The organism is Shinella sp. Sh6 (genome assembly GCF_055392685.1).
The window spans coordinates 3,265,820-3,320,830 of the sequence record NZ_AP044005.1 but is presented as its reverse complement, the minus strand read 5'-3'; the positions used below and the strand labels follow the sequence as shown (position 1 = coordinate 3,320,830).

The window sequence follows — 55,011 nt, the reverse complement described above, 5'->3', positions numbered from 1 at the left end:
ATCTTCCGCTCGTAAGCTAAAACAGAAAGCGAGCAATCCAATGACCTCCCTCCGCAACTCCTTCGCCCAGGGCTTCTTCGGCCGGGCCTTCGCCGTACTGAGCGCTGCCAATGCAGCCGCCGCGGCTGTCGAAGGGCACCGCCGCCCAAAGGACCGCGACCTGAAGACCCTCGGCATCAACCCCGCCGACCTGCCGCGCGCCTGACGCGGCAAGAGAATTCCCCCGAATAAAAAGGCCCGCCGGTCGCAAGACCAGCGGGCCTTCTGTGTTTTTTGGGGTTGGGCTCGACAGGCGCGCCCTGCCTCATGCCTCTCTTTCGTCATGGTCGGGCTTGACCCGACCATCCATGCCGCGGGTGAGGCGGTGGATCCTCGGGTCAAGCCCGAAGATGACGGAGAGAGAAGGACGTTTCGAGGCATGCCGGCCGCCGGAGCGGCCGGCTCGTTGTCAGGCCTTCTCGCCGAACTGCGTTGCGACGCGGTTGTCGGCGTGGTCGCCCAGCGTCCGTTCCCGCCGGTTGTGGCGGATCGAGGACCAGAGGGAGATGCCGATCAGCGTTGCGCCGCCAAGGCCGGTGATGACCTCGGGGATGTGCACCAGCGTCTGGCAGTACATGACGACCGATAGGATCAGGATCGCATAGAACGCGCCGTGCTCCAGGTAGCGGTATTCGGCGAGCGTGCCCTTGTCGACGAGCATGATCGTCATCGAGCGCACATACATGGCGCCGATGCCGAGGCCGATGGCGATGACGAAGAGGTTCTGCGTCAGCGCGAAGGCGCCGATCACGCCGTCGAAGGAGAAGCTGGCGTCCAGCACCTCCAGGTAGATGAAGGCGCCGAGGCCGCCCTTGGCTGCTTCCGACATCGCTTTCTGCGAGGCGTCAAGCAGGCCGCCGACCACCTCCACCGCAAGGAAGGTGAGGAGGCCGTAGACGGCGGCGTGGACGAAGGTGTTCGACGCTTCGCCCTCCAGGAGGTTCGAGAAGACGAGGATGAGGGCGAGGACGAAGGCGATCTCGATGCCCTTGACGATCGCCGAGCGCGCCATGTGCTTCTCGATGAAGCCGATCCAGTGCACCTCCTTCTCATGGTTGAAGAAGTAGGTGAGGCCGACCATCATCAGGAAGGTGCCGCCGAAGGCGGCGATGGGCAGGTGCGCCTCGTTCATGATGCGCGCATATTCCTGCGGCTCCCGCGCGGCGAGCACGAGGGCATCGACCGGGCCGATGCCGGCCGCGATGACGACGATCAGCAGCGGGAAGACGATGCGCATGCCGAAGACGGCGATGAGGATGCCCCAGGTCAGGAACCGATGCTGCCAGACCGGCGTCATGTCCTTGAGCTTATTGGCGTTCACGATGGCGTTGTCGAAGGAGAGCGAGATCTCCAGCACGGCGAGGACCGTGCAGATGAAGAAGACGGTCGCCATGCCGGACAGCGTTCCGGTCGACTGCCAGCCGAGCCAGGCGCCGAGCGCAAGGCCGATGGCCGTGAAGATGAAGGCCCATTTGAGGTAGGAGAGGGTGGATTTGCCTTCGCCGTTGCCGATCATGACAGCGCCTCCCTGCTGGAGGAGGTAGGCAAGGTGAAATCGCGCATACCACGACGGGCATGCGGGTGAGGCATGGTGAGGATGTTCATGTGCGTTTGAATCCGCCGGCTCATTGCTGGCGGTACCGACATCACGAGAGCGCCGTAAAAACTCTCGCCAGAGGGGCCCGGCACCAGGGTTCACCGCGGCAACCGATGTCAAAGGCCGCGGTGGCCGATGTTTTCACCGAAGTCGCCCTCCGCGTCAAGAGGCAGGGTGCCGCAGCCCGTGCAACGCGGCAGGCGGCTTTCTGTTCCGGTTTTTATGCCGGCGCCCTGTACCAGGCACCCCGTCCGTTCCTATATTCGGCGCACGCTGATTTGCCGGAAAGGACGCACCATGACCGAAACCCGTATCGATCCCGCCCTCGTCGAGTGGAGCGGCCCGGGCGGCCTGCCGCGTTTCGATCTGGTGAAGGACGAGGCCTTTGCGGCCGCCTTCGATGCGGCGCTCGCCGCCCATGAGGCGGAGATCGACGCGATCGCGAACAATCCCGAGGCGCCGACCTTCGAGAACACCGTCGTCGCGCTGGAGATCGCGGGCGACGCGCTGTCGCGCGTCTCGGCCCTCTTCTGGAGCCGGGCCGGCGCCAACACCAACGACACGATCCAGGCGCTGGAGCGCGAGATCGCGCCGAAGATGTCGCGGCATTACTCGAAGATCGGCACCAACGCGGCGCTCTTTGCGCGCATCGATGCGTTGTGGGAGGGCCGTGCGGCGCTGAACCTCTCGCTGGAGCAGACGCGGGTCCTCGAACGGCACTGGAAGGGTTTCGTCAAGTCTGGCGCCAAGCTGGCAAAGCCCGAGCAGGAGCGGCTTTCGGCGATCAACGAGCGGCTCGCCGGGCTCGGCGCGAAATTCGGCCAGAACGTGCTTGCCGACGAGAAGGACTGGGCGCTCTTCCTCGACGAGGGCGAGGCGCTCGACGGCTTGCCGGATTTCCTGAAGGACGCCATGGCGGCCGCCGCTCGCGAGCGCGGTCATGACGGGCGCTATGCCGTGACGCTGTCGCGCTCGATCATCGAGCCGTTCCTGACCTTTTCCGCCCGCCGGGACCTGCGCGAGCAGGCATTCCGCGCCTGGGTGGCGCGCGGGGCGAACGGCGGCGAGACGGACAATCGCGGCATCGTGAAGGAGACGCTGGCGCTGCGTTCGGAAAAGGCCGGGCTGCTCGGCTATGAAAATTTCGCCGCGCTGAAACTCGACAACACCATGGCAAAGACGCCGGAGGCGGTGAACGGGCTCCTGATGCAAGTCTGGGAAAAGGCCGTGGCGCGGGCGCGCGAGGAAGAGGCGGAGCTTGCCGCGCTGATCGCCGAGGAGGGCCGCAACCACGAGGTCATGCCCTGGGACTGGCGCTACTATGCGGAAAAGCTGCGGGCGAAGAAATTCGATTTCTCCGAGGCGGAGCTGAAGCCCTATCTCCAGCTCGAAAAGATCATCGAGGCCTGCTTCGACGTCGCCGAGCGCCTGTTCGGCATCCGCGCGGTCGAGAAGACGGGTGTGCCGGTCTATCATCCCGACGTGCGGGTCTTCGAGATCCGCGACCGGGAGGACAGGCTCGTCGCCATGTTCCTCGGCGATTATTTCGCGCGCGCCTCCAAGCGCTCCGGCGCCTGGATGAGCTCCTACCAGAGCCAGCACCGCCTGCCGCTGCCGAACGGCTCCGTCGGCGAGATCCCGATCGTCTACAATGTCTGCAACTTCGCAAAGCCCGCCGAGGGCAAGCCGGCGCTTCTGTCGCTCGACGATGCGCGCACGCTCTTCCACGAATTCGGCCACGCGCTGCACGGCATGCTGTCCAACGTCACCTATCCGTCCGTTTCCGGCACCGGCGTTTCGCGCGACTTCGTGGAACTGCCCTCGCAGCTCTACGAGCACTGGCTGACGGTGCCGGAGATCCTGACGCGCTATGCGGTGCACGACCGGACGGGCGAGGCGATGCCGCAGGCGCTGCTCGACAAGGTGCTCGCGGCCCGCACATTCAATTCGGGCTTTGCGACGGTGGAGTTCACCTCCTCGGCGCTGGTCGACATGGCGTTCCATACGCAGGGGCCGGTGGACGATCCGATGGCGGTGCAGGTGGAGGTACTCGAAAGGATCGGCCTGCCGCAATCCATCGTCATGCGCCACGCGACGCCGCACTTCCAGCACGTCTTTTCCGGCGACGGCTATTCGGCCGGCTACTATTCCTACATGTGGTCGGAGGTACTGGACGCCGACGCGTTCGCCGCCTTCACGGAGACGGGCGACGCCTTCAACCCGGAAATGGCCGCGCGGCTGAAGACCTATATCTATTCCGTCGGCGGCTCGGTGGACCCGGAGGACGCCTACAAGGCCTTCCGCGGCAAGCTGCCGAGCCCGGCGGCGATGCTGAAGAAGAAGGGCCTGGCGGCCTGAAGGCCGCCGTCCTTCCGCCGAGCCGTGCGCCGGGCTGGCAACAGAGTTGCGGCCCGCCCCTTTCGCATTTGCGCAAAAACATGTATGAGCCCGGCCATTGAAGACGGCGCCCTCGTTTTGCGCGCGCCCCTGAACCTCAGAGATTATACAATGTCTATCCGCAATATCGCGATCATCGCGCACGTCGACCATGGCAAGACCACGCTGGTCGACGAGCTTCTGAAGCAATCCGGCTCGTTCCGTGAAAACCAGCGCGTCGCCGAACGCGTGATGGACTCGAACGACATCGAAAAGGAACGCGGCATCACCATCCTCGCCAAGGCGACCTCGGTCGAGTGGAAGGGTGTCCGCATCAACATCGTCGACACGCCCGGCCACGCCGACTTCGGCGGCGAGGTGGAGCGCATCCTCTCGATGGTGGACGGCGCCATCGTCCTCGTCGACTCGTCGGAAGGCCCGATGCCGCAGACCAAGTTCGTGGTCGGCAAGGCCCTCAAGGTCGGCCTCAAGCCCATCGTCGCCATCAACAAGATCGACCGTCCGGACGGCCGCCACGAGGAAGTGCTGAACGAGGTCTTCGACCTTTTCGCCAATCTCGACGCCACCGACGAGCAGCTCGACTTCCCGATCCTCTACGGTTCGGGCCGCAACGGCTGGATGAACGTCAACCCGGAAGGCCCGCAGGACGAAGGCATGGCGCCGCTGCTCGACCTCGTGCTGAAGCACGTTCCCGAGCCGAAAGTCGCCGAAGGCCCGTTCCGCATGATCGGCACGATCCTCGAAGCCAACCCCTTCCTCGGCCGCATCATCACCGGCCGCATCCATTCCGGCTCGATCAAGCCGAACCAGACCGTCAAGGTCCTCGGTCAGGACGGCCAGCTCATCGAGAACGGCCGTATCTCCAAGATCCTTGCCTTCCGCGGCATCGAGCGCACAGCGATCGAGGAAGCCCATGCGGGCGACATCGTCGCCATCGCCGGCCTCACCAAGGGCACGGTCGCCGACACGTTCTGCGACCCGTCGGTCACGGAAGCCCTCAAGGCCCAGCCGATCGACCCGCCGACCGTCACCATGTCCTTCATCGTCAACGACTCGCCGCTCGCCGGCACGGAAGGCGACAAGGTCACGAGCCGCGTCATCCGTGACCGCCTCTTCAAGGAGGCCGAAGGCAACGTGGCGCTGAAGATCGAAGAATCGGGCGACAAGGATTCGTTCTTCGTCTCCGGCCGCGGCGAACTGCAGCTCGCCGTCCTCATCGAGACCATGCGCCGCGAAGGCTTCGAGCTTGCCGTCTCGCGTCCGCGCGTCGTCATGCACAAGGACGAGGCGACCGGCCAGATGCTGGAGCCGATCGAGGAAGTCGTCATCGACGTCGACGAGGAGCATTCCGGCGTCGTCGTGCAGAAGATGTCCGAGCGCAAGGCCGAGATGGTCGAGCTTCGCCCGTCCGGCGGCAACCGCGTCCGCCTCGTCTTCTTCGCCCCGACCCGCGGCCTCATCGGCTACCAGTCGGAGCTTCTGACGGATACCCGCGGCACGGCGATCATGAACCGCCTGTTCCACGACTACCAGCCCTACAAGGGTGAGATCGGCGGGCGCGTCAACGGCGTGCTGCTCTCCAACGAAGCGGGCGAGGCCGTCGCCTACGCGCTCTTCAACCTGGAAGACCGCGGCCCGATGGTCATCGACGCGGGCGAGAAGGTCTATATGGGCATGATCGTCGGCATCCACACCCGCGACAACGACCTCGAAGTGAACGTGCTCAAGGGCAAGAAGCTCACCAACATCCGCGCCGCCGGCAAGGACGAGGCCGTCCGCCTGACGCCGCCGATCAAGATGACGCTGGAGCGCGCGCTGTCCTGGATCCAGGACGACGAACTCGTCGAGGTGACGCCGAAGTCGATCCGCCTGCGCAAGCTCTATCTCGACCCGAACGACCGCAAGCGATTCGAAAAGCAGCGCGCCGCCAGCGTGGCCTGAGCGCTTCCTTTCCGAAACGATACATGAAAAACCCCGGCCACCGCGCCGGGGTTTTTCATGTGTGTGCCAGTTTTTGCGGCTTGTGACGTTTGTTAAAAAAGCGTTAACTTTTTCCGGTGCCGCCCGGAACTCGCCTGTGGGCAAAGGAAGCCTTCGCCTTTGACGGGATTCCGGTGGAATCGGCACCGGAATATGAGTCGTGTTATGAAGACACTGTCGATCGATGTGCGGCGGGCCGAGCCGCAGGACGCGCGCGCGATATCCGAAACGCACCGGGTGTCGTGGCTGCAGGCCTATGGCGGCCTCATTCCGCACAAGCCGCTCAACCAGATGGTCGACCGTCGCGGCGAGGCCTGGTGGCGCAAGGCGACGCGCGGTTCGGCAACGCTGCTGGTGCTCGACGTCGCCGGCACGGTGGCGGGCTATGCCACGCTCGGCCTCAACCGGGCCCGCGCGCTGCCGCAGGAAGGCGAGATCTACGAGATCTACCTGCGCCCCGAATACCAGGGCATCGGCCTCGGCCGGCTGCTCTTCGGCGAGGCACGGCGGCTGCTGAAGTCGCTCGGCTGCAACGGGCTGATCGTCTGGTGCCTGGAAGACAGCGAGCATGCCTATCGCTTCTTCCGCTCCTCCGGCGGGCGCGACATCGCCGAGGGCATGGAGAATTTCGGCGAAAAGGAACTCAAGAAGATCGGTTTCGTCTGGTCCTAAGGCTCATTCCATCGCGTGCGGCAGGGAGCGCATCGGCTCGCCCGCAAGCTTTCCCCGCGCGCCGTGCCATTGCGGTTCGTTGAGGCCGCAGGCGAAATCCCGGGCGTTCTCGTCCGCTACCTTCCGGGCGAGCGTGTTGGCGTCCCTGTTCTCCAGCGCATCGACATAGCCGACGACGCAGCTCGTCGGGTTTTCTGCCGTTGCGACCGTCGAGACGACGAGGACCTGGCCGTAGCGCGTGTCGGTATCGCTCGTCGTTTCCGGGTCCGACACGAACCAGCGGACGATGGCGGCGAAGGGTACGCCCCCGGCATCGAGCCGCCATTCGACCGTGGCGTTGGAGTGGTTGAACGGGCCGAAGCTCTCGAAGGCCTCGTCGAGCCAGGCCCTGCCGATCGGCCCGTAAGCCTGGCTCTGGCGCAGGTCGCCCTCCTTGAAATAGATCGCAAGGTCCTTGTAGCCGGCGCATTCCAAGGTGACGCTCGCGCCCTCCTCTTCCTGCGAAAGCGTCTTGCAGGCGTCGAGGTCGCGCTCGCTATAGGCGCTTTCATTGGCCTTGCCGGCTGTCGCCGCGGCAGCGGCGATCAGGAGGGCGAGAAAGAAGGACATCGGCTTCATCGGGGCTTCCTCCGGTCTTTCGGAAACGGGGCGCGGCGGCGGTCTATTCGGCCTCGGCCTAAAGTCATGTTGCGCTGCAACGGGATTCGCATTAGGAAGCCCGCAATCAACCGCACTTCAGGAGCCCCCATGCGTATCGATGCGATTTCCGTTGGCAAGAACCCGCCGGACGACGTGAACGTCATTGTCGAGGTGCCGGTCGGCGGCCAGCCGATCAAGTATGAGATGGACAAGGAAGCCGGCGCGCTCGTCGTCGACCGCTTCCTTTATACGCCGATGACCTATCCGGGCAATTACGGCTTCGTGCCGCACACGCTCTCGGAAGACGGCGACCCGATCGACGTCCTCATCGCCAACACCCGCCCGCTCGTTCCGGGCTGCGTGATCAACGTGCGCCCGATCGGCGTTCTCGTGATGGAAGACGACGGCGGCAAGGACGAGAAGATCATCGCCGTGCCGGTGCCGAAGCTGACGCGCCGCTACGACAAGGTCGAGAACTACACCGACCTGCCGGAAATCACGCTCAAGCAGATCGAGCACTTCTTCTCGCACTACAAGGATCTGGAGCCCGGCAAGTGGGTGAAGATCGCCGGCTGGCAGGACGTTACCGTCGCCAAGAGGATGATCGTCGAAGCCGTCGATCGCTACAAGGCATCGAAGTAAGCATTATCCGCCTGAAATGACAAAACCCTCCGGCCCGCTCGGTCCGGAGGGTTTTTCTTTGGGATCGCGCGGGTGATCAGAGGATCGCGGGCGCGAGGACCGTGCGGATGACCTGTTCGAGGAAGAACAGGATGACGAGCACGACGAGCGGCGACAGGTCGACGCCGCCGAAATTCGGCAGCACGCGGCGGATCGGGCGATAGACCGGCTCGGTCAGCTGGTAGAGCGAGCGGCCGATGGTGGCGATCACCTGATTGTTCGCGTTGATGACATTGAAGGCGTAGAGCCAGGAGAAGATCGCCGAAGCGATCACCAGGAACCACGCGATGTTGATGATGAACAATAGGGTGTTGATGACCGCTATCATTGGCGTCTCCGATTGGTTTTCGTGCTGACATGTAGCCATTGCCGGCCCGGCCAGCAAGGCCGCAGCCGGGGCGGGGCGGCAACATGTTTAACGACGGGGGCGATTTTGCCCTTCAGCCCGCGTGGAAGATGCGGTCGAGGAAGGCCGTCATCCAGAGCCGGAGCGCCGCATCGTGCAGGAGGCGGCCGTCGAGATGGGCGCGGCCGACCTGTGCGCCCGGCAGCTCGAAGCGGTGTGCGCCTCGCACGACCCAGCGGTGCATCATGGCGAGCGTCAGTTCGCCGTGGAACTGGATGCCCCAGGCATTCTCGCCGTAGCGGAAGGCCTGGTTCTCGTAGTGCTGGCCGGTGGCGAGCAGCGTCGCGTCCCCCGGCAGGTCGAAGCCCTCGCGGTGGAACTGGTAGACCATGTCCGGCCAGGCCATGAGGGCTGCGCCCGCCTCCGTCGCCTTCAGCGGATACCAGCCGATCTCCGCCCAGCCCTCCTCGTGGCTGCGCACCGTGCCGCCGAGATGGCGCACGAGCATCTGCGCGCCGAGGCAGATGCCGAGGAAGGGGCGGTTCTCCTTCAGCGGCAGGGAAAGCCAGTCGATCTCCCGGCGCACATAGGGCTCGGTGTCGTTGGCGCTCATCGGCCCGCCGAAGACGACGGCGCCGGCATGGTGTTCCAGCGTTTCCGGCAGCGGGTCGCCGAGCACCGGGCGGCGGATGTCCAGCGTGTGGCCCATCGCCTGGAGGATGTGGCCGACGCGCCCGGGGCTGGAGGTTTCCTGGTGCAGGACGATGAGGACGGGCCGTCTGCGATGTGCCTTGCGCGGAAAATCAAGCATGGCTCAACCGTCCTTCGGCGGCTCCTGCCCGGCCGCCGCGCCGATGCGTCCGGCCACTTCCTGCCGTTTCATGATGCGTTCGCGGCCCGACACGCCGAGAAGGTCGGCGATGCGCCAGATGGCGTGATCCTCCATTTCGCTGCGGTCGCCGTCCGCATAGACGATCTCCCAGAGAAGGCCGATGAGGCCGATGCGCTGCTCCTCCGTGAGCTGGCGCTTCAGCTCCGAGGTGAAGCGGAAGAAATCGATCGCCTCGCTCTCGGCGTCGCTGCCGGCCGCGACGAGCGCGTCCAGTTCCGCCTCGTCCACGCCGCCGTAGAATTCGCGGAAGCTGGTGCGCAGCGCCTGCTTCTCCACGTCCAGCACCTTGCCGTCCGCCTCCATCACCTGGATGCAGAGCGCCATGACGGCAACGCGCGGATCATCGGCGGCGAAGACGGGCTTGTCGTCGCCGGAAAGGCTCGCCAGGAAATGCTGCAAGCGTTCGAACATCGGTGATGCGCCCCGTCCCTTGAGGTTCTCAGAACAATTTGAAGCTGCTCGTATCGTCCCGCCGGACGGCGCCGGCCTTGACGCCCGGATCGTCCGGCAGGCCGTAGAAGGGGCGTTCCTCTTCCTCGCTTCCCGCCGGGACGGCATCCGCCTTCTGCGGCGTTTCGGCCTTTGCCGGGACGGGCTCGGCAACGGCCGTAACGACGACCGGCGGCTCGGCCTTGACGGTCTCGGCCTTCTCCGCCTTCACGGCGGGCCGCGTCTCGATGGCGATGGGCGGCAGGGTGCGGATGGCCTCGTCCACCGTATTGGCGGAGCCTTCCTCGATCGGCCCCTGCAACTCGCTGACCGGCGTCTTCCATTCGAAGGCGTCGAGCCGGCCGGTGACGGGCGAGACGGCGCGCCATTCCGGTGACGTGATACCGTCGGCGGTCCAGGCGGGATCGCGCGGGGCCTTCAGCGCCTGGTTCATCCAGTGGCGGATGCGGCCCTGGTCGCCCGTCTCGGCGTCCTCGATGTCGGCGAGCAGCAGGAAGGCGCTTTCGCGCGGGGCAAGGCGCGCGGCGGCCTCCGCCTTGGCGCGGGCAAGGGTAAAGTCGCGCGTCTCCAGCGCGGCCTCGGCAACGGCATAGAGCGCCTCGGCATTGTTGGGGCGCATCGCCTCCAGCTTCTCCGCCCGCTTCAGGCGGTCGGCGGCCGAATCGCCGCTGCGGGCGCGCACGTAGAGCCGCGCCACGTCGCCATGGGCCGTCGCCTTCCAGAGCCTTTCGAGAATGGAGGCGGCCTTGCGAAGGTTGTCCTCGCGCAGATACGCCTTCGCCTCGATGAGGCCGGCCGGCACGAAATTCTCGTCGAGCTTCAGGGCCTGATGTGCATCCTCGCGTGCGCCCTTCGGGTCGGCGTCGAGCTTTTCGGCGGCGCGGGCGGTGAGCAGCACGGCCTTGCGGCGGGCATAGGCCTTCTTCTCCTCCGTTGAGCCGGAACGGCCGTCGCCGAGAAGCTTCAAGGCCTCGTCCCAGTCGCCGGCCTCGGAGCGGTATTCGAGCGCGGCTTCCGTCGCCCAGGGGAGCTGCGGGGCCTTTTCGGCGGCGCGCTCGGCATATTGCCGGGCGGCTTCGTTGGCGCCGAGACGGCGGGCCTCGAGATAGAGGCCGCGCAGGCCGAGCTCCCGCGTCTCCGGGTCGTCGGCCATCAGCTCGAATTTCTTGCGCGCGTCGTCGTAGCGGCCCTCGATCATCGCGGCCTGCGCTTCGAGGAGGTGGATGAGCGGTTCCTGGTCGGCGCTGAGAAGCCCCCTGGTGCGGCCGAGCATCTTTCTTGCGCCGGCGGCGTCACCGGCGCCGGCGGCGATGAGGCCGGTGGAGAGCGCCTGATAGCCGCGGTCGCGCTTGCGGGCGCGGAAATAGCGCTGGATCGAATGCGGCGAGGTCCAGATCACGCGGACCAGCCACCAGCAGAGCATGATGGCGATGATGAGCGAGACGATGAGCGTCGCGGCCACCATCAGGCTCATGTCGGCGCGCTGGCCCTGCCAGATGATGGAGAGTTCGCCGGGCCGGTCTGCCAGCCAGGCAAAGCCCCCGGCGAGGGCAAGGACGAAGAGCGCGAAGACCAGAATGCGTATCATGAAGCCTTCTCCTCAGCCCTGCCTTGCGGCATTCGTCATGGCGCCGGAAACCGCGGCGCCCACCAGCTCTTCCACGCGAACGCGCGCGTCGAGCTTGTTCTTGTAGTCCGCGGCAGCGGCCTTGCCCTTTTCCGGCAGCGCCTGCCATTCGATGGCGGCACCCTTGAAATCGCCGTTCTGCAGCTTGTTCTCGATGCGGGCGACGATCGCCTCGGGCGTGTCGCCCTCGATGCTGCCGACCGGGCGCACGCGGATCGCAGAGGCGGCGCTCGCCATCAGCCGGTTGATGATGCCCTGGTCGCCTTCCGGCTGATGCACGGCATCGAGGATATTGTCGGCCGCGCCGTCGAAATCGCGCACGAGATCGGAACGGGACGGCACGCCCACGGCGGCATGCTCGCGAAGGCCCGCCACGGAAGGATCGTCCGGCGCGACGCTGGCGAAGGCCTCCAGCTCGGCAAGATAGGGACCGCCGCGGTCGATGGCGGTCTTCAAGGCGCTCGCGGCAACGGCCCGGGCCATGGAAACGTCGCTCGGCGCCTCAAGCTTTTCCTCGGCGGCGGCGATGCGCTCGGTCAGCTCGCTTTCCGTGCTGGTGACGGCATCGTTCGTGCGGGCGACGGCCTCGCGCAGCGCGGCAAGCTCGGTCGTCAGCCGGGTGACGTCGGCTTCCAGCTTTTCGGAGGCTTCGGACGGGGCCGCGTCCTTCGCGCTTCCCGCGGCCTGTTCCAGGGCGGCAAGGCGCGTTTCGATGGGTTGGAGGTCGACCGGACCCGCCTGATCGGAGAGGCGCGTCTTCAGGGCCGCGACCTCGTTGGAAAGGGCGGTTACAGCGCTATCGTCGCCGGCCCGCTCGGGGCCGAGTGCGGGGAGATAGCCGCCATATTGCAGGCTGCCGGCGCCGAGAAGGGCGATCAGGCCGCCGAGGATGCCGGCGGCCAGCGGGCCGGCATTGCCGCCGCGCTGCGCGGGCGGTGGTGTCTCGGCGCGGGTCGGCTCCTCGTAGGCCGGGCGGGCGGGTTCCAGCGGTTCCTGCTTTTCCTCGACAGGTTCCTCGGGCGTTTCCGCGGCGGCGGTTTCGGCGGCGGGCGTTTCCGCGGCCTCGGTTTCCGGCACGGCTTCCCCGGCGGCGAGCGCCTCGTTGCTGGCGGAGGGCGGAACGGCTTCGAGGTCGATCGTCACGGGCTCTTCGCCGGCCTTCTTTCGACGGGACGGGGTTTCCGGTTCCATGGCGACCTCCTCGCGTTCATGTGCATTGCATTAAACGTAGACAGGGATGGCAGAGAGGGAAAGACCCTTGCGGCAAATTCCTCCGCCGGGACTTGCGCTTAGAGAAGGGCAAGCAGGCTTTCCTCGTCGGGAGCGGCGGCAATGGCGGCCCGTGCCGTAAAGGATTCCGGCACGGCGGCTGCGACATTCGCACTCATGCACAGGAGGCGCATCGCAAGAAAGCGCTCCGGCGCTTCGGCAAGCGGGGCGAGGGCAAAGAAGGCGCGAGCGCTTTCGCGCGAATAGAGGAGCACGGTATCCGGCACGGGCGCAAGAAGCGCCGCCTCGATCTCGGCCGGCGAGGGGGCGAGCGGCACCATGCGGTAGGCCTCGACGGTGCGGAAGGGAATGCTTGCCTCTTTCATGCGGTGCTCGAAGCCCGGCGCGCGCGGAGAGCCGGCAAGATAGAGGATCGCGCCGTCCGGGCGGGTATGGGCGAGAATGGTTTCGGCAAGGCTTTCCCCATCGCCGCCGCCCGCGACAACGGTGCGGAAACCGGCGCGGCGGGCAGCTTCTGCCGAAGCCTCGCCAACGGCGAAGAGGGGGGTCTGTCGGTGCGGCGCAAGGTTCTCACCGATCCCGGCGAGGAGGCGGGCGGCCTCCGCGCTGGTGATGGCGATGGCCGCATGGGGCTTCGTGAGCGCGGCTTTCACCGCCGCGACGTCGTGTTCGGCCTTCGACAAGGAAAGGCGCACGGCCTCGTGTCCGAGCGCGGCGAGCTTTCCGGCGGTGCGGGTCGCCGCGGGCTCGGGGCGGAGGACGAGGACGCGCATGGGTCAGCCCCAGCTTGCGAAGAAATCCGCTCCGGCTCTGGCGCGGATCGCCGCGCCGGCCTCTTCGCCGAGCGCTGCGGCGTTTGCGGCCGGGCCGCTCGCCTCGATCTCGTGGAAGCGGCTGCCGTCCGGCGTCAGGATCATGCCGCGGAAGGAGAGGTGATCGCCCTCGACGGTCGCGTAACCGGCGATGGGCGTTCGACAGGAGCCGTCGAGCGTGGCGAGGAAGCCGCGTTCGCAGGAGACGGCGGCGCGGGTCGCGCGGTCGTCGATGGCCGACAGAAGGGCATCCATGCGCGCGTCGCCGACGCGGCTCTCGATACAGATCGCCCCCTGCGCCGGCGCGGGCGGGAAGATGGCGGGATCGAGGATCTCCGTCGGCACGTCCTCCTTGCCGAGGCGTTTCAGGCCGGCATAGGCGAGCAGCGTCGCGTCCGCCTGGCCTTCGGCGAGCTTGCCGAGGCGGGTATCGACCTGGCCGCGGAAGACGATGACGTTGAGATCCGGCCGAAGCCGGCGGATAAGCGCCTGGCGGCGCAATGAGGCCGAGCCGACCGTCGCGCCTTCCGGCAGGTCGAGGAGGCGCTTTGCGGTGCGGCCGATGAAGGCGTCGCGCACGTCCTCGCGCGGCAGGAAGGCGGAGAGGTAGAGGCCCTCCGGCAGCTTCGTCGGCATGTCCTTGGAGGAATGCACGGCGAAATCGAGTTCGCCGGAGGAAAGCTGCGCCTCGATTTCCTCGGTGAACAGGCCCTTGCCGCCGATCAGCGCCAGCGAGCGGTCGGTGATGCGGTCGCCCTTGGTCGACAGCACGACGATCTCGAACATATCCTCCGGCAGGCCGTGCGCCGCCATCAGGCGCGCGCGGGTCTCGTGGGCCTGGGCGAGCGCCAGCGGGCTGCCGCGCGTGCCGATCCTGAAAGGTTTTGTTTGCATCCGCCCTGATCCATTGTTACCGGGATGTCTCGTAACCGGCTTTACGGCCGCCCGCAATCGATCCAAGTGCTTCATGTCGCCTCACCTGACCATTCTCGGCATCGAAACGAGCTGCGACGAGACCGCCGCCTCCGTCGTTTCGCGCAATGCCGAGGGCCGGGGCGAGATCCTCGGCGAGGTGGTCCTGAGCCAGCTCGAGGAGCACAGCGCCTATGGCGGCGTGGTGCCGGAGATCGCCGCCCGCGCCCATGTCGAGGCGCTGGACAGCCTGATTTCCGAGGCGCTCCTGCGCGCGGGGAAATCGCTCGAGGACATTGACGCGATCGCCGCGACGAGCGGGCCGGGGCTGATCGGCGGGCTCATCGTCGGGCTGATGACCGGCAAGGCCATTGCGCGGGCGACCGGCAAGCCGCTCTATGCCGTCAATCATCTCGAAGGCCATGCGCTGACGGCGCGGCTGACGGACGGGCTCTCCTTCCCCTATCTCATGCTGCTCGTCTCCGGCGGCCATACCCAGCTCGTTCTGGTGCGCGGCGTCGACGATTACGAGCGCTGGGGCACGACCATCGACGATGCGCTCGGCGAAGCCTTCGACAAGACGGCAAAGCTCCTCGGCCTGCCCTATCCCGGCGGGCCGGCGGTCGAGCGCATGGCGAAGGCGGGCAATCCCGAACGCTTCACCTTCCCGCGCCCGCTCGTCGGCGAGGCGCGGCTCGATTTCTCCTTTTCCGGCCTCAAGACCGCGGTGCGGCAGGCCGCGCAGTCCATCGAGCCGGTAACGGAGCAGGATATCGCCGACATCTGTGCCTCCTTCCAGCGTGCCGTCTCGCGCACGATGAAGGACCGCATCGGCCGCGGGCTGGAGCGGTTCAGAGCTCTCTATCCAAATATCGAAGCGCCGGCACTCGTCGTTGCCGGCGGCGTGGCGGCGAATGCCGAGCTGCGCTCGACGCTGCAGGCGCTCTGCGACAAGAACCGTTTCCGCTTCGTCGCGCCGCCGCTCGCGCTCTGCACGGACAATGCCTCGATGATCGCCTGGGCCGGGCTGGAGCGCATGGCGGCCGGCTTTGCGCCGGACGACCTTGCCGTGGCGCCGCGCTCGCGCTGGCCGCTCGACCGCGAGGCGGCGACGCTCCTCGGATCGGGCAAGCGGGGGGCCAAGGCATGACGGTCAGTTCGCGGATCGCCGTCGTCGGCGCGGGTGCGTTCGGAACGGCGCTGGCAAGCGTCGCGGCCGCCAGCGGCGGTAACGTCACGCTGATCGGCCGCAATGCCGACGTCGTCGAAACCCTGCGGGCGACGCGGCGCAACGAGAAGGTCCTGCCCGGCATCGACCTGCCGCAAACGCTTGCCTACAGCGCCGATGCGGAAGCGGTGCGGGGCGCCGGCATCGTGCTCTTCGCCATGCCCTCGCAGGCACAGCGCATGGCCGCGCGCAGCCTCGCGCCGCTGCTGGCGCCGGGCACGGCGGTGGTGATCTGCGCCAAGGGCATGGAAAAGGAAAGCGGCCGCCTGCTGACGGACGTGCTGGAGGAGGAATTGCCCGGCCGCGAGATCGCCGTGCTCTCCGGCCCCGGCTTTGCCGCCGATATCGCCAAGGGCCTGCCGACGGCGATGGTGATCGCCGCGCGCACGGCAGAGATCGGCGCGGCCCTGGCGCAGGCGCTGTCCGGCCCGACCTTCCGGCTTTATCCCTCGACGGACCGGATCGGCGTGCAGCTCGGCGGCGCGCTGAAGAACGTGCTGGCGATCGCCTGCGGCATCATCGAGGGCGCACGGCTCGGCGATTCGGCGCGCGCGGCGCTCATCTCGCGCGGGCTTGCGGAGCTGTCGCGCTTCATCGCCGCCCATGGCGGCGACGGGGCGACGGTGACGGGGCTTTCCGGCCTCGGCGACCTTGTTCTCACCGGCACGAGCCACCAGTCGCGCAACCTGCGCTTCGGCATCGCGCTTGGCCGGGAAGGCGATGCGCGCGGCTGGTCGGGCGACCTTGTCGAAGGCGCCTTCGCCGCCTCGGTCGCTTCCACCGTCGCCGCGCAGAAGGGCATCGACATGCCGATCACCGATGCCGTCGCCCGCATCATCGACGGCACGCTCGACGTGAAGACCGCCATCGGGCAGCTTATGACGCGCCCGATCACCCAGGAATGACGGAAGGAAAGGATCGTCCCATGCATTTCGCTTTCATCTGCCAGGACAAGCCCGGCGCGCTCCAGATACGCCTCGACACCCGCCCGGAGCATCTCGCCTACCTCAATGCGCTCAATACGGACGGCAAGCTCGGCTTTGCCGGCCCCTTCCTCGACGGTGACGGCAAGTCGGTCGGCAGCCTCGTCGTGGTCGAGGCCGAGACGATCGAGGAGGCGCGGCAGATCGCCGGGAACGATCCCTATGCCAAGGCCGGCCTTTTCGCGAACGTCGAGGTGAGGGCCTGGAACTGGGTCTTCAACAAGCCGGAGGCCTGACCCCATATGGCATACTGGCTCTACAAGTCCGAGCCCTTCAAGTTCTCCTGGGAAAAGCTCAAGTCGAAGGGCGAGGCCGGCGAGGAATGGGACGGCGTGCGCAACTACCAGGCGCGCAACAACATGCGGGCCATGCAGATCGGCGACAAGGGCTTCTTCTACCACTCCAACGAGGGGCTGGAGATCGTCGGCATCACTGAGGTCTGCGGCCTGTCGCATCCTGATTCCACGGCCGGCGAGGACCCGCGCTGGGACTGCGTCGACATCCGCGCCGTGCGCGACATGCCGCGGCCCGTCTCGCTCAAGGAGATCAAGGCCAACCCGGCGCTCTCCAACATGTCGCTCGTCACCTCCATGCGCCTTTCCGTGCAGCCGGTGACGGAGGAAGAGTGGATCGAGGTCTGCCGCATGGGCGGCCTCGACAACCCGCCGCGCTGATGCTGCCGGCGTGAGAACGGACCCCGAGGTCTTCATCCGAAAGAACACCGGCGTGCTTTGCCCGCCGCATGTGCCGGAGGTGCGGCTGCGGCTCGCGACGGAGGCGCATGACCTCTGGCTGAAGACCGAGGAGGAACTGGAAGAGATCGGCCTGCCGCCGCCCTTCTGGGCCTTCGCCTGGGCCGGCGGGCAGGGGCTCGCCCGCCATGTGCTCGACCATCCCGGCCTCGTTGCCGGCAAGACGGTGCTCGATTTCGCCAGCGGCTCCGGCCTTGTCGGCATCGCGGCGCGAATGGCCGGTGCCTCGGCGGTGCTGGCGGCGGATATCGATCCGTGGAGCGGAACGGCGATCCGGCTGAATGGCGGGCTCAACGGCGTCACGCTCGATTACACCGGCGAAGACATGCTGGGTCGTGACGGGGGATGGGACGTGGTGCTGGCCGGCGACGTCTTCTACGACCGCGCCTTCGCCGCGGCGATCGTCCCGTGGTTCTTGGCGCTTGCCGCGCGCGGTGCCACGGTGCTCGTCGGCGATCCCGGCCGCGCCTATTGCCCGCGCGAGCGCATGGAAGCGCTTGCGACCTACCAGGTGCCGGTGACGCGGGCGCTGGAGGACAGCGAGGTCAAGAAGACGACGGTGTGGCGGTTTACCAGCGAGGCCGGATGACGCAGACGCCGGCTTCCCATGAGCAGCCGTAATTGCCGGGCGTCACGGTGATGATCTTCGGTCCGCCCCATGTCCGGCGCGTGCGCCGTTCGGACCGCGCGATCACGCCATCTTCGTCGGCATAGAAATAGAGACTGCCGCCGCTGTCGCGATAGGCGGTGAAGGCGCCGCCGTAGAAATTGCGGTCGCGTGCCTGCCGGTCATGGTTGCCGCCGTAGCGAAGCACGCTGCCGGCCCGCCCGCCGAAGGCATTGTCGAGATGGGGGACGTACCGCAGCCGGGCGGAATGGTCGTGCTGGTGGTGGTGATGGCGCCGGCCGCCGGCGTCTGCGGCCGTCATGCCGCCTGCCGCAAGCACGACCGCAAGCCCTAAGACTTTGGTCGCACGATACGCTGATAACAGAGTCATTCTGTCCTGCCTTCCGGATTACACTTAACAAATCCTTAACGGCAAGATGGGTCACGCGGGGGCGAAAGTCACGGATTCGATTGGGAATTCCGCACTTATCGTTAACGCGCGCCCGGCGGCCCGGACGGGTGTCGTCCGCCGGGCGCGTTTAATCGATTAAATTCATTTTGCACCGCAATGAGACTTGTGGTTCCGCTTTCCGGTGATTAAACGTCGCAATCACTGCATTGTGCACAACATACTGCAATTCCGGAGAAAATTCGTCCAGTTTTTGCTCTCCGGGGTTCCGTGAGGTTCAGATGGCGAATGTCACTCGAAGCCGGCCGCTCTCGCCGCATCTCCAGGTCTACAAGCCGATCCCGACGATGGTCATGTCCATCGTGCACCGCATTACCGGGGCCGCGCTCTATTTCGGCACAGTCCTCGTCGCCTGGTGGCTGATCGCGGCGGCAACGGGCGAAGCCTATTTCGACTGGGTGAGCTGGTTCTTCGGCACGCTCGTCGGCCGCCTCATCCTCTTCGGCTACACCTGGGCGCTGATGCACCACATGCTCGGGGGGCTGCGCCATTTCATGTGGGACATGGGCCGCGGCTACGAGAAGCATTTTTCCACCCGGCTCGCCCTTCTGACCCCGGTCGTCTCCGTCGCCCTGACGGTGCTGATCTGGATCGCCGGCTACCTGGCACGCTGAGGAGACAACCATGGACATGCGCACTCCCCTCGGCAAGGTCCGCGGCCTCGGCTCGGCAAAGGACGGCACGGAGCATTTCTGGCGCCAGCGCCTGACGGCCGTCGCCAACGTCCCGCTGCTTCTCTTCTTCGTCGGTTTCCTCATCTGCTACAACGGCGCCTCCTACGCGGAAGTGACGGCGGCGCTCTCGCATCCGATCGTCGCCGTGATCATGGGCCTCGTCGTCGTGTCGGGCCTCTATCACATGAAGCTCGGCATGCAGGTCATCATCGAGGACTACGTGCATGGCGAAGGCGTGAAGATCGCGCTTCTCATGCTCAACACCTTCTTCGCGATCCTGGTCGGCGGGCTCTGTCTCTTCGCCGTCCTCAAAATCGCCTTCGCAGGATAATCCATCATGGCAGCGATCTCCTCCCCGGCGGCCAACGGCAAGGCCTATCAGTATGTCGACCATTCCTTCGACGTGATCGTCGTCGGCGCCGGCGGCGCGGGCCTTCGCGCGACGCTCGGCATGGCAGAGCAGGGCCTCAAGACGGCCTGCATCACCAAGGTCTTCCCGACGCGCTCGCATACCGTCGCCGCGCAGGGCGGCATCGCCGCCTCGCTGCAGAACATGACGCCGGACTGCTGGCAGTGGCACCTCTACGACACCGTCAAGGGCTCCGACTGGCTCGGCGACGTCGACGCCATGCAGTATCTCGCCATGGAAGCGCCGAAGGCCGTCTACGAGCTCGAGCACTACGGCGTGCCCTTCTCGCGCAACGAGGAAGGCAAAATCTACCAGCGCCCGTTCGGCGGCCACATGCAGAACTACGGCGAAGGCCCGCCGGTGCAGCGTACCTGCGCCGCCGCCGACCGTACCGGCCACGCGATCCTCCACACGCTCTACGGCCAGTCGCTGCGCAACAACGCGGAATTCTTCATCGAGTATTTCGCGCTCGACCTCATCATGTCGGCCGACGGGCGCTGCACCGGCGTCGTCGCCTGGAACCTCGACGACGGCACGATCCATCGCTTCGCCGCCAAGATGGTGGTGCTGGCGACGGGCGGCTACGGCCGCGCCTATTTCTCGGCCACCTCCGCGCATACCTGCACGGGCGACGGCGGCGGCATGATCGCCCGCGCCGGCCTGCCGCTGCAGGACATGGAGTTCGTGCAGTTCCACCCGACCGGCATCTACGGCGCGGGCTGCCTCATCACCGAGGGCGCGCGCGGCGAGGGCGGCTATCTCGTCAATTCCGAGGGCGAGCGCTTCATGGAGCGCTACGCGCCGTCGGCCAAGGACCTTGCCTCGCGCGACGTCGTCTCGCGCTGCATGACGATGGAGATCCGCGAAGGCCGCGGCGTCGGCAAGAACAAGGACCACATCTACCTCCACCTCGACCATCTCGATCCGGCCGTCCTGCACGAGCGCCTGCCGGGCATTTCCGAAAGCGCGAAGATCTTCGCCGGCGTCGACGTGACGCGCGAGCCGATCCCGGTCCTGCCGACCGTCCACTACAACATGGGCGGCATTCCGACGAACTTCTGGGGCGAGGTGCTGAACGCCGACAGCCAGAACCCCGAGCGCCTGGCGCCCGGCCTGATGGCCGTCGGCGAAGCCGGCTGCGCCTCGGTGCACGGCGCCAACCGCCTCGGCTCCAACTCGCTGATCGACCTCGTGGTCTTCGGCCGGGCCGCCGCCATCCGCGCCGGCCAGGTGATCGACCGCAACGAGGCCGTCCCGGCGCTCGACATTGCCGCCTGCGACAGGATCATGGACCGCTTCGACGGCCTGCGCTTCGCCAAGGGCAGCACACCGACGGCGGTGCTGCGCGACAAGATGCAGCGCACCATGCAGGAGGACGCGGCCGTGTTCCGCACGCAGGAATCGCTGGAAAGCGGCTGCAAGCGCATGACGGAAATCTGGAAGGAACTGCCGGACATCAAAGTCACCGACCGCTCGATGATCTGGAACTCCGACCTCGTCGAGACGCTGGAGCTGGAAAACCTGATGGCCAACGCCATCGCCACCGTCTACGGCGCCGAAGCCCGCAAGGAAAGCCGCGGCTCGCATGCCCGCGAGGACTATGTCGACGGTCCCTTCGCCGGCCGCGACGACGTCAACTGGCGCAAGCACACGCTCGCCTGGGTGAACGCGGCGGGCGACGTGAAGCTCGACTATCGCCCGGTGCACACCGAACTCATTGCCGACGGGATCGATCCCAAGAAGATCGAGCCCAAGGCCCGCGTCTACTGATATCGAGGAGAACAGGACATGGTTGAACTCGCTCTCCCGAAGAACTCGCAGGTCACCGAAGGCAAGGTCTGGCCGAAGCCGGAAGGCGCGGCGAACACCCGCGAGCTGCGCATCTACCGCTGGAACCCGGACGACGGGAAGAACCCCTCGGTCGACACGTTCTACATCGACGTCGACGATTGCGGGCCGATGGTGCTCGACGCGCTGCTCTACATCAAGAACAAGATCGACCCGACGCTGACGCTGCGCCGCTCGTGCCGCGAGGGCATCTGCGGCTCCTGCGCGATGAACATCGACGGCACGAACACGCTCGCCTGCACCAAGGGCATGGACGAGATCAAGGGCACGGTGAAGATCTACCCGCTGCCGCACATGCCGGTGGTCAAGGACCTCGTTCCGGACCTCACGAACTTCTACGCTCAGCACCGTTCCATCGAGCCGTGGCTGAAGACCGTGTCGCCGACGCCGGCCAAGGAGTGGAAGCAGAGCCATGAGGACCGCCTCAAGCTCGACGGCCTCTACGAGTGCATCCTGTGCGCCTGCTGCTCGACCTCCTGTCCAAGCTACTGGTGGAACGGCGACCGCTATCTCGGCCCCGCCGTCCTCCTCCAGGCCTATCGCTGGCTGATCGACAGCCGCGACGAGGCGACCGGCGAGCGCCTCGACAACCTGGAAGACCCCTTCCGCCTCTATCGCTGCCACACGATCATGAACTGCGCCCAGTCCTGCCCGAAGGGCCTCAATCCGGCGAAAGCGATCGGCGAAATCAAGAAGATGCTGGTCGAGCGCCGTCTCTGACCTACATAAGCAGCGTTCATGAAACGTGAGAAGGCGGCCCGGACAATCGGGCCGTTTCGTCTTGATTCGTGCGGGCGATTCACGTTAATTCGGCGTGAATTGCTGCAGGGCAGCAGTATCGGGCAGACATCGGGAGTATCGACATGCGGATTTACCATGCGGCCGGCGGACTGATGATGGCGCTTGCTCTGGCGGGCTGCCAGCGGACGGCTTCGATGGACAGCGTCAATACGCAGCCGAACCTTGCCCCGCTCGAAGCCCAGCCGATCGGCACGGTTTCCTCCAGCCAGCTTCCCGATCCCACGACCGGCACCACCAGCCAGTTCCCCGAAAAGCCGACGACCGACATGGCCATGGCGACGGGCACCGGCGATCCGGCGGCGGCCGCCGGCGCGCTCGACGTGAAGAAGGAAGCCATGGTCGGCAACTGGCGCGTCGCCAACGGCCCGTCCTCCTGCGACATGTTCCTGACGCTGACCAATCTCGGCGCCGGCTCGCGCGGCGGTACGCGCGGCTGCGCGGGCGAGCTGACGGCGATGGGCTCCTGGGAAGTCGCCGGCAAGCAGGTGATCCTCAAGGACCGCGACGGCAACCCGATCGCACGCCTCTACAAGACGGCCGATTCCCGCTTCGACGGCTCGACCAATTCGGGCCAGCCGGTCAGCCTCTCGCGCTGATCGCATCCCTCCATCAGATACGGATGACCGCCGCCCATGGGCAAGGACTGGGACAGGGTTTCGACACACCCGGAACACGGCGTTTCGGATAGGCTGGAAGCCCTTGTCGCCAGCGGCGAATTGAAGGCGGACCCCGCCCAGAAGGCGATGGCCGTGCGCTTCGACCGGCTGCTTGCCGACGTCCATGCGCAAAGGCCGGCCCGCAAGTCGAGCGCGCTCGGCTGGCTCTTCGCCTCCCGCAAGCCGGAGGCTGTCAGTGCTCCCAGGGGCCTCTACATCTATGGCGGCGTCGGGCGCGGCAAGACCATGCTGATGGACATGTTCTTCGAGCTTGCGCCGGTCAGGCGCAAGCGGCGGGCGCATTTCCACGAATTCATGGCCGATGTCCACGAGCGCATCCACAGGCATCGCCAGAAGCTGAAGGCCGGCGAGACGAAGGAGGCGGACCCCGTGCCGCCCGTCGCCGCCAGCCTCATCGAGGAAGCGCGGCTCCTCTGCTTCGATGAATTCTCCGTGACGGACATCGCCGACGCGATGATCCTGTCGCGCCTCTTCGGCGAGCTTTTCCAGCGCGGCTGCATCCTGGTCGCGACGTCCAACGTCGAGCCGGACGATCTCTACAGGGACGGCCTCAACCGCGGCCTGTTCCTGCCCTTCGTCGGCCTCCTGAAGAAGCATGTCGAGATCGTGCCGCTGGATTCGCTGACGGACTACCGGCTGGAGAAGGACAGCGGCCTGCCGGTCTTCCGCCATCCGCTCGGGCCCGAGGCCGACAGGGCGATGGATGCGGCCTGGAAGCGCGCGACGGCGGGCCGGGATGTGGCAGCCGCGACGATCGCCTTCCGCGGGCGCGCCATCGCGGTGCCGCAGGCGGCGGGCCGCGCGGCGCGCTTCTCCTTCACCGACCTTTGCGAAAAGCCGCTCGGGGCCGCCGACTATCTCGAAATCCTTGCGCATTACGATACGCTCTTCGTCGACCACATTCCCCTGCTCGGGGCGGAGAAGCGCAACGAGACGAAGCGCTTCATCAACCTCGTCGACACGATCTACGATCATCGGGCGCGGCTCTTCGCCTCCGCCGCCGCGGCGCCCGAAGACCTGCTCGTCACCCGAAAGGGGACCGAAGGCTTCGAGTTCGACCGCACGGTCTCCCGCCTCATCGAGATCCGCAGCACGGAATATCTTGCCGACCACCGGGCCCGCTACGGCGAAAATATGTCGGCGGCATGACATAAATTCTTACGTTTACGTAAGAATTTATCCATCTAACCGATTGAAAATTCTCATTCAAAAAGTATGTGTTGAATTTTTAACCCCAGAGGCGTAATCCCTTGCGCCGAAAGGTCCCGCAATTGCGACATTGGGGACCGTTGATCGGAGCAAGAGGAAGCTTTCATGGCCCGCAAGAAGATCGCACTTATTGGTTCTGGCATGATCGGTGGCACGCTGGCGCATCTGGCCGGCCTCAAGGAACTGGGCGACATCGTCCTCTTCGACATCGCCGACGGCGTTCCGCAGGGCAAGGGCCTCGACATCGCCCAGTCCTCGCCGGTGGAAGGCTTCAACGCCTCGCTGACGGGTGCGAGCGACTACGCCGCCATCGAGGGCGCGGACGTCTGCATCGTGACGGCCGGTGTCGCCCGCAAGCCGGGCATGAGCCGCGACGATCTTCTCGGCATCAATCTCAAGGTCATGGAACAGGTCGGCGCCGGCATCAAGAAATATGCCCCGAACGCCTTCGTCATCTGCATCACCAACCCGCTCGACGCGATGGTCTGGGCGCTGCAGAAGTTCTCGGGCCTGCCGAAGAACATGGTCGTCGGCATGGCCGGCGTGCTGGACTCGGCCCGCTTCCGCCTCTTCCTCTCCGAAGAATTCAAGGTCTCCGTGCAGGACGTCACCGCCTTCGTTCTCGGCGGCCACGGCGACACGATGGTGCCGCTCGCCCGCTACTCGACCGTCGCCGGCATTCCGCTGACCGACCTCGTCAAGATGGGCTGGGTCACCAAGGAACGCCTCGAAGAGATCATCCAGCGCACCCGCGACGGCGGCGCCGAGATCGTCGGCCTGCTCAAGACCGGCTCGGCATACTACGCCCCGGCCGCCTCCGCCATCGAGATGGCCGAGTCCTACCTCAAGGACAAGAAGCGCGTGCTGCCCTGCGCCGCGCACCTTTCCGGCCAGTACGGCGTCAAGGACATGTATGTCGGCGTTCCGACGGTCATCGGTGCCGGCGGCGTCGAGCGCATCGTCGAGATCGACCTCAACAAGGCCGAGCAGGAAGCCTTCGACAAGTCGGTCGGCGCCGTCGCCGGCCTTTGCGAAGCCTGCATCAACATCGCGCCCGCGCTGAAGTAATCCCGGTTCTTTCGTTTCACGCAATTCCGGACGCAAACCGCTTCACACTTTTGCTGGAATTGCTCAGACAGGATTTTCTCATGAACATTCACGAATACCAGGCCAAGGCTCTGCTCAAGAGCTACGGCGCGCCGGTCGCGGAAGGCGTGGCCATCTTCTCCGCCGACGAGGCGGAGGCCGCTGCAAAGTCGCTTCCCGGCCCGCTCTACGTGGTCAAGAGCCAGATCCATGCCGGCGGCCGCGGCAAGGGCAAGTTCAAGGAGCTCGGCCCCGACGCCAAGGGCGGCGTGCGCCTCTCCAAGAGCGTCGAGGAAGTCGTCGCCAATGCCAAAGAAATGCTCGGCAACACACTCGTCACCGCGCAGACCGGTCCGGCCGGCAAGCAGGTGAACCGCCTCTACATCGAGGACGGCGCCGACATCGACCGCGAACTCTACCTCTCGCTGCTCGTCGACCGCTCCGTCGGCCAGGTCGCCTTCGTCGTCTCGACCGAAGGCGGCATGGACATCGAGGCCGTTGCCCACGACACGCCGGAAAAGATCCTGACGGTCGCCATCAACCCGGAAGCCGGCGTCACCGCCTCGGACCTCGCCAAGCTGACCGCCGCCCTCAAGCTCGAAGGCGAAGCCAAGGCGGATGCGGAAAAGCTCTTCCCGATCCTCTACAAGGCCTTCGTCGAGAAGGACATGAGCCTTCTGGAGATCAACCCGCTGATCGTCATGAAGAACGGCCGCATGCGCGTTCTCGACGCCAAGGTCTCCTTCGACGGCAACGCGCTGTTCCGCCATGAGGACATCAAGGCGCTGCGCGACGAGACCGAGGAGGACGCCAAGGAGATCGAGGCCTCCAAGTGGGACCTCGCCTATGTGGCGCTCGACGGCAATATCGGCTGCATGGTCAACGGCGCGGGCCTTGCCATGGCGACGATGGACATCATCAAGCTCTACGGCAAGGAGCCGGCGAACTTCTGCGACGTCGGCGGCGGCGCCGGCAAGGAGAAGGTCGCGGCAGCCTTCAAGATCATCACGGCCGATCCGAAGGTCGAGGGCATCCTCGTCAACATCTTCGGCGGCATCATGAAGTGCGACGTCATCGCCGAAGGCGTGGTGGCGGCCGTGCAGGAAGTGGGCCTCAAGGTTCCGCTGGTCGTTCGTCTCGAAGGCACGAATGTCGAGCTTGGCAAGAAGATCCTGAACGAATCGGGCCTGGCGATCACCGCCGCTGACGATCTGGACGACGCCGCCAAGAAGATCGTCGCCGCGATCAACGGCTAACTGAAGGACCAGACCTCATGTCGATTCTCGTCAACAAGAACACCAAGGTCCTCGTTCAGGGCCTGACCGGCAAGACCGGCACCTTCCACACCGAACAGGCGCTCGCCTATTACGGCACCAAGATGGTCGGCGGCATCCACCCGAAGAAGGGCGGCGAAACCTGGACCGGCTCCAAGGGCGAAACCCTGCCGATCTTCGCCTCGGTCGCCGAAGGCAAGGAAAAGACCGGCGCGGACGCGTCCGTGATCTACGTTCCGCCGGCCGGCGCCGCGGACGCGATCATCGAGGCGATCGATGCGGAAATCCCGTTCATCACCTGCATCACCGAAGGCATCCCGGTTGCCGACATGGTGCGCGTCAAGGCCCGCCTCGACCGCTCCTCCTCGCGCCTGCTCGGCCCGAACTGCCCCGGCATCCTGACGCCGGAAGAATGCAAGATCGGCATCATGCCGGGCTCGATCTTCCGCAAGGGCTCGGTCGGCATCGTCTCGCGCTCCGGCACGCTGACCTATGAGGCCGTGTTCCAGACTTCCAACGAAGGCCTCGGCCAGACGACGGCCGTCGGCATCGGCGGCGACCCGGTCAAGGGCACCGAGTTCATCGACGTCCTGGAGATGTTCCTCGCCGACGACGCCACGACCTCCATCATCATGATCGGCGAGATCGGCGGCTCGGCCGAAGAGGACGCCGCGCAGTTCCTCATCGACGAGGCCAGGAAGGGCCGCAAGAAGCCGATGGCCGGCTTCATCGCGGGCCGTACCGCGCCGAAGGGCCGCACCATGGGCCATGCCGGCGCTGTCGTTTCCGGCGGCAAGGGCGATGCGGAATCCAAGATCGCGGCGATGGAGGCGGCGGGCATCCGCGTTTCGCCTTCGCCCGCGCGTCTCGGCAAGACGCTGGTGGAAGTCCTCAAGGGCTGAAGATACGAAAAGGGTGGGCCGGCTGAAAATGCCGGCCGATCCGTCTCTTCCCGGCGCGATGCGGAAGCGGCGCCGGGCGGCAAACCGGCAAGGCCCGGTCAACACGATCGTTCGGGAGGCGGGCTTTCGCCCGCAAGACACCATGGCACGGCAAGACGCCAACGAACAATTCCTGGCCACGTCCTTCCTCGACGGAGCGAATGCGGCCTATATCGAACAACTCTACGCCCGTTACGAAGCGGACCCCGCTTCCGTCGGCGAGGAATGGCAGGCCTTCTTCAAGGCCCTCGAGGACGAGCCTTCCGACGTCGTGAAGGCTGCCAGGGGCGCCTCGTGGAAGCGCGCGAACTGGCCGATCCACGCCAATGGCGAGCTCGTCTCGGCGCTCGACGGCAACTGGGGCGTCGTCGAACGGGTGCTTGAGAAGAAGGTGCAGGCGAAGGCCGAGGCCGTCGCCGCAAAGACCGGCGCGCCCGTCGACCAGGCCGGCGTCAACCAGGCGACCCGCGATTCGGTGCGCGCCATCATGATGATCCGCGCCTACCGCGCCCGCGGGCACCTGCACGCCAAGCTCGATCCGCTCGGCATCGCCGCCCCGGTCGAGGACTATCACGAGCTCTCGCCCTCGAACTACGGCTTCGAGGAGAAGGATCTCGACCGCAAGATCTTCATCGACAACGTGCTCGGCCTCGAATACGCGACCGTGCGCGAGATGGTGGAAATCCTCGAGCGCACCTATTGCTCGACCATCGGCGTCGAGTTCATGCACATCTCCAACCCGGAAGAGAAGGGCTGGATCCAGGAGCGCATCGAGGGCCCGGACAAGGGCGTCGACTTCACGCCGGAAGGCAAGAAGGCGATCCTGCAGAAGCTGATCGAGGCGGAAGGCTTCGAGCAGTTCATCGACGTCAAGTACAAGGGCACCAAGCGCTTCGGCCTCGACGGCGGCGAGTCGCTGATCCCGGCGCTCGAGCAGATCATCAAGCGCGGCGGCCAGCTCGGCCTCAAGGAAATCGTGCTCGGCATGGCCCACCGCGGCCGCCTCAACGTCCTGACCAACGTGATGGCGAAGCCCCACCGCGCCGTCTTCCACGAGTTCAAGGGCGGCTCCTACGCGCCGGACGACGTGGAAGGCTCGGGCGACGTGAAGTACCACCTCGGTGCCTCCTCGGACCGCGAGTTCGACGGCAACAAGGTGCACCTGTCGCTGACGGCCAACCCCTCGCATCTCGAAATCGTCAACCCGGTCGTCATGGGCAAGGCCCGCGCCAAGCAGGACCAGATGGCGACCGTCTTCGAGGGCGACATCATCCCGCTGCGCGAGCGCGTCAAGGTCATGCCGCTCCTCCTGCACGGCGATGCGGCCTTCGCGGGCCAGGGCGTCGTCGCCGAGATCCTCGGCCTTTCGGGCCTGCGCGGCCACCGCGTCGCCGGCACCGTGCACGTCATCATCAACAACCAGATCGGCTTCACCACGAACCCGGCCTTCTCGCGCTCCTCGCCCTATCCGTCGGATGTGGCCAAGATGATCGAGGCGCCGATCTTCCATGTGAACGGCGACGATCCGGAGGCGGTGACCTATGCCGCCAAGATCGCCACCGAGTTCCGCATGAAGTTCCACAAGCCGGTCGTGCTGGACATCTTCTGCTACCGCCGCTTCGGCCACAACGAAGGCGACGAGCCCGCGTTCACGCAGCCGAAGATGTACAAGGCGATCCGCGCCCACAAGACGGTCGTCAACCTCTACGGCGCCCGCCTCATCGCCGAAGGCCTCATCACCGAGGGCGAGTTCGAGAAGATGCGGGCCGACTGGCGCGCCAACCTCGAACAGGAATTCGAGGCTGGCCAGTCCTACAAGCCGAACAAGGCCGACTGGCTGGACGGCGCATGGTCGGGCCTTCGCGCCGCCGACAACCAGGACGAACAGCGCCGCGGCCGCACCTCAGTGCCGATGAAGCAGCTCAAGGAGATCGGCCGCAAGATCGCGACCATCCCGGAAGGCTTCCACGCCCACAAGACCATCCAGCGGTTCATGGACAACCGCATGCAGATGATCGAGACGGGCGAGGGCATCGACTGGGCGATGGGCGAGGCGCTCGCCTTCGGCACGCTCTGCGTCGAGGGTACGAAGATCCGCCTCTCCGGCCAGGATTGCGAGCGCGGCACCTTCTCGCAGCGCCATACGGTTCTCTACGACCAGGAGACCGAGGAACGCTACATCCCGCTCGCCAACCTCTCGCCGACGCAGGCGCGCTACGAGGTCATCAACTCGATGCTCTCGGAAGAAGCCGTGCTCGGCTTCGAATACGGCTATTCGCTCGCCCGTCCGAACGCGCTGACCCTCTGGGAAGCCCAGTTCGGCGACTTCGCCAACGGTGCGCAGGTCGTTTTCGACCAGTTCATCTCGTCTGGCGAGCGCAAGTGGCTGCGCATGTCGGGCCTCGTCTGCCTCCTGCCGCACGGCTATGAAGGGCAGGGGCCGGAGCACTCCTCCGCACGCCTCGAACGCTTCCTCCAGCTCTGCGCGGAAGACAACATGCAGGTCGCCAACGTCACGACGCCGGCGAACTACTTCCACATCCTGCGCCGCCAGGTGAAGCGCGACTTCCGCAAGCCGCTGATCATGATGACGCCGAAGTCGCTGCTGCGCCACAAGCGGGCGATCTCGTCGCTGTCGGAAATGGCCGGCGAGAGCTCGTTCCATCGCCTGCTGTGGGATGATGCGGAGGTCATCAAGGACGGCCCGATCAAGCTGCAGAAGGACGCCAAGATCCGCCGCGTCGTCATGTGCTCGGGCAAGGTCTACTACGACCTTCTGGAAGAGCGCGAGAAGCGCGGCATCGACGACGTCTACCTCCTGCGCCTGGAACAGCTCTATCCGTTCCCGGCCAAGGCGCTGATCAACGAGCTGTCGCGCTTCCGCAACGCCGAGATGGTCTGGTGCCAGGAAGAGCCCAAGAACATGGGCGCCTGGTCCTTCATCGACCCCTATCTCGAATGGGTGCTGGCGCATATCGACGCCAAGTACCAGCGCGTGCGCTACACCGGCCGTCCGGCCGCCGCCTCGCCGGCGACGGGCCTGATGTCCAAGCACCTCTCGCAGCTTGCCGCCTTCCTCGAGGACGCGCTGGGCGGTTGATCCGCCCGGCCTATCCCTTCCCACGCAAAGACACGAACGAACGGAACTCAACTCATGGCTACCGAAATCCGCGTCCCGACCTTGGGCGAATCCGTCAGCGAAGCGACCGTCGGCACCTGGTTCAAGAAGGTCGGCGACACCGTGAAGGCCGACGAGCCGCTCTGTGAGCTCGAAACCGACAAGGTGACGATCGAAGTGCCGGCCCCGGCCTCCGGCGTCCTGTCGGAAATCACCGCCGCCGCCGGCGAGACGGTCGAACCGGGCGGCCTGCTCGGCCAGATCGCCGAAGGCGCGTCCGCTGGCGCCGCCGCTCCGGCCGCTGCCGCGAAGGCCGAAAAGCCCGCTGCCGCGCCTGCCGCCGAAGCCAAGCCCGCCGCTGCCGGCGCCTCTTCCATGCCGCCGGCCCCGGCCGCCGCCAAGCTGCTCGCTGAAAACAACCTGTCGGCCGGCGACGTCGACGGTTCCGGCAAGCGCGGGCAGGTGCTGAAGGGTGACGTCATCGCCGCCGTCGCCAAGGGCATCACGGCTGCATCCGCTGCCGCAGAGCCGGCCAAGGCCGCCGCCCGCCCGGCCTCCTCGCAGGCCGATGCGCCGCGCGAGGAACGCGTGAAGATGACGCGCCTGCGCCAGACGATCGCCAAGCGCCTCAAGGACGCGCAGAACACCGCCGCCATGCTGACCACCTACAACGAGGTGGACATGTCGGCCGTGATGGACCTGCGCGCCCGCTACAAGGACCTCTTCGAGAAGAAGCACGGCGTCAAGCTCGGCTTCATGGGCTTCTTCACCAAGGCCGTCACGCACGCGCTGAAGGAAATCCCGGCCGTCAACGCCGAGATCGACGGCACCGACATCATCTACAAGAACTATTGCCACATCGGCGTCGCCGTCGGCACGGACAAGGGCCTCGTCGTTCCGGTCGTTCGCGATGCCGACCAGATGTCGATCGCCGAAATCGAGAAGGATATCGGCCGCCTCGGCAAGCTGGCGCGTGACGGCGCGCTGTCCATGGCCGACATGCAGGGCGGCACGTTCACCATCTCGAACGGCGGCGTTTACGGCTCGCTGATGTCCTCGCCGATCCTCAACGCGCCGCAGTCGGGCATCCTCGGCATGCACAAGATCCAGGAACGCCCGGTCGTCGTCGGCGGGCAGATCGTCATCCGCCCGATGATGTATCTGGCGCTCTCCTACGACCACCGCATGGTGGACGGCAAGGAAGCCGTGACCTTCCTCGTGCGCGTCAAGGAAAGCCTGGAAGATCCGGAACGCCTCGTTCTCGATCTCTAAGAGGAGACCGCCATGGACGCAGCACCCGCACCTTTCCTGCTTGCGCTCGTCGGCTGGAGCGTCGTGCTGCTCTTCGTCCATGTCATGCTGCAGGGCATGGCTGCGACACGCGAACTCGGATCGGCATGGAATGCCGGTCCGCGGGACGACGGGCGGCGCCCGCAGGGTGTCCTTGCCGGCCGCGCCGCGCGGGCGTCCGCGAATTTCCGCGAGACCTATCCCGCCTTCGTCGCGCTGGCGCTCGCCCTCGTCGTTGCCGGCAGGGCGGAGGGCCTCGGGGCCATCGGTGCCGGGGTCTGGCTTGCCTGCCGCATCGTCTATATCCCGCTCTATCTTGCCGGCATCCCCTATATCCGCTCCGTCGTCTGGCTGGGTTCGGCCATCGGCCTTGCGGTGATGTTCGTCGCCCTCGTGTTCTGATCGTGCGCCGCGCGGGCGCGGCGGGAGGAAACATGCATCCCTATCTCTTCGAACTGGCTTCCCTGATGGCGATCTTCGCCTTTGCCATCGTCTCGCCCGGCGCGGACCTTGCCATGGTGATGCGCCAGTCGCTGGTGCAGGGCCGGCGGGCGGCCATCATCACCTCCTTCGGCGTCGGCACCTCGCTGATGTTCCACGTCACCTACACGATCCTCGGCCTCGGCCTCATCATTTCCCAGTCGATCTACCTCTTCAACATCGTGAAATGGTGCGGCGTCGCCTACCTCGTCTATATCGGCATCAAGGCGCTGCGCGCCGGCAAGACCGACCTTTCCCTCGAAGCGGTGAAGGGCAATGAGGACGGCAAGGGCGAGCAGTCGGCCCTGCGGGCCTTCGGCCTCGGCTTCCTTGCCAATGCGCTGAACCCCAAGGCGGTCTTCTTCTTCCTGTCGATCTTCTCGACGGTCGTCAGCGCCGGAACGCCCATCGCCGTCAAGTTCGGCTACGGCCTCGTCATGGCAACCTGCCTCATCGCCTGGTTCGTCGGCGTCTCGCTGTTCATGACGACGCCGAAGATGCGGGCCGCCTTCTCGCGCATGAGCCAGTGGATCGACCGGACGAGCGGTCTCGTCTTCATCGCGCTCGGCATCAAGCTCGCCACGGAAAAGGCCCACTGAGCGATGCGCCTCGCCCTCGTCCTTGCCGGATTGCTTGCCGCCGGAGCCGCGTCTGCGGCCGAATGCCGGCAGGACCGCGCGGTCTATGTGGACCGCGACGGGGGCTATGAACTGACCTTCGAGCCCGTCGGCTCCGAGGCGGCGGCGGTGAGCCATCATTTCAGGATGAAGGTGCTTTCCGGCGGCACGGTGCTCGACGGCATCGTCATGCCGGGCGATCCGGCGCGCTCCAACGGCATGGTCATGCACGATTGCCCGGAGGGCGACGTCACCGGCGAGGACATCGCCGCCTGCACCGTCTGGGAGGGCGTCATCTACGCGCTCGGCGGGGCAGGCGATGCGGATCTCCTGCCGGAGGAGAGCGCCACGGCCGCCGAAACCCTGCTGCTTGCCGGCTTCGGCCCGTCGCTGCGCTATTCCGCGCTGTGGGATGCGGGCAAGGCGCGCGCGGTTCCCTCGGATGTCTTCAAACGGAAAGGATGTTCGGCATGAGCGAAGCACCCGTTCTTCTCGTCACCGGCGGCAGCCGCGGCATCGGCGCGAGCGTCTGCCGGCTGGCGGGCGCGGCCGGCTGGCAGGTCGCTGTGAACTATGCGTCCAACCTCGATGCCGCGGAGGCCGTCGTCGCCGATATCCGCGCGCTCGGCGGCTCGGCGGTCGCCGTTCAGGGCGATGTCGGCACCGAGCTTGGCCTCGCCTCGATCTTCTCGGCCGTCGACGGCACGTTCGGCCGGCTCGACGGCCTCGTCAACAATGCCGGCATCGTGGCAATGCCGCAGCGCGTCGACGAGATGTCCGCCGAGCGGCTGGAGCGCATGTTCGCCGTCAATGTCATGGGCTCGATCCGCTGCGCGCAGGAGGCGGTGCGCCGCATGTCGACCCGCCACGGCGGACGGGGCGGCGCCATCGTCAATCTCTCCTCGATGGCCGCGCTCCTCGGCGCTGCCGGCCAATATGTCGACTATGCCGCGAGCAAGGGGGCCATCGAGAGCTTCACGATCGGCCTTGCCCGCGAGGTCGCGGCGGAAGGCATCCGCGTGAACCTCGTGCGCCCCGGCATCATCGACACCGACATCCACGCTTCCGGCGGCCTGCCGGACCGGGCGCGCGAGATGACCGCACTCATCCCGATGCAGCGGCCGGGCACGGCCGACGAAGTCGCCCAATCCATTCTCTATCTTCTCTCCGATGCGGCATCCTATGTGACGGGTGCCGCCCTCAACGTCAGCGGCGGCCGCTAGGCGCCCGCGCAGGAAGGACTTGTCATGGCATATGATCTCATCGTTATCGGTTCGGGCCCCGGCGGCTATGTCTGCGCCATCAAGGCGGCCCAGCTCGGCCTCAAGGTCGCGGTCGTCGAAAAGCGTGCCACCTACGGCGGCACCTGCCTCAATGTCGGCTGCATCCCCTCCAAGGCGCTGCTGCATGCCTCGGAGACCTACAGCCACGCCGCCCACGGCATGGAGGCGCTCGGCATCGAGGACGTGAAGCCCACGCTGAACCTGCCGAAGATGATGGCGCACAAGGATGCGACGGTGAAGTCGAATGTCGACGGCGTCGCCTTCCTCTTCAAGAAGAACAAGATCGACGGCATCCAGGGCACCGGCAAGGTGCTCGGCGCCGGGAAGGTCTCCGTCACCAGCGACAAGGGCGAGGAACAGGTCCTCGAGACGAAGGCCATCGTCATCGCCACGGGCTCGGACGTCGCCGGCATTCCGGGCGTTCCGGTCGAGATCGACGAGAAGGTCATCGTCTCCTCGACGGGCGGCATCGCGCTCGACAAGGTGCCGGGCCATCTGGTCGTCGTCGGCGGCGGCGTCATCGGCCTGGAGCTCGGCTCGGTCTGGGCGCGCCTCGGCGCCAAGGTCACGGTCGTCGAATATCTCGATGCCATCCTCGGCGGCATGGACGGCGAGGTCTCCAAGCAGTTCCAGCGCATGCTCGCCAAGCAGGGCATGGACTTCAAGCTCGGCGCCAAGGTGACGGGCGTGGAAAAGTCCGGCTCGGGCGCCAGGGTGACCTTCGAGCCCGTCAAGGGTGGTGAGGCCACCACGATCGACGCCGACGTCGTGCTGATCGCGACGGGCCGCAAGCCCTATACCGAAGGCCTCGGCCTCAAGGAAGCGGGCGTCGCGCTCGACAATCGCGGCCGCGTCGAGATCGACAACCATTTCCAGACCAGCGTTCCCGGCATCTATGCCATCGGCGACGTGGTGCGCGGCCCGATGCTCGCCCACAAGGCCGAGGACGAGGGTGTCGCCGTTGCCGAGATCCTTGCCGGCCAGGCCGGTCATGTGAACTATGACGTCATCCCGGGCGTCGTCTACACCCAGCCGGAAGTCGCCTCCGTCGGCAAGACGGAAGAGGAGCTGAAGGCTGCGGGCATCGCCTACAAGGTCGGCAAGTTCCCCTTCACCGCCAACGGCCGCGCCCGCGCCATGCTGGCGACGGACGGCTTCGTCAAGGTGCTGGCCGACAAGGACACGGACCGCGTGCTCGGCGTCCACATCGTCGGCTTCGGCGCCGGCGAGATGATCCACGAGGCGGCCGTGCTGATGGAGTTCGGCGGTTCCTCCGAAGACCTCGGCCGCACCTGCCACGCCCACCCGACCATGTCGGAAGCCGTCAAGGAAGCAGCGCTGGCCACCTTCGCCAAGCCGATCCACATGTGATCGGCTGACGAAGCCGCAGGCATTGAATGGGCAGGGCCGCGGAGGATTTCCTTCGCGGCCCTGCCCATTCCTGGCATTGATCAATCTGCGCGGGGTCAAGCCAGCGCCATGTTGTCGCGGCCCGGCCATTTGCGGCCGATGCGACAACCGGACATCTGTCGTCGCTCGTCGAACCGGCGCAGCATGGAGGCCTGCAAGGAGGTTTTCATGTCGCCGGTGTCGAGACCCGTTTTCCTGCCCCACCCGCTTCTCCCGGCCGCCGACTGGGCGGATCGCTTCACGCTGGGCCTGCCCGTCGACGGCCTGACGGCGCGGGATGCGGCGCGGCTGGCGCTGGAATATCCGCCGGGCTGGGTGTGCAGGCTGATGGCGCTGCGCAATGCGCTGGTGGCGCCCCTCGGGCTGAAGGGCGCGGCAAAGGAGGTGAAGACGTCGGAGGCGGAGATCGGCGGCTTTCCGGTGGTCAGCGCCAGCGACGACCGGGTGGTGCTCGGCTTCGACGACCGGCATCTCGATTTCCGCATCGTCATCGACGTGATGGCCGACCGGCCCTCCGGCCAGACCCTCAGCGTGATGACGCTCGTCCACCGCAACAACCTTCTCGGCCGGCTCTATCTGGCAGCGGTCCTGCCGTTCCACAAGCTGATCGTGCGCCGGATGCTGTCGGGGATCGGGCGCCGGGTCGTCAGTTCACGGCGGTGACCGTGAAGCCTTCCTTGCGCAGCAGCTCCACCACGCCCTCCGGCCCCGGCAGGTGCAGCGCGCCGACGGCCATGAAGACGTTGCCGCCATCGAGGATCGGTGCCGCGCGGGTCGCCATGACATGGTTGCGGTCGACGATGATGCGCTGCTCGAAATCGGCATAGGCCTTGGCGTCCTCGTCCGTCTCGGGGCTGACCGCGCGCGTCATCGGCATGATCATGCCCGTGTCGCCGGCAAGGTAGAGCTGGCTCATCGTCTCGATGACGTCCTCCAGCGTATCGCCGAGCTCCACCGTCTGCACGAGGCCGTGGATCTGCGGCTCCAGCGGCAGGGAATCGAGGGCGGAGATCTGTTCGAGGAGCGTTTCGAGGCCCTTCAGGCTCTTGCCTTCGGCGAGCGCGTCCTTCGCGAGGCGCTGGTCGAGGAAGGCGGCGCCGGCCGTCTTTCGGGCGATCTCGCAGGCCGGAAGCGCCACGAAGCTGGCGATCATCCACGGCTTCATGCGGGCGACGGCGGCAAGCGACAGGCCGCGGCCCTTGAGTCCCTCGGTCAGTTTCTCCGTGTCTTCCTTGTCGAGGAAATCGGTGATGGACTTGCCGTCCGCGAACATGGTGAGGTCCGGGCGGGCCATGATCGCCGCGCCGGCCTTCTTCTCGTCGGCGATCTCGTCGGATTCGACGACGACGGTGGCGGCATCGGCATAGGCCTTGCGGGCGGCCTCGGGCATGGCGAGCACGCGCGGATCCGTCACATGCATGGTGCCGAGCAGGAAGGAAGCGGGCTTGCCGTCCTTCTCGATCTTCCAGAAGATGTTCCTGCCGTTCGGCACGGCGTCGGCCTCCGCGCGCAGCTTCGCGAAGGCGGCGGGGTCGTCCCTTTCCAGCTTCGTCAGCAGGTTGTCGCCGCCGCAGGCCGTCGGCTCCTCGGCATGGGCCGGCGAAAGCGCGGCGAGCACGAGGAGGAAGGAGACCGCGAGCGCGATGTGGAGCGCTGCGAGGAGCCGGAGGCCGGCATCGGCCAGCCGGTCGGCAAGCGCCAGCCGGCTCGTGTGAAGAAGGACTGTCATGGTCGAACTTTCTGCATTTTCGCCGGACCCTAGCCTTCCGATCCTCATATTCCCTTAACGCCTCCTGGGCGCGCCCTTGACGTCTCAGGCGCGCGGATGGGCACGGTCGTAGATTTCCAGCAGCCGGGCGGAATCGACGCCGGTGTAGACCTGCGTGGTGGAAAGGCTGGCATGGCCGAGCAGTTCCTGGATGGTGCGCAGATCCCCGCCGCCGGCCAGCAGGTGCGTGGCGAAGGAGTGGCGCAGCGCATGGGGCGTGGCGCTGTCCGGCAGGCCGAGCGCGCCGCGCAACTTCTGCATCTCGCGCTGGATGATGGCGGGTTGCAGCGGCCCGCCGCGCGCGCCGCGGAAGAGCGGCTTGTCGCCGGAAAGCGGGAAGGGGCAGATCTCGATGTAATCCTCGACGCCGGCGCGGGCCGGGGCGATCATCGGCACGATGCGGGTCTTGCCGCCCTTGCCGGCGATGCGCAGCGATGCCGGGCCGCCGGCGAAGTCGGCGGGCGTCAGCGACAGCGCCTCGGAGATTCGCAGGCCGCAGCCGTAGAGGAGGGCGAGGACTGCGGCGTTGCGCACCCGGATCCAGGGTTCCTCGGCCAGTTGCTCATGGGCATCGACGACGGCGATGGCCTGCCGGTCGGAGAGCGGCTTCGGCAGCGATTTCGGCTGTTTCGGCGAGCGCACGGCCGAAGCGCCGGCCGCATTGGCAAGGCCCTTGCGCTCCAGATGGCGCAGGAACGAGCGCAGGCCCGCAAGGCCGCGGCCGAGCGTGCGCGGGCCCGCCCCGTCGCGGCGGCGGGCGGCGAGGAAGCCGCGCAGGTCCGATGGGCGCAGGTCCCCGATGTCCCTGAGGCGGGCGGGGGCGGCGAGGTGCTGCGTCAGGAAGGCGAGGAACTGGCGCGTGTCGCGCTCGTAGGCCTCCAGCGTATTGCCGGAAAGACGCCGCTCATCGCAAAGCGCGTCCAGCCAGGCCTGCCGCTCGGCGAGAAGCGTCGGATCGGCGATGATGAGAAGCTCGGTCATGCGGAGAGGATCGGCGATTTGCGTTAACGTTGGCTTCACGGGCCGGCCGGGGCGCTTATATAGAGCGTCGTCGCCATCAATCATCCGGGTCTGCCCATGCTGCTGCGGTCCATGTCCGCCGAAAACTACCGCTCGCTGCGCGCCATCCGCATGGATCTCGGGCGGGTGAACCTCTTCGTCGGCGAGAACGGGGCGGGCAAGTCCAACCTCTACCGCTCGCTGCAACTGGTGCAGGCCGCCGTGCGCGGCACGTTCGCCCATGAGATCGCGGCGGAGGGCGGCATGGCCTCGGCGCTGTGGACGGGCAAGAGGCGGCCGAACGAGCCGGTCCGCATCCGGCTGGAAGCCGAGCTCATGGACGAGGAGCGGGCGATCACCTTCCGCTACCGGATCGAGGCGGGGCTGCGCCCGCCGGCCGCCGCAGGCTTTGCCTTCGAACCGCAGGTGAAGGCGGAGGAACTGACGATCGAGACAGGACGCCGGCCGGTGACGGTGATGAAGCGGGCGGGACCCGGCATTTCGGTACGTAACGAAAGCGGGCGCATGGCCGAGCATCCCGAACAGGCGCTGACCTCGGAGACGGCCATCGCGCTCATCGGCGATGCCGGGCACTATCCGGAAGTGGGCACCTTCCGCCGCGCGGTCTCGCAATGGCGCTTCTTCCATGGTTTCCGCTCCGACAGGGATTCGGCATTGCGCCAGCCGTGCCTTGCCGTCACCGCGCCGCTGCTCGACGAGGACGGGGCGAACATGGCGGCGGTCTTCGCGACGCTCGCCACCACCCGGCAGGACACGGTGGACCTCGACCGCGCCGTGGCCGAGGCGTTCGGCGGCGCGCGGCTGACCATCCCCGAGCCGGAGGAATTCGCCTCCTACGGGCTCGTCTTCCCGCAGTTTCCCAAGCGGGTCTTCCAGCCGCGCGAGCTCTCCGACGGGCAGATCCGGTTCCTGGCGCTCGCCGCCGCGCTCCTTTCCTACCGCACGCCGCCGCTGATCGCGCTCAACGAGCCGGAGGCGAGCCTCCATCCCGATATGCTGCCGCCGCTCGCCGGCATGATCGCGCGGGCCGCCGGGACGAGCCAGCTGTGGATCGTCACCCATTCGGAGCGGCTGGCGCGGGAGATCGAGGCGCGCTGCGGTGTCCGCGCAAAACGCGTCATCCGCAACGACGGCGCGACCTGGATCGAGGGGATGCGGCTGACCGGCGAAATGGAAGACGAGGACGAATGAACATGTTTGCGGTTTTCTTCGCGCATCGCCGGAGGCATCTTCGCGGGCGATGAGCAGCGATTCGACCGACCTTTTCGGGGAGAAGCTTTTCCCGCGCACCGTGCCCGTCCTGGTGCCGGTGCCGACGCCCGTTGCCTATTCCTATTCCGTGCCGGAAGGTGTGGCGGTCGAGCCGGGCTCCATCGTCAAGGTGCCGCTCGGGCCGCGGCTGGTGGCAGGCGTCGTCTGGGACGGCGCGGACGACGGCAAGGTCGATCCGAAGAAGCTGCGCCCCATCGAGAAGGTCTTCGACTGCCCACCGCTCTCGAAGGAGATGCGCGATTTCATCGACTGGGTCGCCGCCTATACGCTGACGCCGCCCGGACTCGTCGCCCGCATGGCGCTGCGCGCGCCGGCCGCCTTCGATCCCGAGCCGATGATCGAGGGGCTGCGGTTCACCGGCCACCGGCCGGCGCGGCTGACGAGCGCGCGCGAGCGGGTGCTGGAGCTGGTCGAGGACGGCGTGCCGTGGACGCGGTCGGGCCTCGCGCACGCCTCGGGCAGCTCGGCGAGCGTGATCGACGGGCTGGTGAAGCAGGGTTCGTTCGAGACGGTCTTCCTGCCGCCGCCGCCGGTCGTCGCCGCGCCCGATCCCGACTATGCCGCGCCGCGGCTGGAAGGGCCGCAGACGGAGAGCGCGGCGGCTCTCGTCGAGAGCGTGCAGAAGGGGGAATTCTCCGTCTCGCTGATCGACGGCATCACCGGCTCGGGCAAGACGGAGGTCTATTTCGAGGCCATTGCCGAGACGCTGCGGCGGGGAAAGCAGGTGCTGATCCTCCTGCCTGAAATCGCGCTGACGGCGAGCTTCCTCGAACGCTTCCAGGACCGTTTCGGCGCCAAGCCCGCCGAATGGCATTCCGACCTCGCCCCGCGCATCCGCGAGAAGGTCTGGCGGCAGGTGACGACGGGGGACGTGCGGGTCGTCGCCGGCGCGCGCTCGGCGCTGTTCCTGCCCTTCGAGGACCTCGGCCTCGTCATCGTCGACGAGGAACATGACCCGGCCTACAAGCAGGAGGACCGCGTCTTCTACAATGCGCGCGACATGGCGGTGGTCAGGGCGCGCATCGGCGATTTCCCGGCCGTGCTCGTTTCGGCGACGCCGTCGGTCGAAAGCCGGGTCAACAGCGATGTCGGGCGCTATCGCAAGCTGCACCTGCCGACGCGCTACGGCGATGCGGCCCTTCCCGATCTCCACCTCGTCGACATGCGCCGCCATCCGCCGGCGCGGGGCGGCTTCCTCTCGCCGATCCTCCTGCGCGGCATTCAGCGCACCATCGAGAAAGAGGAGCAGGCGCTGCTCTTCCTCAACCGGCGGGGCTATGCGCCGCTGACACTCTGCCGGGTCTGCGGCCACCGCTTCCAGTGCCCGCAATGCTCGAGCTGGCTGGTGGAGCATCGCTTCCGCGGGCAGATCCAGTGCCACCATTGCGGCTATGCCGAGCGCACGCCGGAAGCCTGCCCGGAATGCGGCACGTTCGATCACCTCGCGGCCTGCGGGCCGGGCGTCGAGCGTATCGCCGAGGAGGTGGAGCGGCATTTCCCGGAGGCCCGCACCATCGTGCTCTCCTCAGACCTCATGGGCGTCAAGCGTCTCCGGCTGGAACTGGAGGCCATCGCGCGGGGCGAGGCGGATATCGTCATCGGCACGCAGCTCGTCGCCAAGGGGCACAACTTCCCCCTGATGTCGCTGGTCGGCGTGGTGGATGCAGACCTCGGCCTTTCCAACGGCGATCCGCGCGCGGCCGAGCGCACCTTCCAGCTTCTCTCGCAGGTGACGGGCCGCGCCGGGCGCTCGGGCCTCAAGAGCCACGGCCTCATCCAGACCTACCAGCCGGGCCATCCGGTCATGCAGGCCATCGTCTCGGGCGATGCTGAGGCCTTCTACGACCGGGAGATCGGCGAGCGGGAGAAGGCGCTGCTGCCGCCGTTCGGCCGGCTCGCCTCGGTCATCGTGTCGGCCGACAGCCGGGGCGAGGCGGAAGGACATGCACGCGGGCTCAGGCAGGCCGCACCCCAGGTCTCCGGCATCTCGATCCTCGGGCCGGCGGAGGCGCCGCTGGCGCTCGTGCGCGGGCGCCACCGCTTCCGCCTGCTCGTCCACGGGCGGCGGGGCAGCGACATGCAGGCCTTCCTGCGCGCCATGCTGGCGAACGGGCCGAAGGAGCGCGCCTCGCTGCAGGTGCAGCTTGACATCGACCCGCAGAGCTTCCTGTGACGCGCAGGGTTAACAAAGAGTTGTGCGAAGTCGGCCGGCACGCTTTAGCGTTCGGCATGGCTGTGCGATAGAACGGCAGGGGCGGACGGAAGAGGCGTCGAGATGGAATTCTACATTCCCACCGAAACGGGCGAACTTGCCGCCTTCTGCGCGGCCATCGCCACCGGGCTTTTCGGCCTCTTCGCCCTCTTCGCGCCGGGCATGGCGCTGAAGCTGGCGGGCCTCCAGGCGCGGGAGGGCAGCCGCGAGGGTTTCGCCTTCGTCCGCTCGGCCGGCGGCTTTTATGCGGGGCTTGCCATCGTCGCGCTGATGATGGCGCAGGACTGGATCTACATGGCCATCGGCGGCGGTTTCGCGCTCGCCGCCTTCGGGCGCATCCTCTCCCTGATGTCGGACCGTTCCTTCACCGTGAAGAACCTCCTCGTGCTCTTCGCGCAGGTGCTCCTCGGCGGGCTTCCGCTCGCCTATGTCTTCGGCTTTTTCTGAGGATCGGGGCGTTTTTCGCGCATTGGGAACAAAACAGAGTGCGCGCAGTCAACTTTTGCCGCGACTGTGGCCGACTTATGGCGCATTCCTGCGCCGCGCGTGTTGCGAGTCCGGGTTTCGTATGCTAGACGAACCGCGAAATTCAGGAAAAGCGGGCGAAAATCCTGTGGGAACTGAAGATTACCGCAACGATTTCAGAATGTTAGGACTGTAGCTCTGCTGCCGCCCGGCGCTCTGGATGAAAAGAAGAGAAACTTGTGCCCGTGGCAGACACATCCCAGCTCGTTTCCGGTGTTGCAGAAAGATACGCGTCCTCGCTTTTCGACCTCGCTCAGGAAGCCGGTTCGGCTGCCGGTGTCGGTGCCGATCTCGACCGTTTCCAGGCCCTGATCGATGAGAGCGCCGACCTGAAGCGGCTGATCGCCAGCCCCGTCTTCTCCGCCGAAGATCAGACCAAGGCCATTGCCGCCGTTGCGGCCAAGGCCGGCATCACGGGCCTCGTGGCAAACTTCCTCAAGGTGGTCGCGTCAAATCGTCGCCTCTTCGCCGTTCCCGGCATGATCAAGGCATACCGCACCATTGCGGCCCGTGCCCGCGGCGAGATCACGGCCGACGTCACCTCGGCCCATGCGCTGACCGCAGCGCAGGAAAAAGAATTGAAGGCGGCGCTGAAAGGCGTCACCGGCAAAGACGTGGCGATCGCCGTCACCGTCGACCCGTCCATTCTCGGTGGTCTGATCGTCAAGGTGGGATCGCGCCAGATCGACACGTCCCTTCGCACCAAACTCTCTACTCTTAAGCTTGCACTGAAAGAGGTCGGCTGATGGATATCCGCGCCGCGGAAATTTCCGCAATTCTCAAAGATCAGATCAAAAACTTCGGCAAAGAGGCGGAAGTCTCGGAAGTCGGCCAGGTGCTTTCCGTCGGTGACGGCATCGCCCGCGTTTACGGCCTCGACAACGTCCAGGCCGGCGAAATGGTGGAATTCCCCGGCGGCGTCCGCGGCATGGCGCTGAACCTGGAAAGCGACAACGTCGGCGTCGTTATCTTCGGTTCGGACCGTGACATCAAGGAAGGCGACACCGTCAAGCGGACCGGCGCCATCGTGGACGTCCCGGTCGGCCCGGAACTGCTCGGCCGCGTCGTCGACGCGCTCGGCAACCCGATCGACGGCAAGGGTCCGATCAACGCCAAGCAGCGCGCCCGCGTCGACGTCAAGGCGCCCGGCATCATCCCGCGCAAGTCGGTGCATGAGCCCATGTCGACCGGCCTCAAGGCCATCGACGCCCTCATCCCGGTCGGCCGCGGCCAGCGCGAGCTCGTCATCGGCGACCGCCAGACCGGCAAGACCGCCATCATCCTCGACACGATCCTGAACCAGAAGGCGATCCACGACAACGGCCCGGACGGCGACAAGCTCTTCTGCGTCTACGTCGCCATCGGCCAGAAGCGTTCGACCGTCGCCCAGTTCGTGAAGGTCCTCGAAGAGCGCGGCGCTCTGCAGTACTCGATCATCGTTGCCGCAACGGCCTCCGACCCGGCGCCGATGCAGTACCTCGCTCCCTTCGCCGGCTGCGCGATGGGCGAATACTTCCGCGACAACGGCAAGCATGCTCTCATCGGCTACGACGACCTTTCCAAGCAGGCCGTCTCCTACCGCCAGATGTCGCTGCTGCTGCGCCGCCCGCCGGGCCGCGAAGCCTATCCGGGCGACGTCTTCTACCTGCATTCGCGTCTCCTCGAGCGCGCTGCAAAGCTCAACGACGAAATGGGCGCCGGCTCGCTGACGGCCCTGCCGGTCATCGAAACCCAGGGCAACGACGTTTCGGCGTTCATCCCGACCAACGTGATCTCGATCACCGACGGCCAGATCTTCCTTGAAACGGACCTGTTCTACCAGGGTATCCGCCCGGCCGTGAACGTCGGCCTGTCGGTTTCCCGCGTCGGCTCTTCCGCCCAGATCAAGGCGATGAAGCAGGTCGCCGGCTCGATCAAGGGCGAGCTTGCCCAGTACCGCGAAATGGCGGCCTTCGCCCAGTTCGGCTCGGACCTCGATGCCGCCACGCAGCGCCTGCTCAACCGCGGTGCACGCCTGACCGAACTCCTCAAGCAGCCGCAGTTCTCGCCGCTGAAGACGGAAGAGCAGGTCGTCGTGATCTTCGCCGGCGTCAACGGCTACCTCGACAAGCTGCCGGTCGGCGATGTCGGCAAGTTCGAGCAGGGCCTGCTCGGCTACATGCGCACCGAAGGCAAGGCGATCCTCGACACGATCCGCACCGAAAAGGCGATCAGCGACGACACCAAGGGCAAGATCAAGGCTGCCCTCGACACCTTCGCCAAGACCTTCGGCTGAGCCGACGGTTCAAGCCCTGCGCGCTAACGGCGCGCAGGCGCCCCGAACTTTGGATTTGACGCATGATCCCTCCGGATCGTGTTACAGGACGGAAAACGGATGCCTTCACTTAAGGATCTGAAAAACCGGATCGCCTCCGTCAAGGCGACGCAGAAGATCACCAAGGCGATGAAGATGGTCGCCGCGGCGAAGCTTCGGCGCGCCCAGGAAGCGGCCGAGGCCGCCCGGCCCTATTCGCAGCGCATGAGCGCCGTTCTCGCCAACATCGCCCAGGCCGTCGGCCAGGACGATTCGGCGCCGCGCCTGATGACCGGCACCGGCAAGGACCAGGTTCACCTGCTCGTCGTCTGCACGGCAGAACGCGGCCTTTGCGGCGGCTTCAACTCGCAGATCGCCCGTCTTGCGCGTGACCACACCCGCAAGCTGCTCGCCAGCGGCAAGACGGTCAAGATCATGTGCGTGGGCAAGAAGGGCTTCGATATCCTGCGGCGCGAATTCGCCTCGCTGATCATCGACCGCGTCGACCTGCGCGAGGTCAAGCGCATCGGCTTTTCGAACGCGGACCAGATCGGCCGCAAGGTCATCGGCCTCTTCGAGAAGGGCGAGTTCGACGTCTGCACGCTGTTCTATTCCGAGTTCAAGTCGGTCATCGCGCAGATCCCGACCGCGCTCCAGCTCGTTCCGGCATCCGCTCCCGCGGCCGTTGCCGACACGACCGGCGCCACGGCGATCTACGATTACGAGCCGGACGCCAGCGCGATCCTCGGCGACCTCATTCCGCGCAACATTTCGGTGCAGATCTTCCGGGCCCTGCTCGAGAACGTCGCCGGCGAAATGGGTGCCAAGATGAGCGCCATGGACAACGCGACCCGCAATGCCGGTGAGATGATCAACAAGCTGACGCTCAACTACAACCGTCAGCGCCAGGCTCAGATCACCAAGGAACTCATCGAAATCATCTCGGGCGCTGAAGCGCTCTAAGGACCAGGACAAAGAGGGTAAGAGACATGGCTAAGGCAGCTACCCCGAAGGAAACCGCCGCAGTGGAAAAGAAGCCGGCTGCGCGCAAGCCGGCAGCGAAGACCGCTGCTGCAACCAAGGCGGCGGCTCCGGTCGCAGCCGGCGCGACGGGTCGCGTTACCCAGGTTATCGGCGCCGTCGTCGACGTCGCGTTCGAAGGCAACCTGCCGCTCATCCTGAACGCGCTGGAAACCGACAACAACGGCAACCGCCTCGTTCTCGAAGTCGCCCAGCACCTCGGTGAGAACACCGTCCGCACGATCGCCATGGACTCGACCGAAGGTCTCGTCCGCGGCCAGCCGGTCGTCGACACCGGCGCCCCGATCTCCGTTCCGGTCGGCGACGAGACGCTCGGCCGTATCATGAACGTCATCGGCGAGCCCGTCGACGAAGCCGGCCCGCTGGTCACCAAGTCCAAGCGCGCCATCCACCAGGAAGCTCCGGCCTACGTCGAGCAGTCCACGGAAGCGCAGATCCTCGTCACCGGCATCAAGGTCGTCGACCTTCTCGCCCCTTACGCAAAGGGCGGCAAGATCGGCCTCTTCGGCGGCGCAGGCGTCGGCAAGACCGTTCTCATCATGGAACTGATCAACAACGTCGCCAAGGCGCACGGTGGTTACTCGGTGTTCGCAGGCGTCGGTGAACGCACCCGCGAAGGCAACGACCTTTACCACGAAATGATCGAATCGGGCGTGAACAAGCTCGGCGGCGGCGAAGGCTCCAAGGCCGCCCTCGTTTACGGCCAGATGAACGAACCGCCGGGTGCCCGCGCCCGCGTCGCCCTGACGGGCCTGACCGTTGCCGAAGACTTCCGCGACAAGGGCCAGGACGTTCTGTTCTTCGTCGACAACATCTTCCGCTTCACGCAGGCAGGCTCCGAAGTGTCCGCACTTCTCGGCCGTATCCCGTCGGCCGTGGGCTACCAGCCGACGCTGGCGACCGACATGGGCCAGATGCAGGAACGCATCACCACCACGACCAAGGGCTCGATCACCTCGGTCCAGGCCATCTACGTTCCCGCCGACGACTTGACCGACCCCGCGCCGGCAACCTCGTTCGCCCACCTCGACGCCACGACCGTTCTGTCGCGCTCGATCGCCGAAAAGGGCATCTACCCGGCCGTCGACCCGCTCGACTCGACCTCGCGCATGCTCGACCCGATGGTTGTCGGCGAAGAGCACTACGAAGTCGCCCGTAAGGTCCAGACGACCCTGCAGCGCTACAAGGCCCTCCAGGACATCATCGCGATCCTCGGCATGGACGAACTGTCGGAAGACGACAAGCTGGCCGTTGCCCGCGCCCGCAAGATCGAGCGCTTCCTGTCGCAGCCGTTCTTCGTCGCCGAAGTCTTCACCGGCTCGCCGGGCAAGCTCGTCGCCCTCGAAGACACGATCAAGGGCTTCAAGGGCCTCGTCAACGGCGAGTACGACCACCTTCCGGAAGCCGCCTTCTACATGGTCGGCTCCATGGAAGAAGCCGTCGAGAAGGCCAAGAAGCTGGCTGCCGAAGCCGCTTGATGAATCCGGGCGCCCGATGAGGGCGCCCGTTCCTGCCGGACGACATCAGAAGAAGTGAATGGTCATGGCCGACAATTTCAACTTTGAACTCGTTTCCCCCGAGCGCCTGCTGGTTTCCGGCAGCGTCAGCGAAGTCGTCATTCCGGCGACCGAGGGCGAAATGACCGTCATGGCCAACCATGCGCCGACCATGACGACGATCAAGCCGGGCATCGTCACCGTGAAGTTCGCGGACGGCAAGAAGGACCGCTATGTGGTCTTCGGCGGTTTTGCCGACATCGTCCCGACCGGCTGCACGCTGCTCGCCGAATCGGCCGTCCATGTCGACGAATTCAACCGTGACGACATTGCCCGCCGTGTCGAAGCCGCCCGCGCCGACCTGTCGACGGCAACGTCCGACGAGCAGAAGTTCGGCATCGAGACCTATCTTTCGCAGCTCACCACGCTGCAGGGCGCGATCCTGCCGGCGTGACCGGCAAGCGATAGCCCCACATCGAACCCGCCTTCCGGCGGGTTTTTTGTTGCCTTGCGCATCGTGCGGAAGGCTTCCTTTACCTTCCCGGCAGGAACCCGCCCGGCAAGACACGGCTGGATTGCGGGATTTGCCGTTTCTTTACGGCGCGGATAGAAGGTAGTCCCATCTGCCCATGTCGGGCATGCCGGCCCACAAGCATCAGGACCAGGAATTGATGAGCAGCAAGATCGTACCCGTAATCATGGCCGGCGGTAAGGGCACGCGCCTCTGGCCGCTGTCGCGCGCCGCCGCGCCCAAGCAGTTCCTGGAATTCCTCGGCGAGACGACGCTGTTCCAGAAGACGCTGGAGCGCGTGTCCGATGCCGGCCTCTACGAAGCGCCGATCGTGGTCACCAACAGCGATTTCCGCTTCCTCGTTGCCGAGCAGGCGCGCGCCGCCGGCGTGACGCTCGGCTCGATCCTGCTCGAGCCCGTCGCCCGCAATACCGCGCCGGCGCTCGCCGCCGCGGCCATCGTCGTCGAGCGCCTGCACGGCGAAGGCGCCCTCATGCAGGTGCTTGCCTCCGACCATGAGATCGAGGCCGACGCCACCTATTTCGATTGCATCGCCAAGGCCGCCGCCGCCGCCCGAGCCGGCCGTCTCGTCACCTTCGGCATCACGCCGAAGGAGCCGGCGACCGGCTACGGCTATATCGAGACCGGAGAGGACCTCGGCAACGGCGCCCATGCGGTGCGCCGCTTCGTGGAGAAGCCGGACCGGGACCGGGCGGCCGAGATGCTGGCCAAGGGCGGCTATCTGTGGAATTCCGGCATGTTCATGCTGCCGGTCTCGCTCTTCCTGCGCGAGCTCCAGCAATATGCCCCCGAGGTGTTGGAAGCGGCCGGCGAAGCGGTCGCCAAGGCGAAGCACGACCTCGACTTCGAGCGGCTCGACGACGAGGCCTTCGCCCGGGCGCCGGATATCTCCGTCGACTACGCCATCTTCGAGAAGACGCCGATCGCCGCCGTCGTGCCCTCGCCGATCGCCTGGTCGGACCTTGGAAGCTGGGATTCCGTCTGGAAGACGGGCCGGCAGGACGAGGCCGGCAACGTGGCGGACGGCAGCACGACCGTGCTCGACACCCGCAATTCGCTCGTCATCTCGCGTGACATCCATGTTGCCGTGCAGGGCCTTGACAATGTCGCGGTGGTCGCCAGCGAGGACGCCGTCTATGTCGGCCGGCTGGAGGACAGCCAGAGCGTCGGCAAGCTGGTCAAGCACCTTGCGGCCCTGCCGAAGACCGCGAAGCTGACGGAAACGCACCCGACCGCCTACCGCCCCTGGGGCGGCTATACCTCCGTGCTGAACGGCGAGCGCTTCCAGGTCAAGCGCCTGTTCGTCACGCCCGGCAAGCGGCTCTCGCTGCAGAAGCATCATCACCGCTCGGAGCACTGGATCGTCGTGCGCGGCACGGCGGAGGTGACGATCGGCGACAGGACGATCCCGCTGCGCGAGAACGAGTCCGTCTATATCCCGCAGGGCGAGGTGCATCGCCTTGCCAATCCGGGCAAGATCCTGCTCGAACTGATCGAGGTGCAGACCGGCTCCTATCTCGGCGAAGACGACATCATCCGCATCGAGGACGAGTTCGGCCGGGGCTGAAGATCACGGCGGTGCCAGCAGGCTTTCGTGCAGCTTCAGGGCCTCGGGCGAGGGCGTGCGGAATTTCGGCAGGCCGAGATGGTAGCCGTAGCCCGTGACGAGGCTTGCCGTTCCCAACTGCACCAGCCTTCCTTCAGCAAGCTGCGCCGCGACGAGGCCGAGGCTGCCGAGCGCCACGCCGTCGCCGCTGAGGGCGGCGTCGAGCGCCAGCGCATAGGTGGAGAAGGTGAGGTGCGGCCGGGGAAGGGGCGTCCGCCGGAAGACCTCCGGTGCCACGCGCTCCAGCCAGGGCCGGAAGGAAATCCAGTTGGCGTTGAAGCGCTCGTAGTCGATGAGGTCGAGGCGGGCGAGATCGGCCGGCGTGACCGCGGCCGGGTCGAGCCCCTTGCGGGCGATATAGGCGGGCGCGGCGACCGGCGCCAGCTCCTCCGCCAGCAGCGGGGTCAGCGCCCAGCGCGGATGCTCTCCCGTCGAATAGAGGATGACGAGGTCGTTGTTCTCCGAGGCGAGGTCCGCCGGACTATCCGATGTGCTGAGCCGGATTACGATATCGGGATTGTTGCGGGCGAAGGTGCGAAGCCGGGGGCCGAGCCACAGATGCGAGATGGAGCCGCTGGCGGCGAGCGCTATGCTCTCGCCCGCGCCGCTGCGAAAGGGCTCCAGGCTCTCCTCCAGGTAATCCAGCGAGGCGCGCACGCGCTGGAACAGCTTTTCGCCGCGCGCCGTGAGCGCCAGGTTCTTGCCGCTGCGGGTGAAGAGCGGCGCGCCGAGGTGATCTTCCAGCCCCTTGATGCGCCGGCTGACGGCGGCCTGCGTGATGTTCAGCTCACGCCCCGCCCGGGAAAAGTTCATGTGCCGGCAGGCGGCGTCGAAGACGCGGAAGGCTTCCAGCGGGATACGGGCGAGCATCGTGGCTTTCATGATCTCAAGTTATCAAAGAGCCTGAAAAATCCAAGGATTTGAAAATCTGAGATCGTGATGCACGGTTCTCCGGTCATTGCGGGGACTATCGTGACATTCGCAACATCGTTCGTGCCTGATATCCGTTTCGGCGAAGGCGTTCACGCCGGCATCGCCGCCTCCGCCAGCGCGTTGGAAACCCGGAGCGCGCTCGTCGTCATCGACGGCTTCCTCGCCGCCAGCGGCCTTGGCGAGCAGCTTGCCGCACAGTTCGCGGCGGAGGGGATAGCGGCGGAGTTTTTCTCCGGCTTTGCGGGTGAGCCGAAGCTTGCCCATGTGCAGGCGGCAAGCACGGCCGCGCGGGGCAAGGACCTCGTCGTCGGCATAGGCGGCGGCTCGGCGCTCGATATCGCCAAGATCGCCGCCTGCGTCGCCGTGGCGGACGAGGGCCCGATGCATTACGCGCTCGCCGCCAATCCGCTGCCGAAAAGGCCGCTGAAGAAGATCATGGTGCCGACGACGGCGGGCACCGGCTCGGAAACCTCGGCGACGACGATCTTTGCGGGACCCGAGGGCAGGAAGCTCTGGATCTGGGGCCCGGAGACGAAGGCCGACCTCGTGCTGCTCGATCCGGCGCTGACTGTGACGCTGCCGGCTGACCTCACCGCCTGGTGCGGGCTCGACGCCTTCGTGCACGCCTTCGAGGCGGCGACCAACCGCAACGCCCATGCCGGCGCGGCGCTCTATGCCCACTCGGCGCTTAGCCTGCTGACGGTCGCGCTGGAGACGGCCGTGCGGAACCCCATGGATATCGAAGCGCGCGGCAAGGTCCTGCTCGGCTCCTGTTATGCCGGGATCGCCATCGACAATTGCGGCACGGCGATCGCTCACAATATCAGCCACGCGCTTGCCGGGCTCACGCCGGTCCACCACGGGCTTGCCACCGCGCTCGGCTTCGAGGCGACGCTGGAATGGCTGGTCGAGGCCGACACGGCCGATCTTGCGGCGGCGGCGCGGGCCTGCGGGCTTGCCGATGCGGCGACGCTGCCGGCTTTCGTGACGGGCCTCATGGACCGCTGCGGCATCGTGCGCGCGCTGCCGAAGGCCTTTTCCGCCTTCTCCGCCGGGGACCTTGCCCGCGAGATGCGTGCGCCGGAGAACCAGCCGATGCGCCGCGCGACGATCCGCGACGTCACCGATGCCGATATCGATGCCATCGCGGCAAGGATGATGGCCCTGCCGAAGACGCTTTGAGGACGACATGAGCGAACAGCATAGCCGCGCCTATTGGGAAGAACGTCTTGCCGGCCTCTCACTGGCCCGCGGCCATTTCATCGACGGCAGGGCGGTGCCTGCCGTTTCCGGCCGCACCTTCACCCGCATGCGCCCGATGGACGGTGCGCCCGGCGCCGTGCTGGCGCAAGGGGATGCGGCGGATATCGACCGGGCGGTCGCCTCCGCCCGCCGGGCTTTCGCCAGCGGCGTCTGGCGCGACAGGGAGCCGTTGGAGAAGAAGAAGAAGGTCATGCTGCGCTGGGCGGAGCTGATCCGCGCGTATGGCGAGGAACTGGCGCTTCTCGAAACCCTCGACGTCGGCAAGCCGGTTCAGGCCTCGCTCGGCGTCGACGTGCGGCTCTGCGCCGAGGGCATTCAGTATTACGGCGAGGTGATCGACAAGATTTATGACGAGATCGCGCCGACGGGGCCGAAGGCGCGGGCCCTCGTTCGCAAGGTGCCGCTCGGCGTCGTCGGGGCGATCACGCCGTGGAACTATCCGATGATCATCGACGCCTGGAAGCTGGGGCCGGCCATCGCCGCCGGCAATTCCGTGGTGCTGAAGCCGGCGGAGCAATCCTCGCTCTCGGCGCTGCGGCTGGCCGAGCTTGCCGTCGAGGCCGGGCTTCCCGCCGGCGTCTTCAACGTCGTCACCGGCTTCGGCACGGAAGCCGGAAAGCCGCTCGCCCTGCACATGGATGTCGACATGATCGCCTTCACGGGGTCCACCGTGGTCGGCAGGCTGATCATGGGCTATGCGGCGCAGTCGAACCTCAAGCGCGTGGCGCTGGAGCTCGGCGGCAAGTCGCCGCTCGTCGTCTTCGAGGATGCCGATCTCGATGCCGCGGCGAGCGCCGCCGCCTGGGGCTGCTTCTACAATTCCGGCGAGACCTGCCATGCCGCAACGCGCCTTCTCGTGCAGCGCCCGGTACAGGAGAAGCTGATCGCGAAGATCGAGGCGGTGACGAGGCGCGAGATCGTGCTCGCCCATCCCTTCGAGCCCACGGCGCAGATCGGCGCTCTCATCGAGGCCGCGCATATGGAAAAGGTGCTCGGCCTGATCGAAGCGGGGGAGAAGGAGGGCGGCCGGCGCGTCTTCGGCGCGGAGCGGATGCTTGCCGAGACCGGCGGCTGGTATGTCTCGCCGGGCGTTGTCACGGATGTGACGAACGACATGCGCATCGCCCGGCAGGAGATTTTCGGCCCGGTGCTCGCCGCCATCGCCTTCGATACGGAGGAGGAGGCGCTCGCCATCGCCAACGACACGATCTACGGCCTTGCCGGGGCGGTCTTCACCCGCGACATGGACCGGGCGCACCGCTTCTCCGAAGCCATCCTTGCCGGTACGGTGTGGATCAACACCTACGACATGTCGAATTTCGCGACGCCCTTCGGCGGCTTCAAGCAATCCGGCTTCGGCCGCGACCGCTCGGTGCATGCCATCGACAAATATTGCGACTACAAGACGATCTGGCAGCAGTTCGGCTGAGGAGGAGAAGGCATGAGCCGCATCGTTTCCATCGCGATCACCCATCACCGCCTGCCGCTCGATCCGCCCTTCAAGGCGAGCTGGGACGGGCGGCCGCGCCGGCATTTCGACGCGACCATCGTGCGCGTGCGCGACGACGACGGCCGCGAAGGCATCGGTTCCGGCGACCTCATGAAGGGCTTCGAGGGACACGAGGACCTCTTCGTCGGCGAGGACCCGCGCCGTCTCGAACGGCATTACGAGGTGCTCTCGCACATCAATTTTCACTATGGCCGCTGCTGGCCGCTCGACCTTGCGCTCTGGGACCTTGCCGGCAAGGTGACGGGCGAGCCGGTCTGGCGCATGCTCGGCGGGCGGGCCGACCGGGTGCGGCTCTATGCGTCCTCGGGTGTCCTGCGCGATCCCGCCGCCATGGCCGGGCAGGCGGAGCGCTATATCGCCGAAGGCTTTCCGGCGATGAAGGTGCGTTTCTCCGCCTCCGCCGGCGGGCGGAGCGGCTGGCGCGACGACGTGAAGGCGCTGGAAGCGATCCGCGCGCGCGCCGGCGACCGGCTGGAGCTGATGGTCGACTGCAACCAGGGTTGGCGCATGCCCTGGGACACGATGCTGCCCTGGACCTTCAAGGACGCGCTCGCTGTCGCGCGCGAGCTGGAGCGGCTCGGCATCTACTGGATGGAGGAGCCGCTGCACCGCTCCGACCGCAAGGGCATGAAGGCCTTGAAGGAGGCGACCGATATCCGCATCGCCGGCGGCGAGATGACGCGCGAGCTCTCCGAGTTCCGCGACATCATCGAGGAGCGCGCCTTCGACGTGATCCAGCCCGACGTGGCGCTGGTCGGCGGCATCACCGGCTGCCGGCGGCTCGCCTTCCAGGCGCGCGAGGCCGGCGTCGCCTTCACCCCGCATTCCTGGACGAACGGCATCGGCGTGCTCGCCAATGCGCACCTGACGGCGGGCGCCGGCGATGCGCCCTTCCTCGAATATCCCTATGACGCGCCGGAATGGAGCGAGGCGCGCCGCGACTACCCGCTGAAGGCGCCGCTCCGCCACGAGAACGGCTGGCTGCTGCTCGGCGAGACGCCGGGCCTCGGCATCGCGCTCGACGAGGAACGGCTTGCGGCGACGCGGATCGGCTGAGACGCTTCGCCCCCTTGACATCCGCGCCCCGGAAGCCGACTTCACGGGGGACAGGACGCGAAGGAGAAAGCCATGAGCGAGGCAGCCCGCACGACGATCGACCAGGCTGAAGTCGACCGCTTTTCGGCGATGGCCGCCGAATGGTGGGACCCGACGGGCAAGTTCCGTCCGCTGCACAAGTTCAATCCGGTCCGCCTCTCCTATGTCCGCGATCTCGTCTCCGCCCAGTTCGGCCGCGACCCGAAGGCGCATCGCCCGCTGGAGGGCCTGCGCATCCTCGACATCGGCTGCGGCGGCGGCCTCCTCTCCGAGCCGATGGCGCGCATGGGGGCCGACGTGCTCGGCGCGGACGCGTCCGAAAAGAACATCGGCATCGCGAAAGCCCACGCGGCGGGCAGCGGCGTTCCGGTCGATTACCGCGCGGTGACGGCCGAGGCGCTGGCGGAAGCCGGCGAAACCTTCGATGTGGTGCTCAACATGGAAGTGGTCGAGCACGTCTCCGACGTCGATTTTTTCCTCACCACCTGCGCCTCCATGGTGCGCCCCGGCGGCATGATGTTCGTCGCCACGATCAACCGCACGCTGAAGGCGGCGGCGCTCGCCATCTTCGCGGCGGAGAATGTCCTGCGCTGGCTGCCGCGCGGCACGCATCAATACGAGAAGCTGGTGCGCCCGGAAGAGATCGAAAAGCCGCTGACGGCCTCGGGCCTCGCCGTCACCGACCGCACCGGCGTGTTCTTCAATCCGCTGACGAACCAGTGGAACCTGTCGAAGGACATGGACGTCAACTACATGCTGGTGGCCCGCCGCGCTTCGGCCTGATCAGTTCGTATCGTCGGGCAGGATGGGCAGGGGCGCGACGTCGACGCCCTCTTCGAGGAGATCGCGCACGTCCTCAGCGGAGGCCCGGCCGATCAGGCCGCGCTGCTCGGCCTCGCCGTAGTGGATCTTGCGCGCCTCCTCGGGGAAGCGCTCGCCGACATCTTCGGAATTGGCGCGGATGGTGGAGACGATCTCCCGGAGCTTCGTCATCATCTCGCGCTGGCCGGTCTGC

General features: G+C 66.6%; 54 protein-coding genes (1 of these 54 running past the window's edge). 40 read left to right on the top strand and 14 right to left on the bottom strand.

Annotated features, from left to right (window positions below; all coding sequences use genetic code 11):
• The first annotated feature begins 40 nt into the window (after positions 1-40).
• Positions 41-205, top strand: coding sequence for a hypothetical protein (locus ACZ5TO_RS15910; RefSeq protein ID WP_184144757.1), 165 nt, complete (start codon positions 41-43; stop codon positions 203-205).
• A 243-nt stretch (positions 206-448) separates the two neighbouring features.
• Here the strand turns inward: ACZ5TO_RS15910 and ACZ5TO_RS15905 are convergent, their stop codons facing one another.
• A complete protein-coding gene (locus ACZ5TO_RS15905; RefSeq protein WP_464798790.1) occupies positions 449-1,555 on the bottom strand; it encodes a DUF475 domain-containing protein in 1,107 nt (368 codons plus the stop codon).
• A 378-nt stretch (positions 1,556-1,933) separates the two neighbouring features.
• Here ACZ5TO_RS15905 and ACZ5TO_RS15900 point away from each other — a divergent pair, with 378 nt between their 5' ends.
• The 3 genes from ACZ5TO_RS15900 (at position 1,934) to ACZ5TO_RS15890 (ending at position 6,685) form a co-directional block, all read left to right on the top strand.
• Positions 1,934-3,994, top strand: coding sequence for a M3 family metallopeptidase (locus ACZ5TO_RS15900; protein ID WP_464798789.1), 2,061 nt, complete (start codon positions 1,934-1,936; stop codon positions 3,992-3,994).
• Between the two features lie 150 nt (positions 3,995-4,144).
• The gene (gene typA / locus ACZ5TO_RS15895) at positions 4,145-5,974 is read left to right on the top strand and encodes a translational GTPase TypA (RefSeq protein ID WP_184146351.1); all 1,830 of its coding nucleotides are present in this window, start codon (positions 4,145-4,147) and stop codon (positions 5,972-5,974) included.
• 204 nt (positions 5,975-6,178) lie between these two features.
• Positions 6,179-6,685, top strand: a complete 507-nt coding sequence (locus ACZ5TO_RS15890) for a GNAT family N-acetyltransferase (RefSeq protein ID WP_184146353.1) — start codon at positions 6,179-6,181, stop codon at positions 6,683-6,685.
• Between the two features lie 3 nt (positions 6,686-6,688).
• Here ACZ5TO_RS15890 and ACZ5TO_RS15885 read toward each other — a convergent pair whose 3' ends face one another.
• The gene (locus tag ACZ5TO_RS15885; protein ID WP_464798788.1) at positions 6,689-7,303 is read right to left on the bottom strand and encodes a hypothetical protein; all 615 of its coding nucleotides are present in this window, start codon (positions 7,301-7,303) and stop codon (positions 6,689-6,691) included.
• Between the two features lie 129 nt (positions 7,304-7,432).
• Between ACZ5TO_RS15885 and ppa the strand changes: the two genes are divergently transcribed.
• Positions 7,433-7,966: an inorganic diphosphatase gene (gene ppa, locus ACZ5TO_RS15880; RefSeq protein ID WP_184146357.1), complete on the top strand. Its 534-nt coding sequence runs from the start codon at positions 7,433-7,435 to the stop codon at positions 7,964-7,966.
• A gap of 76 nt (positions 7,967-8,042) precedes the next feature.
• Here the strand turns inward: ppa and ACZ5TO_RS15875 are convergent, their stop codons facing one another.
• From ACZ5TO_RS15875 to hemC, 7 genes are all read right to left on the bottom strand, one after another.
• Entirely contained in the window at positions 8,043-8,333 is a 291-nt protein-coding gene (locus ACZ5TO_RS15875; protein WP_184146358.1) for a YggT family protein, read from the bottom strand.
• Positions 8,334-8,445: 112 nt separating this feature from the next.
• On the bottom strand, positions 8,446-9,162 hold the full coding sequence (locus tag ACZ5TO_RS15870) for a glutamine amidotransferase (RefSeq protein ID WP_464798787.1): 717 nt from the start codon (positions 9,160-9,162) through the stop codon (positions 8,446-8,448).
• Positions 9,163-9,165: 3 nt separating this feature from the next.
• Complete coding sequence (locus ACZ5TO_RS15865) at positions 9,166-9,654, bottom strand: tellurite resistance TerB family protein (RefSeq protein WP_464798786.1); 489 nt, start codon at positions 9,652-9,654, stop codon at positions 9,166-9,168.
• A 28-nt stretch (positions 9,655-9,682) separates the two neighbouring features.
• Positions 9,683-11,281, bottom strand: a complete 1,599-nt coding sequence (locus ACZ5TO_RS15860; RefSeq protein ID WP_464798785.1) for a heme biosynthesis HemY N-terminal domain-containing protein — start codon at positions 11,279-11,281, stop codon at positions 9,683-9,685.
• 12 nt (positions 11,282-11,293) lie between these two features.
• Positions 11,294-12,511, bottom strand: a complete 1,218-nt coding sequence (locus tag ACZ5TO_RS15855; RefSeq protein WP_464798784.1) for a COG4223 family protein — start codon at positions 12,509-12,511, stop codon at positions 11,294-11,296.
• Between the two features lie 98 nt (positions 12,512-12,609).
• Positions 12,610-13,323: a uroporphyrinogen-III synthase gene (locus tag ACZ5TO_RS15850; protein WP_464798783.1), complete on the bottom strand. Its 714-nt coding sequence runs from the start codon at positions 13,321-13,323 to the stop codon at positions 12,610-12,612.
• Positions 13,324-13,326: 3 nt separating this feature from the next.
• Positions 13,327-14,256 (bottom strand): hydroxymethylbilane synthase, encoded by a 930-nt coding sequence (gene hemC / locus ACZ5TO_RS15845; RefSeq protein ID WP_464798782.1) that lies wholly within the window; start codon positions 14,254-14,256, stop codon positions 13,327-13,329.
• Positions 14,257-14,329: 73 nt separating this feature from the next.
• Between hemC and tsaD the strand changes: the two genes are divergently transcribed.
• Genes tsaD through ACZ5TO_RS15820 form a run of 5 tightly spaced genes read left to right on the top strand, consistent with a single transcriptional unit; the run spans position 14,330 to position 17,826 of the window.
• Entirely contained in the window at positions 14,330-15,424 is a 1,095-nt protein-coding gene (gene tsaD, locus ACZ5TO_RS15840; protein ID WP_464798781.1) for a tRNA (adenosine(37)-N6)-threonylcarbamoyltransferase complex transferase subunit TsaD, read from the top strand.
• Positions 15,421-16,407 carry an NAD(P)H-dependent glycerol-3-phosphate dehydrogenase gene (locus ACZ5TO_RS15835; RefSeq protein WP_464798780.1) on the top strand — a complete coding sequence of 329 codons (987 nt, stop codon included), beginning with the start codon at positions 15,421-15,423 and terminating at the stop codon, positions 16,405-16,407. Before tsaD ends, ACZ5TO_RS15835 begins: the two co-directional genes overlap by 4 nt.
• Before the next feature lie 20 nt (positions 16,408-16,427).
• Positions 16,428-16,721, top strand: a complete 294-nt coding sequence (locus tag ACZ5TO_RS15830) for a YciI-like protein (RefSeq protein WP_464798779.1) — start codon at positions 16,428-16,430, stop codon at positions 16,719-16,721.
• 6 nt (positions 16,722-16,727) lie between these two features.
• The gene (locus tag ACZ5TO_RS15825; protein WP_184146378.1) at positions 16,728-17,159 is read left to right on the top strand and encodes an EVE domain-containing protein; all 432 of its coding nucleotides are present in this window, start codon (positions 16,728-16,730) and stop codon (positions 17,157-17,159) included.
• 10 nt (positions 17,160-17,169) lie between these two features.
• A complete protein-coding gene (locus ACZ5TO_RS15820; protein WP_464798778.1) occupies positions 17,170-17,826 on the top strand; it encodes a class I SAM-dependent methyltransferase in 657 nt (218 codons plus the stop codon).
• On the opposite strand, the gene ACZ5TO_RS15815 is transcribed toward ACZ5TO_RS15820, so the two are convergent.
• Positions 17,807-18,166, bottom strand: coding sequence for a hypothetical protein (locus ACZ5TO_RS15815; protein WP_464798777.1), 360 nt, complete (start codon positions 18,164-18,166; stop codon positions 17,807-17,809). The genes ACZ5TO_RS15820 and ACZ5TO_RS15815 overlap by 20 nt on opposite strands.
• Positions 18,167-18,534: 368 nt before the next feature.
• Between ACZ5TO_RS15815 and sdhC the strand changes: the two genes are divergently transcribed.
• The 17 genes from sdhC (at position 18,535) to ACZ5TO_RS15730 (ending at position 36,093) form a co-directional block, all read left to right on the top strand.
• Positions 18,535-18,927 carry a succinate dehydrogenase, cytochrome b556 subunit gene (gene sdhC, locus ACZ5TO_RS15810; RefSeq protein WP_464798776.1) on the top strand — a complete coding sequence of 131 codons (393 nt, stop codon included), beginning with the start codon at positions 18,535-18,537 and terminating at the stop codon, positions 18,925-18,927.
• Positions 18,928-18,937: 10 nt separating this feature from the next.
• A complete protein-coding gene (sdhD, locus tag ACZ5TO_RS15805) occupies positions 18,938-19,318 on the top strand; it encodes a succinate dehydrogenase, hydrophobic membrane anchor protein (RefSeq protein ID WP_184146386.1) in 381 nt (126 codons plus the stop codon).
• Positions 19,319-19,324: 6 nt separating this feature from the next.
• Entirely contained in the window at positions 19,325-21,166 is a 1,842-nt protein-coding gene (gene sdhA, locus ACZ5TO_RS15800) for a succinate dehydrogenase flavoprotein subunit (protein ID WP_464798775.1), read from the top strand.
• An 18-nt stretch (positions 21,167-21,184) separates the two neighbouring features.
• Positions 21,185-21,964: a succinate dehydrogenase iron-sulfur subunit gene (locus ACZ5TO_RS15795; protein ID WP_184146390.1), complete on the top strand. Its 780-nt coding sequence runs from the start codon at positions 21,185-21,187 to the stop codon at positions 21,962-21,964.
• A 143-nt stretch (positions 21,965-22,107) separates the two neighbouring features.
• Complete coding sequence (locus ACZ5TO_RS15790; RefSeq protein WP_184146392.1) at positions 22,108-22,641, top strand: protease inhibitor Inh/omp19 family protein; 534 nt, start codon at positions 22,108-22,110, stop codon at positions 22,639-22,641.
• A gap of 36 nt (positions 22,642-22,677) precedes the next feature.
• Complete coding sequence (gene zapE, locus ACZ5TO_RS15785; RefSeq protein ID WP_464798774.1) at positions 22,678-23,871, top strand: cell division protein ZapE; 1,194 nt, start codon at positions 22,678-22,680, stop codon at positions 23,869-23,871.
• Between the two features lie 165 nt (positions 23,872-24,036).
• Entirely contained in the window at positions 24,037-24,999 is a 963-nt protein-coding gene (gene mdh, locus ACZ5TO_RS15780; RefSeq protein WP_184146395.1) for a malate dehydrogenase, read from the top strand.
• An 80-nt stretch (positions 25,000-25,079) separates the two neighbouring features.
• Entirely contained in the window at positions 25,080-26,273 is a 1,194-nt protein-coding gene (gene sucC / locus ACZ5TO_RS15775; protein ID WP_464798773.1) for an ADP-forming succinate--CoA ligase subunit beta, read from the top strand.
• Between the two features lie 17 nt (positions 26,274-26,290).
• Positions 26,291-27,193, top strand: coding sequence for a succinate--CoA ligase subunit alpha (gene sucD, locus ACZ5TO_RS15770; protein ID WP_184146399.1), 903 nt, complete (start codon positions 26,291-26,293; stop codon positions 27,191-27,193).
• Positions 27,194-27,335: 142 nt separating this feature from the next.
• Positions 27,336-30,332, top strand: coding sequence for a 2-oxoglutarate dehydrogenase E1 component (locus ACZ5TO_RS15765; RefSeq protein WP_464798772.1), 2,997 nt, complete (start codon positions 27,336-27,338; stop codon positions 30,330-30,332).
• A gap of 54 nt (positions 30,333-30,386) precedes the next feature.
• Positions 30,387-31,622, top strand: a complete 1,236-nt coding sequence (odhB, locus tag ACZ5TO_RS15760; RefSeq protein ID WP_464798771.1) for a 2-oxoglutarate dehydrogenase complex dihydrolipoyllysine-residue succinyltransferase — start codon at positions 30,387-30,389, stop codon at positions 31,620-31,622.
• A gap of 12 nt (positions 31,623-31,634) precedes the next feature.
• On the top strand, positions 31,635-32,042 hold the full coding sequence (locus ACZ5TO_RS15755; protein WP_464798770.1) for an MAPEG family protein: 408 nt from the start codon (positions 31,635-31,637) through the stop codon (positions 32,040-32,042).
• A 32-nt stretch (positions 32,043-32,074) separates the two neighbouring features.
• Entirely contained in the window at positions 32,075-32,719 is a 645-nt protein-coding gene (locus tag ACZ5TO_RS15750) for a LysE family translocator (protein ID WP_184146407.1), read from the top strand.
• Positions 32,720-32,722: 3 nt separating this feature from the next.
• Positions 32,723-33,211, top strand: a complete 489-nt coding sequence (locus ACZ5TO_RS15745; protein ID WP_464798769.1) for a hypothetical protein — start codon at positions 32,723-32,725, stop codon at positions 33,209-33,211.
• Positions 33,208-33,960, top strand: coding sequence for an SDR family oxidoreductase (locus ACZ5TO_RS15740; RefSeq protein ID WP_184146411.1), 753 nt, complete (start codon positions 33,208-33,210; stop codon positions 33,958-33,960). Before ACZ5TO_RS15745 ends, ACZ5TO_RS15740 begins: the two co-directional genes overlap by 4 nt.
• Before the next feature lie 24 nt (positions 33,961-33,984).
• Positions 33,985-35,391 carry a dihydrolipoyl dehydrogenase gene (lpdA, locus tag ACZ5TO_RS15735; RefSeq protein WP_464798768.1) on the top strand — a complete coding sequence of 469 codons (1,407 nt, stop codon included), beginning with the start codon at positions 33,985-33,987 and terminating at the stop codon, positions 35,389-35,391.
• A gap of 207 nt (positions 35,392-35,598) precedes the next feature.
• Positions 35,599-36,093, top strand: a complete 495-nt coding sequence (locus ACZ5TO_RS15730) for a DUF2867 domain-containing protein (RefSeq protein WP_464798767.1) — start codon at positions 35,599-35,601, stop codon at positions 36,091-36,093.
• Here ACZ5TO_RS15730 and ACZ5TO_RS15725 read toward each other — a convergent pair.
• Together ACZ5TO_RS15725 and ACZ5TO_RS15720 are read right to left on the bottom strand one after the other, a co-directional pair.
• Positions 36,077-37,159 (bottom strand): TraB/GumN family protein, encoded by a 1,083-nt coding sequence (locus ACZ5TO_RS15725; RefSeq protein WP_464798766.1) that lies wholly within the window; start codon positions 37,157-37,159, stop codon positions 36,077-36,079. The genes ACZ5TO_RS15730 and ACZ5TO_RS15725 overlap by 17 nt on opposite strands.
• Positions 37,160-37,243: 84 nt before the next feature.
• Complete coding sequence (locus tag ACZ5TO_RS15720) at positions 37,244-38,179, bottom strand: tyrosine recombinase XerC (protein WP_464798765.1); 936 nt, start codon at positions 38,177-38,179, stop codon at positions 37,244-37,246.
• Between the two features lie 96 nt (positions 38,180-38,275).
• Between ACZ5TO_RS15720 and ACZ5TO_RS15715 the strand changes: the two genes are divergently transcribed.
• The 9 genes from ACZ5TO_RS15715 to ACZ5TO_RS15675 all read left to right on the top strand — a co-directional run bounded on the left by ACZ5TO_RS15715 (position 38,276) and on the right by ACZ5TO_RS15675 (position 49,156).
• The gene (locus ACZ5TO_RS15715) at positions 38,276-39,409 is read left to right on the top strand and encodes an AAA family ATPase (protein WP_184146421.1); all 1,134 of its coding nucleotides are present in this window, start codon (positions 38,276-38,278) and stop codon (positions 39,407-39,409) included.
• Positions 39,410-39,458: 49 nt separating this feature from the next.
• Positions 39,459-41,663 carry a primosomal protein N' gene (locus tag ACZ5TO_RS15710; protein WP_464798764.1) on the top strand — a complete coding sequence of 735 codons (2,205 nt, stop codon included), beginning with the start codon at positions 39,459-39,461 and terminating at the stop codon, positions 41,661-41,663.
• 102 nt (positions 41,664-41,765) lie between these two features.
• On the top strand, positions 41,766-42,149 hold the full coding sequence (locus tag ACZ5TO_RS15705; protein WP_464798763.1) for an AGROH133_08824 family phage infection protein: 384 nt from the start codon (positions 41,766-41,768) through the stop codon (positions 42,147-42,149).
• 257 nt (positions 42,150-42,406) lie between these two features.
• Positions 42,407-42,973, top strand: a complete 567-nt coding sequence (locus ACZ5TO_RS15700) for a F0F1 ATP synthase subunit delta (protein WP_184146427.1) — start codon at positions 42,407-42,409, stop codon at positions 42,971-42,973.
• Positions 42,973-44,502, top strand: a complete 1,530-nt coding sequence (gene atpA, locus ACZ5TO_RS15695) for a F0F1 ATP synthase subunit alpha (RefSeq protein WP_464798762.1) — start codon at positions 42,973-42,975, stop codon at positions 44,500-44,502. Before ACZ5TO_RS15700 ends, atpA begins: the two co-directional genes overlap by 1 nt.
• Before the next feature lie 99 nt (positions 44,503-44,601).
• Positions 44,602-45,483: a F0F1 ATP synthase subunit gamma gene (locus ACZ5TO_RS15690; RefSeq protein ID WP_184146431.1), complete on the top strand. Its 882-nt coding sequence runs from the start codon at positions 44,602-44,604 to the stop codon at positions 45,481-45,483.
• A gap of 26 nt (positions 45,484-45,509) precedes the next feature.
• Complete coding sequence (gene atpD / locus ACZ5TO_RS15685; protein ID WP_464798761.1) at positions 45,510-47,039, top strand: F0F1 ATP synthase subunit beta; 1,530 nt, start codon at positions 45,510-45,512, stop codon at positions 47,037-47,039.
• Between the two features lie 64 nt (positions 47,040-47,103).
• A complete protein-coding gene (locus ACZ5TO_RS15680; protein WP_464800404.1) occupies positions 47,104-47,511 on the top strand; it encodes a F0F1 ATP synthase subunit epsilon in 408 nt (135 codons plus the stop codon).
• A gap of 217 nt (positions 47,512-47,728) precedes the next feature.
• A complete protein-coding gene (locus ACZ5TO_RS15675) occupies positions 47,729-49,156 on the top strand; it encodes a mannose-1-phosphate guanylyltransferase/mannose-6-phosphate isomerase (protein WP_464798760.1) in 1,428 nt (475 codons plus the stop codon).
• 3 nt (positions 49,157-49,159) lie between these two features.
• Here the strand turns inward: ACZ5TO_RS15675 and ACZ5TO_RS15670 are convergent, their stop codons facing one another.
• Complete coding sequence (locus tag ACZ5TO_RS15670) at positions 49,160-50,065, bottom strand: LysR substrate-binding domain-containing protein (protein ID WP_464798759.1); 906 nt, start codon at positions 50,063-50,065, stop codon at positions 49,160-49,162.
• Between the two features lie 102 nt (positions 50,066-50,167).
• On the opposite strand from ACZ5TO_RS15670, the gene ACZ5TO_RS15665 reads away from it, so the two are divergent.
• The 4 genes from ACZ5TO_RS15665 (at position 50,168) to ubiG (ending at position 54,779) form a co-directional block, all read left to right on the top strand.
• The gene (locus tag ACZ5TO_RS15665) at positions 50,168-51,310 is read left to right on the top strand and encodes an iron-containing alcohol dehydrogenase (RefSeq protein WP_464798758.1); all 1,143 of its coding nucleotides are present in this window, start codon (positions 50,168-50,170) and stop codon (positions 51,308-51,310) included.
• Positions 51,311-51,317: 7 nt separating this feature from the next.
• On the top strand, positions 51,318-52,820 hold the full coding sequence (locus tag ACZ5TO_RS15660) for an aldehyde dehydrogenase (protein WP_464798757.1): 1,503 nt from the start codon (positions 51,318-51,320) through the stop codon (positions 52,818-52,820).
• Between the two features lie 12 nt (positions 52,821-52,832).
• Positions 52,833-53,957, top strand: a complete 1,125-nt coding sequence (locus tag ACZ5TO_RS15655; RefSeq protein WP_464798756.1) for a mandelate racemase/muconate lactonizing enzyme family protein — start codon at positions 52,833-52,835, stop codon at positions 53,955-53,957.
• A 72-nt stretch (positions 53,958-54,029) separates the two neighbouring features.
• Entirely contained in the window at positions 54,030-54,779 is a 750-nt protein-coding gene (ubiG, locus tag ACZ5TO_RS15650; protein ID WP_464798755.1) for a bifunctional 2-polyprenyl-6-hydroxyphenol methylase/3-demethylubiquinol 3-O-methyltransferase UbiG, read from the top strand.
• Here the strand turns inward: ubiG and ACZ5TO_RS15645 are convergent, their stop codons facing one another.
• Positions 54,780-55,011: the 3' portion of a DUF1178 family protein gene (locus ACZ5TO_RS15645; protein ID WP_464798754.1), read on the bottom strand. Its footprint extends 197 nt past the window's final position; only the last 232 of its 429 coding nucleotides appear in the window; its start codon lies beyond the right edge, outside the window; the stop codon is at positions 54,780-54,782.

What these genes read in the sequence shown, in the direction of transcription:
- ACZ5TO_RS15710 (WP_464798764.1), top strand. Translation starts at nt 39,459, where the DNA reads ATGAGCAGCGATTCGACCGACCTTTTCGGGGAGAAGCTTTTCCCGCGC.
- tsaD (WP_464798781.1), top strand. Translation starts at nt 14,330, where the DNA reads ATGTCGCCTCACCTGACCATTCTCGGCATCGAAACGAGCTGCGACGAG.
- atpA (WP_464798762.1), top strand. Translation starts at nt 42,973, where the DNA reads ATGGATATCCGCGCCGCGGAAATTTCCGCAATTCTCAAAGATCAGATC.
- ACZ5TO_RS15910 (WP_184144757.1), top strand. Translation starts at nt 41, where the DNA reads ATGACCTCCCTCCGCAACTCCTTCGCCCAGGGCTTCTTCGGCCGGGCC.
- odhB (WP_464798771.1), top strand. Translation starts at nt 30,387, where the DNA reads ATGGCTACCGAAATCCGCGTCCCGACCTTGGGCGAATCCGTCAGCGAA.
- ACZ5TO_RS15745 (WP_464798769.1), top strand. Translation starts at nt 32,723, where the DNA reads ATGCGCCTCGCCCTCGTCCTTGCCGGATTGCTTGCCGCCGGAGCCGCG.
- ACZ5TO_RS15740 (WP_184146411.1), top strand. Translation starts at nt 33,208, where the DNA reads ATGAGCGAAGCACCCGTTCTTCTCGTCACCGGCGGCAGCCGCGGCATC.
- ACZ5TO_RS15835 (WP_464798780.1), top strand. Translation starts at nt 15,421, where the DNA reads ATGACGGTCAGTTCGCGGATCGCCGTCGTCGGCGCGGGTGCGTTCGGA.
- ACZ5TO_RS15755 (WP_464798770.1), top strand. Translation starts at nt 31,635, where the DNA reads ATGGACGCAGCACCCGCACCTTTCCTGCTTGCGCTCGTCGGCTGGAGC.
- ACZ5TO_RS15720 (WP_464798765.1), bottom strand. Translation starts at nt 38,179, where the DNA reads ATGACCGAGCTTCTCATCATCGCCGATCCGACGCTTCTCGCCGAGCGG.
- sdhA (WP_464798775.1), top strand. Translation starts at nt 19,325, where the DNA reads ATGGCAGCGATCTCCTCCCCGGCGGCCAACGGCAAGGCCTATCAGTAT.
- ACZ5TO_RS15875 (WP_184146358.1), bottom strand. Translation starts at nt 8,333, where the DNA reads ATGATAGCGGTCATCAACACCCTATTGTTCATCATCAACATCGCGTGG.
- ACZ5TO_RS15905 (WP_464798790.1), bottom strand. Translation starts at nt 1,555, where the DNA reads ATGATCGGCAACGGCGAAGGCAAATCCACCCTCTCCTACCTCAAATGG.
- ACZ5TO_RS15715 (WP_184146421.1), top strand. Translation starts at nt 38,276, where the DNA reads ATGCTGCTGCGGTCCATGTCCGCCGAAAACTACCGCTCGCTGCGCGCC.
- ACZ5TO_RS15730 (WP_464798767.1), top strand. Translation starts at nt 35,599, where the DNA reads ATGTCGCCGGTGTCGAGACCCGTTTTCCTGCCCCACCCGCTTCTCCCG.
- typA (WP_184146351.1), top strand. Translation starts at nt 4,145, where the DNA reads ATGTCTATCCGCAATATCGCGATCATCGCGCACGTCGACCATGGCAAG.
- ACZ5TO_RS15680 (WP_464800404.1), top strand. Translation starts at nt 47,104, where the DNA reads ATGGCCGACAATTTCAACTTTGAACTCGTTTCCCCCGAGCGCCTGCTG.
- ACZ5TO_RS15725 (WP_464798766.1), bottom strand. Translation starts at nt 37,159, where the DNA reads ATGACAGTCCTTCTTCACACGAGCCGGCTGGCGCTTGCCGACCGGCTG.
- hemC (WP_464798782.1), bottom strand. Translation starts at nt 14,256, where the DNA reads ATGCAAACAAAACCTTTCAGGATCGGCACGCGCGGCAGCCCGCTGGCG.
- ACZ5TO_RS15705 (WP_464798763.1), top strand. Translation starts at nt 41,766, where the DNA reads ATGGAATTCTACATTCCCACCGAAACGGGCGAACTTGCCGCCTTCTGC.
- ACZ5TO_RS15870 (WP_464798787.1), bottom strand. Translation starts at nt 9,162, where the DNA reads ATGCTTGATTTTCCGCGCAAGGCACATCGCAGACGGCCCGTCCTCATC.
- ACZ5TO_RS15855 (WP_464798784.1), bottom strand. Translation starts at nt 12,511, where the DNA reads ATGGAACCGGAAACCCCGTCCCGTCGAAAGAAGGCCGGCGAAGAGCCC.
- ACZ5TO_RS15890 (WP_184146353.1), top strand. Translation starts at nt 6,179, where the DNA reads ATGAAGACACTGTCGATCGATGTGCGGCGGGCCGAGCCGCAGGACGCG.
- ACZ5TO_RS15660 (WP_464798757.1), top strand. Translation starts at nt 51,318, where the DNA reads ATGAGCGAACAGCATAGCCGCGCCTATTGGGAAGAACGTCTTGCCGGC.
- ACZ5TO_RS15795 (WP_184146390.1), top strand. Translation starts at nt 21,185, where the DNA reads ATGGTTGAACTCGCTCTCCCGAAGAACTCGCAGGTCACCGAAGGCAAG.
- sucD (WP_184146399.1), top strand. Translation starts at nt 26,291, where the DNA reads ATGTCGATTCTCGTCAACAAGAACACCAAGGTCCTCGTTCAGGGCCTG.
- ACZ5TO_RS15900 (WP_464798789.1), top strand. Translation starts at nt 1,934, where the DNA reads ATGACCGAAACCCGTATCGATCCCGCCCTCGTCGAGTGGAGCGGCCCG.
- zapE (WP_464798774.1), top strand. Translation starts at nt 22,678, where the DNA reads ATGGGCAAGGACTGGGACAGGGTTTCGACACACCCGGAACACGGCGTT.
- ACZ5TO_RS15790 (WP_184146392.1), top strand. Translation starts at nt 22,108, where the DNA reads ATGCGGATTTACCATGCGGCCGGCGGACTGATGATGGCGCTTGCTCTG.
- lpdA (WP_464798768.1), top strand. Translation starts at nt 33,985, where the DNA reads ATGGCATATGATCTCATCGTTATCGGTTCGGGCCCCGGCGGCTATGTC.
- ACZ5TO_RS15765 (WP_464798772.1), top strand. Translation starts at nt 27,336, where the DNA reads ATGGCACGGCAAGACGCCAACGAACAATTCCTGGCCACGTCCTTCCTC.
- ACZ5TO_RS15750 (WP_184146407.1), top strand. Translation starts at nt 32,075, where the DNA reads ATGCATCCCTATCTCTTCGAACTGGCTTCCCTGATGGCGATCTTCGCC.
- ACZ5TO_RS15825 (WP_184146378.1), top strand. Translation starts at nt 16,728, where the DNA reads ATGGCATACTGGCTCTACAAGTCCGAGCCCTTCAAGTTCTCCTGGGAA.
- ppa (WP_184146357.1), top strand. Translation starts at nt 7,433, where the DNA reads ATGCGTATCGATGCGATTTCCGTTGGCAAGAACCCGCCGGACGACGTG.
- ACZ5TO_RS15830 (WP_464798779.1), top strand. Translation starts at nt 16,428, where the DNA reads ATGCATTTCGCTTTCATCTGCCAGGACAAGCCCGGCGCGCTCCAGATA.
- sdhC (WP_464798776.1), top strand. Translation starts at nt 18,535, where the DNA reads ATGGCGAATGTCACTCGAAGCCGGCCGCTCTCGCCGCATCTCCAGGTC.
- ACZ5TO_RS15865 (WP_464798786.1), bottom strand. Translation starts at nt 9,654, where the DNA reads ATGTTCGAACGCTTGCAGCATTTCCTGGCGAGCCTTTCCGGCGACGAC.
- sdhD (WP_184146386.1), top strand. Translation starts at nt 18,938, where the DNA reads ATGGACATGCGCACTCCCCTCGGCAAGGTCCGCGGCCTCGGCTCGGCA.
- atpD (WP_464798761.1), top strand. Translation starts at nt 45,510, where the DNA reads ATGGCTAAGGCAGCTACCCCGAAGGAAACCGCCGCAGTGGAAAAGAAG.
- ACZ5TO_RS15850 (WP_464798783.1), bottom strand. Translation starts at nt 13,323, where the DNA reads ATGCGCGTCCTCGTCCTCCGCCCCGAGCCCGCGGCGACCCGCACCGCC.
- ACZ5TO_RS15655 (WP_464798756.1), top strand. Translation starts at nt 52,833, where the DNA reads ATGAGCCGCATCGTTTCCATCGCGATCACCCATCACCGCCTGCCGCTC.
- ACZ5TO_RS15815 (WP_464798777.1), bottom strand. Translation starts at nt 18,166, where the DNA reads ATGACGGCCGCAGACGCCGGCGGCCGGCGCCATCACCACCACCAGCAC.
- sucC (WP_464798773.1), top strand. Translation starts at nt 25,080, where the DNA reads ATGAACATTCACGAATACCAGGCCAAGGCTCTGCTCAAGAGCTACGGC.
- ACZ5TO_RS15670 (WP_464798759.1), bottom strand. Translation starts at nt 50,065, where the DNA reads ATGCTCGCCCGTATCCCGCTGGAAGCCTTCCGCGTCTTCGACGCCGCC.
- ubiG (WP_464798755.1), top strand. Translation starts at nt 54,030, where the DNA reads ATGAGCGAGGCAGCCCGCACGACGATCGACCAGGCTGAAGTCGACCGC.
- mdh (WP_184146395.1), top strand. Translation starts at nt 24,037, where the DNA reads ATGGCCCGCAAGAAGATCGCACTTATTGGTTCTGGCATGATCGGTGGC.
- ACZ5TO_RS15885 (WP_464798788.1), bottom strand. Translation starts at nt 7,303, where the DNA reads ATGAAGCCGATGTCCTTCTTTCTCGCCCTCCTGATCGCCGCTGCCGCG.
- ACZ5TO_RS15675 (WP_464798760.1), top strand. Translation starts at nt 47,729, where the DNA reads ATGAGCAGCAAGATCGTACCCGTAATCATGGCCGGCGGTAAGGGCACG.
- ACZ5TO_RS15690 (WP_184146431.1), top strand. Translation starts at nt 44,602, where the DNA reads ATGCCTTCACTTAAGGATCTGAAAAACCGGATCGCCTCCGTCAAGGCG.
- ACZ5TO_RS15860 (WP_464798785.1), bottom strand. Translation starts at nt 11,281, where the DNA reads ATGATACGCATTCTGGTCTTCGCGCTCTTCGTCCTTGCCCTCGCCGGG.